General features: G+C 50.0%; 54 protein-coding genes (2 of these 54 only partly in view). 39 read left to right on the forward strand and 15 right to left on the reverse strand.

The window, feature by feature from the left end; genetic code table 11:
* From gor to ABJM21_RS07910, 16 genes are all read left to right on the forward strand, one after another.
* A protein-coding gene (gene gor / locus ABJM21_RS07835; protein WP_348303444.1) for a glutathione-disulfide reductase crosses the window boundary here: on the forward strand, window positions 1-1,155 show its 3' portion. It extends 192 nt beyond the left edge of the window; the window shows 1,155 of its 1,347 coding nt (coding positions 193-1,347); its start codon lies off the left edge, out of view; it ends in the stop codon at window positions 1,153-1,155.
* Between the two features lie 138 nt (window positions 1,156-1,293).
* Complete coding sequence (locus ABJM21_RS07840; protein ID WP_348303442.1) at window positions 1,294-2,820, forward strand: acyl-CoA carboxylase subunit beta; 1,527 nt, start codon at window positions 1,294-1,296, stop codon at window positions 2,818-2,820.
* Window positions 2,821-2,830: 10 nt separating this feature from the next.
* Window positions 2,831-3,775 carry a DUF808 domain-containing protein gene (locus ABJM21_RS07845; protein ID WP_348303441.1) on the forward strand — a complete coding sequence of 315 codons (945 nt, stop codon included), beginning with the start codon at window positions 2,831-2,833 and terminating at the stop codon, window positions 3,773-3,775.
* A gap of 55 nt (window positions 3,776-3,830) precedes the next feature.
* Window positions 3,831-4,049 carry a hypothetical protein gene (locus tag ABJM21_RS07850; protein ID WP_348303439.1) on the forward strand — a complete coding sequence of 73 codons (219 nt, stop codon included), beginning with the start codon at window positions 3,831-3,833 and terminating at the stop codon, window positions 4,047-4,049.
* Between the two features lie 3 nt (window positions 4,050-4,052).
* Window positions 4,053-4,487, forward strand: coding sequence for a methylmalonyl-CoA epimerase (gene mce / locus ABJM21_RS07855; protein ID WP_348303437.1), 435 nt, complete (start codon window positions 4,053-4,055; stop codon window positions 4,485-4,487).
* Window positions 4,488-4,558: 71 nt separating this feature from the next.
* The gene (locus tag ABJM21_RS07860; RefSeq protein ID WP_348303435.1) at window positions 4,559-5,344 is read left to right on the forward strand and encodes an enoyl-CoA hydratase-related protein; all 786 of its coding nucleotides are present in this window, start codon (window positions 4,559-4,561) and stop codon (window positions 5,342-5,344) included.
* Window positions 5,344-7,482: a methylmalonyl-CoA mutase gene (gene scpA / locus ABJM21_RS07865; protein ID WP_348303433.1), complete on the forward strand. Its 2,139-nt coding sequence runs from the start codon at window positions 5,344-5,346 to the stop codon at window positions 7,480-7,482. The genes ABJM21_RS07860 and scpA overlap by 1 nt, the downstream gene beginning before the upstream one ends.
* Window positions 7,479-8,513: a biotin synthase BioB gene (gene bioB, locus ABJM21_RS07870; RefSeq protein ID WP_348303431.1), complete on the forward strand. Its 1,035-nt coding sequence runs from the start codon at window positions 7,479-7,481 to the stop codon at window positions 8,511-8,513. Before scpA ends, bioB begins: the two co-directional genes overlap by 4 nt.
* Window positions 8,510-8,746, forward strand: coding sequence for a hypothetical protein (locus tag ABJM21_RS07875; protein WP_348303429.1), 237 nt, complete (start codon window positions 8,510-8,512; stop codon window positions 8,744-8,746). Before bioB ends, ABJM21_RS07875 begins: the two co-directional genes overlap by 4 nt.
* Window positions 8,747-10,720 carry an acetyl/propionyl/methylcrotonyl-CoA carboxylase subunit alpha gene (locus ABJM21_RS07880; protein WP_348303668.1) on the forward strand — a complete coding sequence of 658 codons (1,974 nt, stop codon included), beginning with the start codon at window positions 8,747-8,749 and terminating at the stop codon, window positions 10,718-10,720.
* 26 nt (window positions 10,721-10,746) lie between these two features.
* Window positions 10,747-12,384, forward strand: a complete 1,638-nt coding sequence (locus tag ABJM21_RS07885) for an MFS transporter (protein ID WP_348303428.1) — start codon at window positions 10,747-10,749, stop codon at window positions 12,382-12,384.
* A 15-nt stretch (window positions 12,385-12,399) separates the two neighbouring features.
* Complete coding sequence (gene alr / locus ABJM21_RS07890) at window positions 12,400-13,458, forward strand: alanine racemase (protein WP_348303426.1); 1,059 nt, start codon at window positions 12,400-12,402, stop codon at window positions 13,456-13,458.
* Between the two features lie 197 nt (window positions 13,459-13,655).
* Window positions 13,656-14,288: a polyhydroxyalkanoate synthesis repressor PhaR gene (gene phaR / locus ABJM21_RS07895; RefSeq protein WP_348303424.1), complete on the forward strand. Its 633-nt coding sequence runs from the start codon at window positions 13,656-13,658 to the stop codon at window positions 14,286-14,288.
* Between the two features lie 53 nt (window positions 14,289-14,341).
* Complete coding sequence (proS, locus tag ABJM21_RS07900; protein ID WP_348303422.1) at window positions 14,342-15,877, forward strand: proline--tRNA ligase; 1,536 nt, start codon at window positions 14,342-14,344, stop codon at window positions 15,875-15,877.
* Window positions 15,877-18,162 (forward strand): ribonuclease R, encoded by a 2,286-nt coding sequence (gene rnr, locus ABJM21_RS07905; protein ID WP_348303420.1) that lies wholly within the window; start codon window positions 15,877-15,879, stop codon window positions 18,160-18,162. The genes proS and rnr overlap by 1 nt, the downstream gene beginning before the upstream one ends.
* 59 nt (window positions 18,163-18,221) lie before the next feature.
* Window positions 18,222-18,743, forward strand: a complete 522-nt coding sequence (locus ABJM21_RS07910; protein WP_348303418.1) for a peroxiredoxin-like family protein — start codon at window positions 18,222-18,224, stop codon at window positions 18,741-18,743.
* Window positions 18,744-18,747: 4 nt separating this feature from the next.
* Here ABJM21_RS07910 and ABJM21_RS07915 read toward each other — a convergent pair whose 3' ends face one another.
* Window positions 18,748-19,203 (reverse strand): universal stress protein, encoded by a 456-nt coding sequence (locus tag ABJM21_RS07915; protein ID WP_348303416.1) that lies wholly within the window; start codon window positions 19,201-19,203, stop codon window positions 18,748-18,750.
* A gap of 149 nt (window positions 19,204-19,352) precedes the next feature.
* Here ABJM21_RS07915 and ABJM21_RS07920 point away from each other — a divergent pair, with 149 nt between their 5' ends.
* The 7 genes from ABJM21_RS07920 to ABJM21_RS07950 all read left to right on the forward strand — a co-directional run bounded on the left by ABJM21_RS07920 (window position 19,353) and on the right by ABJM21_RS07950 (window position 25,996).
* Window positions 19,353-20,660, forward strand: a complete 1,308-nt coding sequence (locus tag ABJM21_RS07920; protein WP_348303414.1) for a pyruvate dehydrogenase complex dihydrolipoamide acetyltransferase — start codon at window positions 19,353-19,355, stop codon at window positions 20,658-20,660.
* On the forward strand, window positions 20,657-20,965 hold the full coding sequence (locus tag ABJM21_RS07925; RefSeq protein WP_348303412.1) for a hypothetical protein: 309 nt from the start codon (window positions 20,657-20,659) through the stop codon (window positions 20,963-20,965). Before ABJM21_RS07920 ends, ABJM21_RS07925 begins: the two co-directional genes overlap by 4 nt.
* 42 nt (window positions 20,966-21,007) lie before the next feature.
* On the forward strand, window positions 21,008-22,405 hold the full coding sequence (lpdA, locus tag ABJM21_RS07930; RefSeq protein WP_348371958.1) for a dihydrolipoyl dehydrogenase: 1,398 nt from the start codon (window positions 21,008-21,010) through the stop codon (window positions 22,403-22,405).
* A gap of 203 nt (window positions 22,406-22,608) precedes the next feature.
* Window positions 22,609-23,880: an amidohydrolase family protein gene (locus ABJM21_RS07935; protein WP_348301673.1), complete on the forward strand. Its 1,272-nt coding sequence runs from the start codon at window positions 22,609-22,611 to the stop codon at window positions 23,878-23,880.
* Between the two features lies 1 nt (window position 23,881).
* A complete protein-coding gene (locus ABJM21_RS07940; protein ID WP_348301672.1) occupies window positions 23,882-24,790 on the forward strand; it encodes an aminotransferase class IV in 909 nt (302 codons plus the stop codon).
* Complete coding sequence (locus ABJM21_RS07945; protein ID WP_348301671.1) at window positions 24,787-25,530, forward strand: sulfotransferase; 744 nt, start codon at window positions 24,787-24,789, stop codon at window positions 25,528-25,530. The genes ABJM21_RS07940 and ABJM21_RS07945 overlap by 4 nt, the downstream gene beginning before the upstream one ends.
* A 124-nt stretch (window positions 25,531-25,654) precedes the next feature.
* Window positions 25,655-25,996 carry a hypothetical protein gene (locus ABJM21_RS07950; protein ID WP_348301670.1) on the forward strand — a complete coding sequence of 114 codons (342 nt, stop codon included), beginning with the start codon at window positions 25,655-25,657 and terminating at the stop codon, window positions 25,994-25,996.
* 66 nt (window positions 25,997-26,062) lie between these two features.
* Here the strand turns inward: ABJM21_RS07950 and ABJM21_RS07955 are convergent, their stop codons facing one another.
* A complete protein-coding gene (locus ABJM21_RS07955; RefSeq protein WP_348301669.1) occupies window positions 26,063-27,169 on the reverse strand; it encodes an O-antigen ligase family protein in 1,107 nt (368 codons plus the stop codon).
* Window positions 27,170-27,912: 743 nt separating this feature from the next.
* Here ABJM21_RS07955 and ABJM21_RS07960 point away from each other — a divergent pair.
* The 4 genes from ABJM21_RS07960 to ABJM21_RS07975 all read left to right on the forward strand — a co-directional run bounded on the left by ABJM21_RS07960 (window position 27,913) and on the right by ABJM21_RS07975 (window position 32,474).
* The gene (locus tag ABJM21_RS07960) at window positions 27,913-29,139 is read left to right on the forward strand and encodes an NF038122 family metalloprotease (protein WP_348301668.1); all 1,227 of its coding nucleotides are present in this window, start codon (window positions 27,913-27,915) and stop codon (window positions 29,137-29,139) included.
* 182 nt (window positions 29,140-29,321) lie between these two features.
* A complete protein-coding gene (locus ABJM21_RS07965; RefSeq protein ID WP_348301667.1) occupies window positions 29,322-30,677 on the forward strand; it encodes an oligosaccharide flippase family protein in 1,356 nt (451 codons plus the stop codon).
* Window positions 30,670-31,704, forward strand: a complete 1,035-nt coding sequence (locus tag ABJM21_RS07970) for a glycosyltransferase (RefSeq protein WP_348301666.1) — start codon at window positions 30,670-30,672, stop codon at window positions 31,702-31,704. Before ABJM21_RS07965 ends, ABJM21_RS07970 begins: the two co-directional genes overlap by 8 nt.
* A gap of 125 nt (window positions 31,705-31,829) precedes the next feature.
* Window positions 31,830-32,474, forward strand: a complete 645-nt coding sequence (locus ABJM21_RS07975; RefSeq protein ID WP_348301665.1) for a hypothetical protein — start codon at window positions 31,830-31,832, stop codon at window positions 32,472-32,474.
* A gap of 13 nt (window positions 32,475-32,487) precedes the next feature.
* Here the strand turns inward: ABJM21_RS07975 and ABJM21_RS07980 are convergent, their stop codons facing one another.
* Window positions 32,488-33,282 carry a hypothetical protein gene (locus ABJM21_RS07980; protein ID WP_348301664.1) on the reverse strand — a complete coding sequence of 265 codons (795 nt, stop codon included), beginning with the start codon at window positions 33,280-33,282 and terminating at the stop codon, window positions 32,488-32,490.
* A gap of 202 nt (window positions 33,283-33,484) precedes the next feature.
* On the opposite strand from ABJM21_RS07980, the gene ABJM21_RS07985 reads away from it, so the two are divergent.
* Window positions 33,485-34,171: a hypothetical protein gene (locus tag ABJM21_RS07985; RefSeq protein WP_348301663.1), complete on the forward strand. Its 687-nt coding sequence runs from the start codon at window positions 33,485-33,487 to the stop codon at window positions 34,169-34,171.
* 61 nt (window positions 34,172-34,232) lie between these two features.
* Here the strand turns inward: ABJM21_RS07985 and ABJM21_RS07990 are convergent, their stop codons facing one another.
* The 4 genes from ABJM21_RS07990 to ABJM21_RS08005 are packed head-to-tail and all read right to left on the reverse strand — an operon-like array spanning window position 34,233 to window position 38,355.
* A complete protein-coding gene (locus tag ABJM21_RS07990; protein ID WP_348301662.1) occupies window positions 34,233-35,027 on the reverse strand; it encodes a CpsD/CapB family tyrosine-protein kinase in 795 nt (264 codons plus the stop codon).
* 35 nt (window positions 35,028-35,062) lie between these two features.
* Window positions 35,063-36,517 carry a Wzz/FepE/Etk N-terminal domain-containing protein gene (locus tag ABJM21_RS07995; protein ID WP_348301661.1) on the reverse strand — a complete coding sequence of 485 codons (1,455 nt, stop codon included), beginning with the start codon at window positions 36,515-36,517 and terminating at the stop codon, window positions 35,063-35,065.
* Window positions 36,514-37,713, reverse strand: a complete 1,200-nt coding sequence (locus ABJM21_RS08000) for a hypothetical protein (RefSeq protein ID WP_348301660.1) — start codon at window positions 37,711-37,713, stop codon at window positions 36,514-36,516. The genes ABJM21_RS07995 and ABJM21_RS08000 overlap by 4 nt, the downstream gene beginning before the upstream one ends.
* Window positions 37,714-37,740: 27 nt before the next feature.
* Entirely contained in the window at window positions 37,741-38,355 is a 615-nt protein-coding gene (locus ABJM21_RS08005) for a polysaccharide biosynthesis/export family protein (protein WP_348301659.1), read from the reverse strand.
* A 168-nt stretch (window positions 38,356-38,523) separates the two neighbouring features.
* Here ABJM21_RS08005 and ABJM21_RS08010 point away from each other — a divergent pair, with 168 nt between their 5' ends.
* Both ABJM21_RS08010 and ABJM21_RS08015 read left to right on the forward strand, forming a co-directional pair.
* Complete coding sequence (locus ABJM21_RS08010; RefSeq protein ID WP_348301658.1) at window positions 38,524-40,110, forward strand: tetratricopeptide repeat protein; 1,587 nt, start codon at window positions 38,524-38,526, stop codon at window positions 40,108-40,110.
* Complete coding sequence (locus ABJM21_RS08015) at window positions 40,110-40,916, forward strand: WecB/TagA/CpsF family glycosyltransferase (RefSeq protein ID WP_348301657.1); 807 nt, start codon at window positions 40,110-40,112, stop codon at window positions 40,914-40,916. Before ABJM21_RS08010 ends, ABJM21_RS08015 begins: the two co-directional genes overlap by 1 nt.
* Here ABJM21_RS08015 and ABJM21_RS08020 read toward each other — a convergent pair.
* A complete protein-coding gene (locus ABJM21_RS08020) occupies window positions 40,913-42,115 on the reverse strand; it encodes a glycosyltransferase family 2 protein (protein WP_348382145.1) in 1,203 nt (400 codons plus the stop codon). The genes ABJM21_RS08015 and ABJM21_RS08020 overlap by 4 nt on opposite strands.
* Before the next feature lie 26 nt (window positions 42,116-42,141).
* On the reverse strand, window positions 42,142-43,263 hold the full coding sequence (locus ABJM21_RS08025; RefSeq protein ID WP_348301655.1) for a DUF1996 domain-containing protein: 1,122 nt from the start codon (window positions 43,261-43,263) through the stop codon (window positions 42,142-42,144).
* 281 nt (window positions 43,264-43,544) lie between these two features.
* On the opposite strand from ABJM21_RS08025, the gene ABJM21_RS08030 reads away from it, so the two are divergent.
* Window positions 43,545-44,516 carry a UDP-glucuronic acid decarboxylase family protein gene (locus ABJM21_RS08030; protein ID WP_348301654.1) on the forward strand — a complete coding sequence of 324 codons (972 nt, stop codon included), beginning with the start codon at window positions 43,545-43,547 and terminating at the stop codon, window positions 44,514-44,516.
* Here ABJM21_RS08030 and ABJM21_RS08035 read toward each other — a convergent pair.
* Window positions 44,507-45,598, reverse strand: a complete 1,092-nt coding sequence (locus ABJM21_RS08035; protein ID WP_348301653.1) for a glycosyltransferase family 4 protein — start codon at window positions 45,596-45,598, stop codon at window positions 44,507-44,509. The genes ABJM21_RS08030 and ABJM21_RS08035 overlap by 10 nt on opposite strands.
* A gap of 61 nt (window positions 45,599-45,659) precedes the next feature.
* Entirely contained in the window at window positions 45,660-46,196 is a 537-nt protein-coding gene (locus ABJM21_RS08040; protein ID WP_348301652.1) for a hypothetical protein, read from the reverse strand.
* A gap of 54 nt (window positions 46,197-46,250) precedes the next feature.
* Between ABJM21_RS08040 and ABJM21_RS08045 the strand changes: the two genes are divergently transcribed.
* Window positions 46,251-47,642: a hypothetical protein gene (locus ABJM21_RS08045; protein WP_348301651.1), complete on the forward strand. Its 1,392-nt coding sequence runs from the start codon at window positions 46,251-46,253 to the stop codon at window positions 47,640-47,642.
* On the opposite strand, the gene ABJM21_RS08050 is transcribed toward ABJM21_RS08045, so the two are convergent.
* Window positions 47,639-48,583, reverse strand: a complete 945-nt coding sequence (locus ABJM21_RS08050; protein ID WP_348371971.1) for a SurA N-terminal domain-containing protein — start codon at window positions 48,581-48,583, stop codon at window positions 47,639-47,641. The genes ABJM21_RS08045 and ABJM21_RS08050 overlap by 4 nt on opposite strands.
* Window positions 48,584-48,642: 59 nt before the next feature.
* Between ABJM21_RS08050 and ABJM21_RS08055 the strand changes: the two genes are divergently transcribed.
* On the forward strand, window positions 48,643-48,897 hold the full coding sequence (locus tag ABJM21_RS08055; protein WP_348301649.1) for an XrtV sorting system accessory protein: 255 nt from the start codon (window positions 48,643-48,645) through the stop codon (window positions 48,895-48,897).
* Window positions 48,898-48,933: 36 nt separating this feature from the next.
* On the opposite strand, the gene epsI is transcribed toward ABJM21_RS08055, so the two are convergent.
* Entirely contained in the window at window positions 48,934-49,665 is a 732-nt protein-coding gene (gene epsI, locus ABJM21_RS08060) for an exosortase-associated protein EpsI, V-type (protein WP_348301648.1), read from the reverse strand.
* On the reverse strand, window positions 49,662-50,543 hold the full coding sequence (gene xrtV, locus ABJM21_RS08065) for an exosortase V (RefSeq protein WP_348301647.1): 882 nt from the start codon (window positions 50,541-50,543) through the stop codon (window positions 49,662-49,664). Before xrtV ends, epsI begins: the two co-directional genes overlap by 4 nt.
* Window positions 50,544-51,188: 645 nt before the next feature.
* Between xrtV and ABJM21_RS08070 the strand changes: the two genes are divergently transcribed.
* The 3 genes from ABJM21_RS08070 to ABJM21_RS08080 all read left to right on the forward strand — a co-directional run bounded on the left by ABJM21_RS08070 (window position 51,189) and on the right by ABJM21_RS08080 (window position 53,724).
* Entirely contained in the window at window positions 51,189-52,040 is an 852-nt protein-coding gene (locus tag ABJM21_RS08070; protein WP_348371977.1) for a cell wall hydrolase, read from the forward strand.
* A 123-nt stretch (window positions 52,041-52,163) separates the two neighbouring features.
* A complete protein-coding gene (locus tag ABJM21_RS08075; RefSeq protein ID WP_348301645.1) occupies window positions 52,164-53,135 on the forward strand; it encodes a hypothetical protein in 972 nt (323 codons plus the stop codon).
* 67 nt (window positions 53,136-53,202) lie between these two features.
* Window positions 53,203-53,724, forward strand: a complete 522-nt coding sequence (locus ABJM21_RS08080; protein WP_348382147.1) for a TIGR02281 family clan AA aspartic protease — start codon at window positions 53,203-53,205, stop codon at window positions 53,722-53,724.
* A 27-nt stretch (window positions 53,725-53,751) separates the two neighbouring features.
* On the opposite strand, the gene ABJM21_RS08085 is transcribed toward ABJM21_RS08080, so the two are convergent.
* Window positions 53,752-54,432 carry a PEPxxWA-CTERM sorting domain-containing protein gene (locus tag ABJM21_RS08085; RefSeq protein WP_348301643.1) on the reverse strand — a complete coding sequence of 227 codons (681 nt, stop codon included), beginning with the start codon at window positions 54,430-54,432 and terminating at the stop codon, window positions 53,752-53,754.
* 427 nt (window positions 54,433-54,859) lie between these two features.
* Between ABJM21_RS08085 and ABJM21_RS08090 the strand changes: the two genes are divergently transcribed.
* From ABJM21_RS08090 to ABJM21_RS08100, 3 genes are all read left to right on the forward strand, one after another.
* Entirely contained in the window at window positions 54,860-55,516 is a 657-nt protein-coding gene (locus ABJM21_RS08090) for a PEPxxWA-CTERM sorting domain-containing protein (protein ID WP_348301642.1), read from the forward strand.
* 191 nt (window positions 55,517-55,707) lie between these two features.
* Entirely contained in the window at window positions 55,708-55,992 is a 285-nt protein-coding gene (locus ABJM21_RS08095) for a hypothetical protein (RefSeq protein ID WP_348301641.1), read from the forward strand.
* Window positions 55,993-56,641: 649 nt separating this feature from the next.
* Window positions 56,642-57,671, forward strand: partial view of a sugar transferase gene (locus tag ABJM21_RS08100; protein ID WP_348301640.1) — the 5' portion only. Its footprint extends 224 nt past the window's final position; 1,030 of the gene's 1,254 nt are visible here — the first part of the coding sequence; it begins with the start codon at window positions 56,642-56,644; the stop codon falls past the right edge of the window.

The raw sequence follows: 57,671 nt of genomic DNA on the forward strand, positions 1-57,671 counted from the left end.
GAAGATGGCAAGAATTTTGGCTGGACTTGGGAAAATGCCAAGTTCGATTGGACAAAATTACGCGATCATATTTTGTCCGACGTTGATCGGCTCAATAGCGCTTATACGCAGACATTGAACAATCATGATGTTGAAATCATTTTGGAGCGTGCCGAGATTGTTGGCCCGCATGAGGTCAAGCTTGCGAGCGGCAAGACCGTGACAGCCAAATATATATTGGTTGCAGTCGGCGCATGGCCGGATGTCGCGGAATTCCCTGGCAGCGAACATATGCTGACCTCCAATGAGATGTTTCATCTCGAGAAGTTGCCTGAAACCGTGATCATCTCTGGTGGTGGTTATATTGCCAATGAATTTGCCGGAATTTTCAATGGACTTGGCAGCGAAGTCTTCGTCGTCAACCGTTCGGATGTGATTTTGCGGGGCTATGATGAAAGCCTGCGCGACCGTTTGCTTCAGATTGCGATGACCAAGGGTATAAATTACAAATTCAACTGCACGTTCGATAAGATCGAAAAGCGCGAAGATGGTGCTCTGGATGTCTATATGGATGGCAAGCCAGCGATGCGGGCTGATGTGGTCCTAGCTGCTACTGGTCGACGTCCGAAAATTGACGGGCTCGGTTTGGAAAATGCCGGTGTTGAAACCAATGAAAAGGGCGCGATCAAGGTTGACGAATATAGCCGGACCAACGTCGACTCCATCTATGCTGTTGGCGATGTGACAGACCGTGTTCAACTGACCCCGGTTGCCATTCGCGAAGGACAGGCTTTTGCTGACACGGTGTTTAACGATACGCCGAGGACCGTTGACTATAGCTGCATTCCATCAGCGGTTTTTTCCCAACCACCAATTGCTTCTGTTGGTTTGACCGAAGGCGAGGCGCGGACAAAATATGGAAATATTAAAGTCTATTCCTCGGATTTCCGAGCGATGCGTAATGCTTTTGCCGATCGCCCCGAACGCAGTCTCTATAAAATGATCGTAGAGGCCACCAGTGAGAAGATACTCGGTCTGCATATGATTGGGCCAGATGCCCCGGAGATTTTGCAGGCAGCAGCGGTGGCCGTCAAAGCAGGTCTGACCAAGCAAGCCTTTGACGACACGGTGGCTTTGCATCCCAGCATGGCCGAGGAACTAGTGCTGTTTAAATAGGGTAACGCTACGGAAAGAGCCGTTTCAATAGAAACTTAATTGATCGATTAATTTTTATTGACGATTGCATAATCCTCCGTGCATTGGCTAGGGACGTTTCCGTAGCCAAATCACAGTTCCAATCATCTTGGGGGATTCATGCAGACGATTATCGAGCAACTCGAAGCGAAGCGCGCCGAGGCCCATCTAGGCGGCGGCCAAAAGCGGATTGATTCCCAGCATGCCAAGGGCAAGCTGACCGCTCGCGAACGGATTGAAGTGTTGCTTGATGAAGGCTCGTTTGAAGAGATTGATACCTATGTCGAGCATAATTGCGTCGATTTCGGCATGGAGGAGACGAAGATACCGGGCGATGGTGTTGTCACCGGTTCCGGTACGATAAACGGCCGCCTGGTTTTCGTTTTCAGTCAGGATTTTACGGTTTTTGGCGGTTCGCTGTCCGAACGCCATGCCGAAAAAATCTGCAAGATTCTCGAGAATGCTATGAAAGTGGGCGCTCCGGTCATTGGCATTAATGACAGCGGCGGTGCGCGTATTCAAGAAGGCGTGGCATCGCTTGGCGGATATGCCGATGTATTCCAGCGCAATGTGTTGGCTAGCGGAGTGATCCCCCAGCTCAGTCTGATCATGGGACCATGTGCCGGTGGTGCTGTTTATTCGCCGGCCATGACCGACTTTATCTTCATGGTGAAAGACAGCAGCTATATGTTTGTCACAGGCCCAGACGTTGTGAAGACGGTGACCAACGAAATTGTGACGCAGGAAGAATTGGGCGGTGCGATAACCCATACGACCAAAACCAGCGTTGCCGATGTTGCCTATGATAATGATATTGAAGCACTGCTCGCGGCGCGTGATTTCATTGATTATATGCCGCTCAGCAACCGCGAAGAAGTGCCAGAGCGGCCAACCGCTGATCCTTGGGATCGGTTGGAAGACAGTCTCGACACGCTGATCCCGGCCAATGCCAACCAGCCTTATGATATGCATGAGGTTATCCAGAAAATGGTTGATGAAGGCGAGTTTTTTGAAATTCAACCCGCCCATGCGGCGAATATCATTTGCGGCTTTGGCCGGATGGAAGGTCAAACCGTTGGCGTGGTTGCGAACCAGCCCATGGTGCTGGCAGGTTGCCTAGATATTAACGCATCCAAAAAGGCAGCGCGCTTTGTCCGCTATTGCGATGCGTTTAACATTCCGATTGTGACTTTGGTCGATGTCCCCGGCTTTCTCCCCGGCACATCGCAGGAGCATAATGGCATTATCAAACATGGTGCAAAACTGCTCTTCGCTTATGCCGAGGCAACCGTGCCCAAAATTACCATCATCACCCGCAAAGCCTATGGTGGTGCTTATGACGTCATGGCGTCGAAACATTTGCGCGGCGATCTAAACTATGCCTGGCCAACCGCGGAAATCGCGGTGATGGGTGCCAAAGGGGCAGTCGAGATTATCTTCCGCGGCAAGACCGAAGAGGAAATTGCCGAAAAAACCAAGGAATATGAAGACCGCTTCGCCAATCCATTTATCGCGGCACAAAAGGGTTTTGTTGATGAGGTGATCATGCCGCATTCTACTAGGCGTCGGGTCGCGTTAGGATTACGAAAGCTGCGGAACAAGCAGCTTGAGAATCCGTGGAAGAAGCATGACAATATTCCGTTGTGAGGGCTAGAATATGCCAACAGGATTAGTAGCCCTTCTCGACGACGTTGCAGCCATTGCAAAGGTCGCTGCCGCATCGCTTGATGATATTGGCGCGGCCGCTGCGCGTGCAGGAACCAAATCTGCAGGAGTGGTCATCGATGATGCCGCTGTAACACCGCAATATGTGACCGGGTTCAGTCCGTCGCGTGAATTGCCGATGATCTGGAAGATCGCCAAAGGATCGATCAAGAACAAGCTTTTGTTCCTGCTGCCCGCAGCCGTTCTGCTTGGTCAGTTTGCACCGTTTCTGATCCCGATCATCCTGATCCTTGGCGGTCTGTTCCTCTGTTATGAAGCCGCCGAGAAGGTGCTGGAATGGCTGCATGTGGATGAGACCACCAAGCATGACAAACCCGCCATTGTCGAAGGCCCTGGCCGCGAGGACGAGATGGTTTCCGGCGCAATTCGCACCGATTTCATCCTGTCTGCAGAGATTATGGCCATTGCCCTGTCCGAGGTTACCGATGAAGTCTGGTGGCAACAGGGAATCATTCTCGCGCTGATCGGTATCGTGATAACAGTGGGCGTCTATGGCACGGTCGCCCTGATCGTGAAAATGGATGATGTCGGGCTGCATCTGGCGACCGAAAATGATGGATTTGTCGCTTCCTTTGGGCGCGGTCTGGTGGCGTTCATGCCGAAATTGCTAACCACTATCTCGATTATCGGGACGCTGGCCATGGCATGGGTTGGCGGCGGCTTGCTGGTGCATAATATCGCTGCGGTAGGCTGGCATGGCCCCGAGCATCTTATTGATGTCATTTCGCATCCGCTGGTAGGCCTGTTCCCTGAAACGGCTCAGCTATTTGCCAGCGGAATTAGCTTTGCGATATTGTCCGGTATAATAGGTGTTGCCATTGGCGCCGTGATTGCACCGCTGGTCCATAAGATCATTCCGCATGGAAAAGCACATTAATGGCCAAATATCTGTCATTATTGCATGCTGTCGCTCTTCTTGCTGAAAAAGTCCGATGAACATCAGCGCGGAAACTTTTCCATATTTCCTGTTCGCAGCAGCCTTCATGCTTTGTCTGTCATGGATAAGCGGCCGGCAATCGGACACAGTGAATATCGAATATGAGATTGTCTCCAAGGATGAAGATAAAGATCTATATGAGTTTGGGCAGTGGTGGAAATTGATCATGGCCGCTATTCTGGTGGCAATAGGAATTTGGAGCGGATTGGACTAAAATATGAAACTAGGCCGCCTGAACCATATCGGCGTCGTCACACCATCCATCCCTGATAGCATCGCCCATTGGCGTGATGTCATGGGCGCGACGAAAATCCATGATCCATTTGACCTGCCAGCACAGGGTGTGAAGGTCTGCTTCGTTGATACGCCAGCAGATGGCCCCACCAACGGGACCCAGATCGAACTTATCGAGCCGCTTGGTGAGGATAGTCCTATCCACGGTTTTATTGCCAAAAATCCGCTTGGCGGTCAGCATCATATCTGTTTCGAGGTGCCAGAAATCCACGCCGCCAAGGTAGAATTTGAAGCGATGGGCAAACGTGTGTTGGGCGAACCGCGCATTGGCGCACATGGAACACTTATCTTTTTTGTGCATCCCAAGGATATGGGCGGGATGCTAACCGAGATTATGGAAACACCAAAGGATCATTGATCCGTCTAACCAAAACAAAAATAAAGTTGATCCGGAACCAATCGGGCTGACGTCACTCAAAGGGACAAAGTATGGAATTCGAGAATATCAAACTGGACATTGCCGATCAGGTGGCAACGATCACGCTGAACCAGCCAACACGCCTGAACGCTTGCTCCCTCGACATGGCGGATGAGATTAATTTGGCGCTGGACAAGCTGGAAGATGCGCGCGCCGTTATCATCACTGGCGAAGGGCGTGCCTTTTGTGCCGGGGCCGACCTCCAAGCCAAGGGCGGCGACAGCGCGCTATCCGGCGGGCAGGGCTCTTATGCAGCACTGAACCAGCATTATAACCCGTTGATGTTGAAGCTTGCAAAGCTTGATATTCCCACCGTAACGGCAGTTAACGGCCCAGCAGCGGGTGTTGGCTGCTCCATTGCATTGGCCAGTGATTTCGCCATTGCCGGAAAATCCGCCTATTTCTTGCAAGCGTTCGTCAATATCGGCCTCGTACCCGATGGCGGCGCAAGCTGGATGCTAACCCGGCTTGTCGGCAAGGCGCGAGCGACCGAGATGATGATGCTTGGCGAAAAAATTCCCGGTGAAAAAGCCGCAGATTGGGGATTGGTCTATAAATGCGTAGACGATGAGGCCTTGATGGATGAAGCACGCACGCTGGCCAAACGGCTTGCCGGCGGTCCAACTGTCGCGTTGGGTGTCATGCGTCAAAATCTGGCCGCGGCGCTTGAAAGTGACTATAGTTCGGCTCTGCTAAAAGAAGCCGAAGGACAGCGATTGGCCGGTGACAGTAAAGATGCACGCGAAGGTGCGATATCCTTCCTACAGAAACGGAAAGCCGAATTTAAGGGCGAATAATGACTGATAAACCGACGATAGAAGACTGGAACGCACTCGCTGACAAAGAGGTCAAAGGGCGCGACCTGACTTGGGAAACGCCAGAGGGTATTGCCGTCAAACCGCTATATACTGCGGACGATGCTGGCGATCCTGGTCTTCCTGGTTTCGGGCCTTTTACACGCGGTGTGAAAGCCAGCATGTATGCGGGGCGTCCTTGGACCATCCGTCAATATGCCGGTTTTTCAACCGCTGAGGAATCGAACGCCTTCTATCGCCGCAATCTGGCTGCGGGTCAGAAAGGTCTGTCGGTTGCTTTCGACCTCGCAACCCACCGCGGTTATGACAGTGATCATCCGCGTGTCGTCGGCGATGTGGGCAAGGCTGGCGTGGCGATTGACAGTATCGAGGATATGAAAATCCTGTTCGATGGTATTCCGCTTGATACTATGTCGGTGTCCATGACGATGAACGGCGCGGTGATCCCATGTCTCGCTTTCTATATTGTCGCAGCGGAAGAGCAGGGCGTGTCACAGGATAAGCTCGCCGGCACGATCCAGAACGACATTCTCAAAGAGTTCATGGTCCGCAATACCTATATCTATCCGCCTGCGCCATCGATGCGGATTATCTCGGACATTATCGCTTATACGTCCGAGCATATGCCAAAGTTTAACAGCATTTCGATCAGTGGCTATCATATGCATGAAGCCGGTGCGACGGCAGTGCAGGAGCTGGCGTTCACGATTGCTGATGGCCGCGAATATGCCAAACAAGCGATGGCTACAGGCCTTGGTATCGATGCTTTTGCAGGCCGTCTGAGCTTCTTTTTCGGCATCGGGATGAATTTCTTCATGGAAGTCGCCAAGTTGCGGGCAGCACGGTCCTTGTGGCATCGGGTTATGACTGACCTCGGCGCCCAATCGGAACGCTCCAAAATGCTGCGCACACATTGCCAGACATCTGGCGTGTCGCTCACCGAGCAGGATCCTTACAATAATGTTATTCGCACAACCATTGAGGCGATGGCCGCGACATTGGGCGGAACCCAATCGCTCCACACCAACGCACTGGATGAAGCCATCGCGCTTCCCACCGACTTTTCAGCTCGCATCGCCCGCAACACGCAAATTGTTTTGCAGGAAGAAGCTGGTATTACCAAGGTCGTCGATCCGCTCGGCGGCAGCTATTATGTCGAAGCTCTGACGGATGAGCTGGTTGAAAAGGCCTGGGAGATTATCGAACGGGTCGAAAGTGAAGGCGGCATGGCCAAGGCGGTTGCCGATGGTTGGCCCAAGGGCATGATCGAGGAAGCCGCTGCCGGTCGTCAGGCGCGGGTCGATAAAGGCGACGATGTGATTGTCGGCGTGAACAAATATACACTGGAAGACGAAGATCAGCTCGAAACGCTCGATATTGACAATGATAAAGTGCGGCACGGTCAAATTGCACGTCTTGATAAGATGCGCAAAGAGCGGGATGAAGATGCATGTCAGGCTGCTCTAAAAGCCATTACAGAAGGCGCCAAAACCGATGGCAATATGCTTTCCCTCGCTGTTGATGCTGCGCGCAAACGCGCTTCTCTCGGCGAAATATCTGATGCGATGGAAGCAGCTTTCGGCCGTTATGCAACCAAGCCAACACCGGTAAAAGGCATTTACGGGGCGGCCTATGAGGGTGACCCCCAATATGCACTGGTGGTGGATGGTGTCGATGCCGTGTCACAGCGCCTCGGCCGCAAGCCTAAAATCCTTGTCGCCAAAATGGGACAGGATGGCCATGATCGCGGTGCCAACGTCGTTTCCAGCGCCTTTACCGATATGGGTTTTGATGTGATTTCCGGGCCTTTGTTCCAGACACCCGGCGAAACGCGCGATCTGGCTCTGTCGGAAAATGTTGATGCTGTGGGGGCCTCCAGTCTTGCTGCTGGTCACAAGACGCTTATCCCTGAACTGGTTCAGATGCTGCGCGATTCGGGACGCAGCGATATCAAGGTTTTCGCCGGCGGTGTTATACCGCCACAGGACTATGAATTCCTCCGTAAATCGGGTGTTGTCGGAATCTATGGACCGGGGAGCAATATTGTGGAATGTGCCGCAGATATATTGCGCCTGTTAGGCCATAATATGCCACCCGAGACCGAGGAAGCCGCTGAATGAACGACCCCGAGACAATGTCCCCCGAAAACGAAAATATTGTAAGACAAGACTGGTCGCGTGAAGAAATTGCCGACCTGTTCAACCTTTCCTTTGACGAACTGCTATTCCGGGCCGCCACAGTCCATCGGCAGCATCACACCCCCGGTCAGGTTCAACTGTCCACATTGCTGTCGATCAAAACCGGCGGATGTCCTGAAGATTGCGGCTATTGTAACCAGTCCGCTCATGCTGAAAGCGGTTTAAAGGCAGAAAAGCTGCTTGATGTGCGCTCGGTGCTCCAGACCGCAGCCCAAGCAAAAGATCGCGGCTCATCGCGTTTCTGCATGGGTGCAGCATGGCGCAACCCCAAAGACCGTGACATGCCCGCGATCATCGAAATGGTCAAAGGCGTCCGCCAAATGGGTATGGAAACCTGCATGACGCTGGGCATGTTGAGCAAGAAACAGTCCGAGATGCTCTCAGACGCGGGGCTGGATTATTATAATCATAATATCGATAGTTCTCCGGAATATTATGAGAAGGTCATTACCACACGCACATTCGATGATCGTCTCGAAACGCTCGAAAACGTCCGTACCAGCGGAATCAACGTTTGCTCTGGCGGAATTGTCGGTATGGGCGAAACGCGCGAAGACCGGGTCGGATTTGTCCATGCACTGGCGACCTTGCCAAAGCATCCGGAGAGTGTTCCTGTGAATGCACTGGTTCCTGTCAAAGGTACAGTGCTTGGTGACATGCTAGCCGATACACCGTTGGCGAAGATTGATGATATCGAGTTTGTTCGGACGATTGCGGTGGCTCGGATTACGATGCCTGCCTCGATGGTGCGCTTGTCCGCTGGACGAGAATCCATGTCGGAAAGCACGCAGGCCCTGTGCTTTATGGCAGGAGCGAACAGCATATTTACCGGTGATAAATTGCTGACGACCGGCAATGCGGGCGATGATGCGGATGAAGCGATGTTCGAGAAACTGGGGCTGGTTCCGATGGAAGCGGAGCCAAGGGATAACACGTTGGAGGCGGCTGAGTGATCTCAAACCGTGTCTTTCTAAAAGTGTTTGTGGCGGTCGCCATCGGAATTTTATGGTTTGGCTTGGTTACAGCTTTCTTGATGTTTTCAAATTCTCAGTTGGGTGGCTGCAAAAATGCACTTGAGATGGAAATTGCAAACGGAGAGTGCAGCAAACCATCATTGTTGTTTTTAGCTTCTATCATCCTGCCCTATTTGCTTTCCATTTTTGTGATTATTCGCGAGAAAAAATAAATTATGTTCAAAAAAATACTAATCGCCAATCGTGGTGAAATTGCTTGCCGGGTCATTCGCACGGCCCAAAAAATGGGTATCAAGACAGTCGCTGTCTATTCCGATGCCGATGCGCGCGCACCGCATGTGCAGATGGCGGATGAGGCTGTGCATATCGGACCTTCGCCCGCAGCGGAATCCTATTTGATTGCGGACAAGATTATCGCGGCCTGTAAAGAAACTGGCGCAGAAGCCGTGCATCCGGGCTATGGTTTTCTGTCCGAACGGACCAGTTTCCCAGAGCAATTGGCCGAAAATGACATTGCCTTTATTGGGCCGCCACCCAATGCCATCGCGGCGATGGGCGACAAGATTGAGTCCAAGAAGTTGGCCGAAAAGGCGGGCGTTAGCGTTGTTCCCGGGCATATTGGTGAAATTGACGATACCGAACACGCGGTCGAAATTGCCGGAGGCATTGGCTATCCGGTGATGATGAAAGCCAGCGCTGGCGGTGGCGGTAAGGGCATGCGTCTCGCTTGGTCCGAAAAGGATGTCCGCGAAGGCTTTGAAGCCACGAAGCGTGAAGGGCTTGCGAGTTTCGGCGATGACCGTGTTTTTATCGAGAAATTTATCGAACAGCCTCGCCACATTGAAATTCAGGTGCTCGGCGATAAACATGGCAATGTGATTTATCTGGGTGAGCGTGAATGTTCGATCCAGCGCCGCCATCAAAAAGTCGTTGAAGAGGCACCATCGCCCTTCGTTGATCCCGAGATGCGCAAAAAAATGGGCGAACAGGCGGTCGCTTTGTCGCAGGCTGTTGGTTATCACAGCGCCGGTACGGTCGAGTTGATTGTCGGAGCGGACAAGGGCTTCTACTTCCTTGAAATGAACACCCGGCTTCAGGTCGAACATCCGGTGACCGAGTATATTACCGGACTTGATCTGGTCGAACAGATGATCCGCGTCGCTTATGGCGAGAAACTACCGCTGACGCAGGACGAGGTGACTCTTACCGGTTGGGCCGTTGAAAACCGGGTTTATGCCGAAGATCCTTATCGCAATTTCCTGCCATCCACAGGCCGTCTGGTAAAATATAATCCGCCAGAAGCCGAAGAAGGCATTCGTGTGGACGATGGAGTTGCAGAGGGCGGCGAAGTGTCAATCTTCTATGATCCGATGATTGCCAAACTGATCACCTACGGTGAAACTCGCATTGAGGCAATTGATCGTCAAATTGATGCGCTGAACCGGTTCGAGATTACTGGCCCAGGCCACAATATCGATTTTCTCTCAGCGCTAATGCAGCATGATCGCTTCCGCGAAGGTAATATCACGACCAATTTCATTGCCGAGGAATATCCTGATGGCTTTCAGGGCGCTCCTGCATCTGAAGACCTGCTCCGCAATCTTGCCGCTATCGCTGCTTTTGCGGCAACTGCCCATGCTGATCGCGCCCGCCGGATTGACAATCAATTGGGACAGCGTTTGCAGGCCCCAGCTGACTGGGAAGTTAGAATTGGTGACAGCGTTCAGCAGGTTTCTGTTTCCGAAGATGGTATCGTGGTGGATGACAAGGACGTAGATTTGTCGGTCGCCTATACGCCAGGAGACAGTCTCATGCTGGCGAGCATTGGCGAGGAACCGCTCTCGGTTAAAATTTCCAAAACCGCCAATGGCTTTGCGCTGAACACGCATGGCGCAACCCACAAGGTGCAAGTCTTACCCGCTCATATCGCTCAGCATGCCGTGCACATGATCGAGAAGATTCCACCGGATCTTTCAAAATATCTGCTTTGCCCGATGCCAGGGCTTCTCGTCGCGCTTCATGTGAAAGAAGGCGATAAGGTCGAAGAAGGGCAGCCGCTGGCCGTTGTTGAAGCCATGAAGATGGAAAATATTCTACGAGCAGAGAAAAATGCGATCGTTAAATCGGTTGAGGCGGAACAAGGGGATAGCCTTGCCGTCAATGCAGTGATACTCGAACTGGAATAATCAAAATCGCCTTGGGGAGGGCAAATATGGCCAGTGAGGCAGGCGTTGCAATGAAACGCGAACCAACCGACAAGGAAATCCGGCTCGTTATCGGCGCCTCGTCCGCCGGCACCATCTTCGAATGGTATGATTTCTTTATCTACGGAACTTTGTTCTACATTATCGGCCCGACCTTTTTTCCGAGTGGTAATGAAACACTTGAAATTCTGATGGTCTGGGCAACCTTCGCGATCGGCTTTGGTTTTCGCCCAGTGGGAGCGGTATTGTTCGGCTTTCTGGGAGATCGACTGGGACGTAAATATACGTTTCTGGTCACCGTCACCTTGATGGGGATTGCAACCGCTGGTGTCGGCCTGATCCCAAGCGCTGAAACCATTGGACTGACTGCCCCGGCCATCGTGATTTTCCTGCGTATTTTGCAAGGACTGGCGCTTGGCGGGGAATATGGCGGTGCTGCCATCTATGTCGCCGAACATGCCCCAACAGAGAAACGCGGCTATTATACCAGCTATATTCAGGCCAGCGTAGCTGGCGGCTTCGTGCTGTCCATTGGTGTGGTCTTGGCTTGTCGCTTCCTGATTCCAACCGAGGTATTCAATGAATGGGGCTGGCGTATACCGTTCCTGCTCTCAATCATATTGCTCGGCATTTCACTTTGGATGCGGCTAAAATTGAATGAGAGTCCGGTTTTTCAAGCGATGAAGGCTGAGGGAAAAACCTCCAAGAACCCGTTTACCGAAAGCTTTTCCTATCCCGGTAACAAGAAACGGATCTTCGTCGCCCTGTTCGGGATTACCGGAATACTGACTACCATATGGTATACGGCCTTTTTCTCCGGCATGTCCTTTCTGCGCGGACCAATGAATGTCGATGATCTAACGGTTGACCTGATCCTGTTCTTTGCCGGTTTGATTGCCATGTCTTTCTATCTGGTAGTCGGCAAATGGTCGGATAGAGTGGGACGAAAAAAGCCAATCATAGTTGGTGCGATCCTGTCACTGCTACTTCTTTTTCCGTCCTTTTGGGGCTTGGGGCAACTCGCCAATCCGGGGCTGTCGGCGGCTTCGGAAGCGACACCGGTTCGTGTAGAAGGCACTGCTTGCAGCACCGATCCTTTTGCTGAGCTGTTTAATCGTGAACAAAGTGACTGCGGCAAGATTCTGGAGACCCTGACGGCATCCGGCGTCGCATATTCTGTCACTGATGCATCGGAGTTAAAGCTCTTCGCCGGCAGTGCGGAGATAGCAGTCGAGGCTGCTTGGCTCAGCGATAGCGGTGCGCGCCGGGATGGCATTCGTGGCGCACTCAGTGCGTCAGGCTTCGATTTTGTCGAGCAACAACCCGGAGCCATGCGCATATTGGGCATTGTCGCTATATTGCTCGTTTTGGGGGCACTTAGTGCGCTTACTTACGGATCAGTTGCGGCACTGCTAGCCGAAATGTTTCCTCCAAAAATCCGCTATAGCTCCATGTCGATACCCTATCATATCGGAGCGGGATATCTCGGCGGTTTCCTGCCCTTGATTGCGGGTTATATCGTTGCGCGTTCGGGTGATGTTTATTCGGGGCTCTGGTATACATGGGTGGTCGTTGCCTTTGGTGTTATTGTGGCGTGGTGGGGCATTCCTGATGATCCGGAAGCGGCACTCGACGAAGCGGAATAAACAGACTATCGCCGCATGATGAGCGATAAAGTCATTGATATTCCGGCAACCGCACGGCTGCGCCTGGACGGCGAGGCGCTAGTGGCCAATTGGCGTGCCCTGGATGATATGAGCGGCGCTGCCAGTACTGGAGCAGCCATTAAAGCCAATGCTTATGGCCTCGGCGCTGTGGAAGTTGTTCGACGCCTACAGTCGGCAGGATGCCGGGATTTCTACGTTGCCAATTGGCAGGAAGCTCGTGAGATCGAAGCTTCTGTGGAAGAGGGCACTCGTATCTCTGTTTTGAACGGTGTGCGTCCGGATGATATGCAATATGCAATGGGTTCGCTGGCTAAACCTGTATTGAACAGCGTGGAACAAGTATATCGGTGGCAAGAAACGGGGCTTCCTTGCGATTTAATGATCAACAGCGGCATGAATCGACTGGGGATTAATCCAGCGGATATTGAACAATATGACTGGAACGGCCTGGATATCGATATCGTTATGAGCCATCTGGCTTCTGCTGACGAAGATGTCCCGCAAAATGCAGATCAGTTGAATCAATTTGACAGCGTGCTGCAATATGTCTCCGGGAAGCGCGCAAGCCTAAGCAACAGTGCTGGCATTGCTTTGGGGCAAGCCTATCATTTTGACTGCACCCGGCCCGGGCTGTCTCTTTATGGCGGAAAGCAGCGTCCCGAACTTTCTGCGGCAATCAAGCAAGTGGTGTTCCCGGAAACGCAAATCTTGCAAGTGCGGGAACTGCAGGTTGGAGATAAAGTTGGTTATAACGCTAAATATACCGCTGAACGGGATCATCCAATTGCGATATTGGCGATGGGTTATGCCGATGGATATCTCCGCGGATTCTCAAATACGGGCCTGTTTCTGAGAGGCCAAACAAAACTCCCGGTCCTTGGTCGCGTGTCAATGGATCTAATCGCGATCGATATATCCGGCGCTTCCGATCTCGGGGAATCTGACTGGGTGACGGCGCAATATGATTTGCCGACAGCTTCACGCCAGTCCGGACTTTCCCAATATGAGTTGATCACGGGCCTCGGCAATCGCTATTCCCGTTATTGGGTCTAAACTGTGCAGTTGCCATATCGCATGCGCACATGAATTAAGTGGCCAAATTCTGCGCGAGTTGCATTATGATCAACTCGCTTGGCGGCTTTAGTTGCGGCGATGCACAATTTTGTCTACTGCTAAGGTAACACTAAGTATTTTGAAGGCATATCGTCGCAAAATCACAAAATAACGCGATATGGTTCACAGGAGATAACATGGCAAAGACGAAAAAGGGCGATCCGGATGGCCCAATCACAATTAAAAAATATGCCAACCGTCGGCTTTATAATACACAGACATCCAATTATATTACGCTAGATTTCCTAGCAGAAATGACCCGGGATGATGTGGATTTTGTAGTTGTCGATGCCAAGACTGGTGATGACATTACGCATAATGTCCTGACACAGATTATCGTCGACGAGGAAAGCAGCGGGCAAAATATGCTCCCGGTCAATTTCCTGCGTCAGCTTATCTCCATGTATGGTAACAGCATGCAGTCACTGATGCCGTCCTATCTTGAAGCATCAATGGACAATTTCCGCAAAAACCAAAAACAGTTTCAAGAAGCTGTCGAAGGCGCACTAAACAAAAATCCGTTGGGTCAAATGGCTGTTAAAAACCAAAAGCAGTTTCAGGAAGCCATAGAAAACGCCTTGAAATCTAGCCCGCTCGGCAATGTCGTGGAAAAAGCGCTAAACCCTCTGGGACTTGGCGATAAGACCGCCTCTAACGATGAAGAGCCGGAGCCGGAAGAGGAAGAAATATCCGCAAAAGATATTGAGATCATGGAACTCAAACAGCAGCTTGCCGATATTCAATCGAAGATCGATAATCTCGACGATTGATTTAACCTCCGGGTCACTGAATTTTTGAAACTTTTCCGACAGGAACCGAATACGTGAAGAAAAACGCTCTATCCGTAACCAGAGAAGCTGACTTTTCAGCCTGGTACCAACAGCTTATTGCCGAAGCCGATTTGGCCGAAGAATCCGGTGTCCGCGGCTGTATGGTCATGCGGCCGTGGGGCTATGGTATTTGGGAACGGGTACAGTTTTTGATGGATCAGCGGATCAAGGCGACCGGCCATGAAAATTGCTATTTCCCACTATTCATCCCGCTCAGTTACTTTGCCAAGGAAGCTGAGCATGTCGATGGTTTTGCTAAAGAAATGGCGGTCGTCACCCATCACCGATTGATGAAAGATGATGCTGACGGTCTTGTAGTTGACCCAGAGGCAAAACTGGAAGAACCTTTGGTTGTTCGGCCTACCTCAGAAACAGTGATCGGCACCTCATTTTCTAAGTGGGTCCAGAGCTGGCGCGATTTGCCAGTGATGATCAATCAATGGGCCAATGTTGTGCGCTGGGAAATGCGGACGCGGATGTTCCTGCGCACGAGTGAATTTCTTTGGCAAGAAGGCCATACGGCCCACGCTACGCGCGATGAAGCGATGGAAGAGACACTAGACATATTGGAAATGTATCGCAGCTTCTCTGAAGATGTGCTGGCCATGCCGGTCGTTGCTGGAGAGAAGCCGGAAAATGAACGTTTCCCGGGTGCTGACGCGACCTATTCCATCGAAGCAATGATGCAGGATGGTAAGGCATTGCAAGCCGGTACGTCGCATTTTCTGGGACAGACTTTTTCCAAAGCTCAGAATATCCGTTATCAGGACAAAGAAGGGCAATTCCAGTTCGCCTATACGACGAGTTGGGGCACTTCGACACGTCTCATCGGCGGTGTGATCATGACGCATGGCGACGATGATGGCCTGCGCGTGCCGCCGCTTATTGCGCCTTATCAAGTGGTCATCATTCCCATGCTGCGTGATAAGCCTGAGGATGAAGAGGTTCTCAATTTCTGTACCGCGCTTACGAAACAACTATCCGGACTCCGGGCTTTTGATGAGAATGTTCGGGTGAAGCTAGACAAAAGCGGTGCTAAGGCTTCCAATAAACGCTGGGCCTGGGTCAAGAAGGGCGCGCCGCTTATCCTCGAGATTGGGCCGCGAGATGTCGCGGAAGGCAATGTATCAGCTCTTCGCCGGGATGCTCTGTACAAGGACAACGGCAAGCTGGATTCCCAGATTCTTGCGAAAGATGCTTTTGCCGAACAGGTCCCTGCCTTTCTGGAGGAAATTCAAACCAAATTGCACGGTGAAGCCAAGCAACGACTGGATAGCAATATTACGCGCGGAATGAATGAATTTGCGGATGTTCAAAAATTCTACAAAGAGAACAAGAAATATCCCGGTTGGCTGGAAGTGCAATGGTGCCGGGCAACAGGTGAAGAGCTTGATCAGATTGAAGAGCGTCTGAAAAAACTCAAGCTTACTTTCCGTAACGTACCGAACGAAGCGGCTGCGGTTGATGGCAATTGCATATTTACTGGCAAGCCAGCCGTCGAACGGATCCTCATCGGCAAAGCTTATTAATGGCGAAATCGTCCAAATCTCATAAGCCGAGACAGGTTCCATCGCGCAAACAGATATTGGATTTTATCGAAAAGTCGGACCAACCCGCCGGTAAACGTGAGATCGCGAAAGCCTTTCGCTTACGCGGGGCAGATAAAATAGCGTTGAAAGCCTTGCTGAAAGACATGGCTGACGAAGGCTTGATCGACAGCACACCGGGCCGTGCCTTCCACAAAATGGGCGGCATTCCAAAGGTCACCGTGCTCAAAATTGTCGAGATCGATGGCAATGAAGCGATTGGCGTGCCGGAACGTTGGGAGGCCGAGGCCCCGGCTCCGCGGCTTCGTATTAAGGAACGCGGCCGCCGTGCGGCTTTGGCAGTTGGTGACCGGATTCTCGCGCGCACAGAAGAACGTGGTCAGGGGCATATCGCCTTTATGATGAAGAAAATTGCTCAAAGTAGCGATATGCTGATGGGAGTGATAGAAAAGGATGAGCGGGACCGGTTTTGGCTAAAGCCGGTGGATCGGAAAATCAGGCGCAGTACGGCAATATCCGATCTGGGTGAAGCGGAAGTCGGCAACTTGGTTCTTGCAGAACCTATTGGCCGTGGCAGTCAGATTAAAGCGCGGGTCAAAGAGGTGCTGGGCGATCCCTTCGCACCAAAATCATTCAGCCTGATCGCCATCCATAAATATGAAATTCCGCAGGTATTTCCATCTGATGTTCTGGATGAAGCAGAACAGGCAACCAAGCTGGAACTCAGCAAAGAGGACAGGGAAGATCTCACCGATCTGCCAATTGTTGCTATTGACCCAGCAGATGCGCGTGATCATGACGATGCGATCTGGGCAGCGCCAGATGATGATGCGGACAATATTGGTGGGTTCAAGGCGATTGTCGCCATTGCCGACGTATCCTTCTATGTCCGCAGCGGCAGCAAACTTGACCGCGAGGCTTATAAGCGCGGCAACAGTGTTTACTTCCCGGACCGGGTTGTTCCGATGCTGCCGGAAGCGCTGTCTACCGATGTGTGCTCGCTCAAACAGAATGTCGACCGTGCCGCCTTGGCGTGCCATCTAAAAATCGATACCAAGGGCAAAGTCATTTCCTCTCGCTTTACACGCTCGATTGTTCGACTGACCGGCAATATCGCTTATGAAGATGCGCAGGCGGCGATGGATGGTAAATTGGACCATCCTATGAAGGCGAGTGCCCTTGAACCGCTCTGGGCCTGCTGGAAATTGCTCGCAAAAGCTAGAGATGGCAGAGAACCGCTTAACCTCGATTTACCGGAAAAGCGGGTCGTTCTCGATGATCAGGGCCGGATTGCGGAGATTGCTACACGGGAACGTCTCGACGCACACCGTCTGGTTGAAGACTATATGATCGCAGCCAATGTCGCTGCGGCGAAGATGTTGGAATCCAAGAAATCACCACTTATTTACCGGGTCCATGAAACACCTTCTCGCGAAAAACTGATCGCGCTGAAAGACTATCTGAAGAGCTTTGATGTCAGTTTTGCGATGGGGCAGGTGATCAAGCCGTCCGTATTCAATCGCCTAATCGAACAAGTGGGCGAGGCGGAAATTTTGCCGCTGGTCATGGAACAAATATTACGAAGTCAGACACAAGCCTATTATGGTGCCACCAATATGGGGCATTTCGGGCTTTCGCTGGGCAGCTATGCGCACTTTACCAGCCCCATTCGCCGCTATGCCGACCTGATAGTGCACCGTGCATTGGTCAGTGGCTGCAAATTGGAACAACCCAAACCAGTCAATGATCTAACCCCTGCGGCAAGCGGGTTGAGCAAAGACATGGCTGATAAACTGGATATGATATCAGAGAAGATCAGCCAGTTGGAACGGCGTGCGATGATGGCAGAACGCGAAACGGTTGATCGCTATATCTCTGCGCACTTATCTGATCATGTCGGTCAGGTTCTCAAATGCCGGATTACCGGTGTCCAGAATTTTGGTTTTTTCGCTACAGTTGAAGAACTGGGCGGAGACGGCCTTGTCCCGGTCCGGACATTGGGTGTGGAACGGTTCGACTATGATGAACAAAAGCAACAGTTGGAAGGCGTTGAAACAGGTGTGACCTATAATATCGGGCAAAAGCTCGATTTGCGTCTGGTGGAGGCCAATGCGGCAACCGGAAGCCTGCTCTTCGAACTGGCTGAGGGTGCCAATCACATGTCTGGCCGCTACGAACCCCGGCGAGGCCGCAGCGGGCCTAAGGGAAAGGCGCATCGCAAAGGGAAGCGCGGGCGCCCCGCAAATATTCGTCATCGAAGCCGATAATGTAACCGGATAGATACGGCGCGCGAATAAGCGGGGTATAATCATAAAAGGATATCCCGATGACCAGCCTGATACCGACTCAACCCGTTCCGGATTTCACTGTGCCCATGACCGATGGCGGCCAGTTCCAATTGAGCCAGCGCGCCGGCGATAATTTCACATTGCTGCTATTCTATCGCGGTCTGCATTGCCCGATCTGCAAAGGGCAGTTGCGTGACCTTCAACGTAAGCTTGGTGATTTTGCTGAACGCGGCGTCACGGCTGTTGCAATCAGTATGGATGACCAAAAGCGCGCGCAAAAATCGGCGGATGACTGGGGCATAGACGAACTCATGCTCGGCTATGGGTTGAGCGAAAACATAGCTCGCGAACTTGGTCTTTATATTTCTGCTGGACGCCCAGACAGCCCGGAACCGACGATATTCTCCGAGCCCGCACTGTTTTTGGTACGCCCCGACCAGTCTCTCTATTTCGCGAGCGTTCAAAGCATGCCGTTCACGCGGCCGCCGCTCGATCAGTTGATGATGGGTATCGATTATGCGCTGGCCAATGATTATCCGGCGCGCGGCGAATTGAGTTAGGCTCTTAGCTTAACCGATCAATCTCTTCCTTGCTCAGTGATCCAGGTACAACCATCACCGGGCAGGGAAGGGTACCTGCTTCTGTCGCGGCGAAATGCGTTACCAATGGGCCAGGAGTACCGTTACCGGCAGCGCCGAGAACGAGCGCGGCCAAGCCATCAATTTCATCCATCAATTTCCGGACGTCCTTGGCACCTTTACCTTCCTTGACGGTGATAGAGGGGCGGATTCCGGTTTCCTCAAACAAAGTCCCGGCAGCGCTCGAAACTAACGCTTCGGCGCGGTTCTTTGCTTCCTCTTCTAATGTGGCTTGAACCCCGCCCCAGGCGACAAATCCTTCGCTCTCCACCAACGCCAAAATGTGCAAGGCACCATTTGTTTTCATCGCACGGCGTGAAGCAAATCGAAGCGCAATGCTCGCCTCTTCCGTCTCATCAATAACCACCAGGTAAGTACGCATGAAAACTCCCCAACTGACTGCGCAATTTTACTATTAAAACCATGCTTGCGATAAAAGCCTGTGATATGCAAGATTTACACAGCTTGCGCTTTCCTGTGATTTGCGCATAAACGCCTGCAACGTTGATATAGAATAAGGGTTTTCTCTCCATGCCGATCAACCTCCAAATGCCTGCATTGTCTCCGACAATGGAAGAAGGGACATTAGCCAAATGGCTGGTAAAAGAAGGAGATGAGGTCGCTTCGGGCGATTTGCTGGCGGAGATTGAGACCGATAAGGCGACGATGGAATTTGAGGCGGTCGATGAAGGTACGATTGCGAAGATCGTTGTTGCCGAGGGTACCGATAATGTCAAAGTCGGAGACGTCATCGCGATTATCGCTGAAGAGGGTGAGGATGTTTCGGCGGCTTCGAAAGGTGACGAAAGTTCCGTGGGTAAGCCCAAAGCGGAACCGGTGGCTGAGAAAGCCGCCGCAAAACCTGCACCTGCACCACAAAAGGTTGCCGAACCCGCACCGGAAGTTGCTCCGAAGGTTACGCCTTCACCCTCCGATGGTGACCGCATTAAGGTTAGTCCGTTGGCCCGCCGCTTGGCCGAGCAAAAGGGCGTTGATTTGGGCGCCCTAAGCGGTTCGGGTCCCGGTGGCCGCATTATTAAGGCCGATATTGATGCAGCCGAAGGTGGCACTGCACCGGTTAAAAGCGAAGCAACCGCGCCAGCCCCAGCGGCTACCGCGGCCCCGGCACCAGCGGCGAATGATTTCGATATCCCGCATACGACCGAAAAACTGTCCGGCATGCGCAAGACCATTGCCCGCCGCCTGACCGAAGCAAAGCAGACCATACCGCATATCTATCTCACCGTGGATATCCAGCTCGACAAGCTGCTCAAGCTGCGCAGCGAGCTCAATGCAACACTGGAATCGCGCGGAGTGAAGCTGTCGGTCAATGATCTACTGATTAAGGCACAGGCGGTTTCATTGATGCAGGTGCCGAAATGCAATGTCTCGATTGACGGGGATCAGCTCAAGACCTTTGAACGCGCCGATATTTCGGTCGCAGTCAGCATTCCCGGCGGCCTTATCACTCCGATCATTACTAGCGCCGACACCAAATCGCTCAGCGTCATTTCGACCGAGATGAAAGATCTTGCGGGCCGTGCCAAGGACGGCAAGCTGAAGATGCACGAATATCAGGGCGGCACCGCCAGCATTTCCAATATGGGTATGTTCGGCATCAAGAATTTCGACGCGGTGATCAATCCGCCGCAAGCCATGATCATGGCCATCGGGTCAGGGCAGAAGCGTCCGCATGTGATTGACGATAGCCTGCAAATCGCGACCATCATGAGCGCAACCGGCAGTTTCGACCACCGCGCGATTGATGGCGCAGATGGCGCGCAGTTGATGCAGGTGTTTAAAGAGCTGGTGGAGAACCCGTTGGGGATGTTGGCTTGAGCAAGAATCATTTGTATCTGAGAGTAGCTCGAAACGCTGTTGGTTTCATTTTGCTCATCATTTGCCCCTTGTTGACTATCCTTGGACTGTTGGGCGCCTTCCTTGTCCAACACGAAGAAGACAACGTGGTATTTTTTTTGCTAAGTTTTGGGTTCTTGGGAACAGTAGTAGGTGGTGCGATCATTCTCAAGGGTCGCCAGAATTCAATTGATAAAAGTGATAAGTCCCTAGCTTACGGATGCTTTACCGCGCTGGCTCTACTATTTCTTTTTTGGATCATCCCCGGTAGCCGCTTTGGCTTTTAGCGCTTCTTCCCTTGGGGGAGAGGAGAAAAATGAAGGAAAAAAATGGCAAAATCTTACGACCTCATCGTTCTCGGTTCCGGCCCCGGTGGCTATGTCGCGGCAATCCGCGCCTCGCAACTCGGCCTGAAAACCGCCATAGTAGAACGCGAAAATCTCGGCGGCATCTGCCTAAACTGGGGCTGCATACCAACCAAGGCACTCCTGCGCTCGGCAGAAGTGTTCCACAATATGAAACACGCTGCGGACTATGGTCTGGCGGCAGAGAATATCAGCGCGGATATTGATGCGGTGGTCAAACGCTCGCGCGGGGTGGCGAGCCAGCTTAACAAGGGCGTCACTGGCCTGATGAAGAAGAATAAGATCGACGTCATTATGGGCGACGGCAAGATAGTCGAAAAAGGCAAGGTCGCAGTCAAAACCGACAAGGGCGAGGAAGAACTCACTGCCAAGAATATCATCATCGCCACCGGTGCGCGGGCGCGGGACCTGCCGTTTGCCAAGGCAGACGGCAAGCGCATCTGGACCTATCGCCACGCCATGACGCCGCCAGAAATGCCTAAGAAACTGCTGGTTATCGGCTCTGGCGCGATTGGCATTGAATTTGCGAGCTTCTACAACGACATGGGCGCGGATGTTACCGTCGTTGAGATGATGGACCGCGTTGTTCCGGTGGAAGACGAAGAAATCTCAAAATTCCTTGAGAAATCGCTGAAAAAACAGGGAATGACGATCATGACCGGTGCTGGTGTCAAAAGCATTGATGCAGGCGCGAAGGGCGTGAAAGCGGAGATTGAGGATAGCAAGGGCAAGGTCCAAAAGCTGGAATTCAGCCATGTCATCGTCGCAGTGGGTATCCAGCCCAATGTCGAAACTGTCGGGCTTGACGAGCTCGGTATCGAACCGGATGAGCGTTTTCATATCAAAACCGACTCCATGTGCCGGACCAATGTCGAAGGCATTTATGCCATTGGTGACGTCACCGGCGGACCGTGGCTTGCCCATAAGGCCAGTCATGAAGGCGTTATTGCGGTAGAGGCTATTGCTGGCGGCCATCCGCACGCGATGGATATCAACAATATCCCCGGCTGTACCTATTGCCATCCTCAGATCGCCAGTGTCGGCCTGACCGAAGCCAAGGCCAAGGAAGCGGGTCATGACGTCAAAGTCGGCAATTTCCCTTTCATTGGCAATGGCAAGGCGATTGCACTGGGCGAGACAGAAGGTTTTATCAAAACCGTGTTCGATGCGAAAACCGGCGAATTGCTTGGCGCGCATATGATCGGCGCGGAAGTCACCGAGCTGATCCAGGGCTATACCGTAGGCAAAACGCTGGAAACGACGGAAGCGGAATTGATGAACACCGTCTTCCCGCATCCGACTCTAAGCGAAATGATGCATGAAAGTGTACTCGATGCCTATGAGCGGGTTTTGCATATGTAGGACATTGCTTCTCTCCCCTTGAGGGAGAGAAAAGACTTGGCTTGGCAATTTATTGACTTAGCAAGTCTTAGAGAGGGGTGGGCGGCAATCATTGCCGTTGCGCTTAGACGCCACCCCTCACCGACTACGACTAAGCTCCTGCGGTGCTAAGTCTTCGTTGTCCTCTCCCTCAAGGGGAGAGGAGTTAAGAAGGGGAACAATCGATGAATCCGATCAAAGGCTTACTGGCACTATCTCTTACCATCTCTGCGACTGCCAATGCGGAGACCATCGTCTATACGGCTGACCGGATGCTGGATGTGGACAGTGGCCAGATGATCGAGAACCCTGTCATCATCGTCACCAATGGCAAGATTGCCCGGGTCACTAATCAGAATGATCCTGTTGAACCCGCAGATGCCAGAACCGTGGCGCTGGGCGATGTCACAATCCTGCCCGGTCTGATCGACATGCATGTCCATCTCGACGCCAATCCGCTTTATGGCGGCTATAGCAGCCTGCAATTTACCGACCAGTTTTTCACCGTCCAGGGCGTCGCCAATGCTCGAGCGATGCTGGAGGCCGGTTTTACCAGCGTCCGCAATATCGGTTCCGATAACTACTCGGACATCGCGTATAAGCAGGCGATTGATGAAGGATTGATCGCCGGGCCGCGGATTACACCTGCTGGCTATTCCCTCGGCGCCACGGGCGGCCATTGCGATCAGACGTTCCTGCCGCCCTCGTTCAAGGCCAAATCGCCGGCCGTCGGAGATGGCCCCACGGAACTGCGCAAAAAGGTGCGGGAACAGCGCAAATATGGCGCAGAGGTCATCAAGGTTTGTGCGACCGGCGGCGTATTCTCCCGCAATACCGAGCCGGGACAGCAGCAATTGTCTCTGGAGGAACTCAGCGCGATTGTTGATGAAGCCAAGCTATGGGGCCTGAAAACAGCCGCCCATGCTCATGGCGCTGCCGGGATCAAGACGGCCATCCGCGCTGGTTTCACAACCATCGAGCATGCCAGCCTGGTCGACAAAGAGGGCATTGATCTCGCCCGTAAGAACGGCACCTATTTCGGGATGGATATTTTCAACACCGAATATACCCAGTCGGAAGGTAAGAAAAACGGGGTGTTGGAGGAAAACCTTCTCAAAGATCGTCAGATTGCCCAGCTGCAACGTGACAATTTTCGTGCCGCACATCAGGCGGGTGTAAAAATGGTCTTCAGCTCAGATGCCGGCGTCATGCCGCACGGTATTGCGGGCGGGCAGTTTAAGATCATGGTCGATTACGGCATGACACCGCTGCAAGCTATTCGTGCGGCTACGATTAACGCTGCGGATGCGCTTGGCAAAGCGGATCAGGTTGGGCGATTAAAGGCGGGATATCATGCAGACTTTATCGCCGTTGATGGTGATCCGCTCGCCAATGTGCAGGAATTGGAAGATGTTGATGTCGTCATCAAGGGCGGCGAGATAGTGAAAGGTCCATAGGATGGCCAAGGGCACCCATGATTATGTCGAGGATCCTCGCAACGAAACCATATTGATCAACGTCAACGGTACAATAACGCCGCGGGCCGAGGCCATGGTGTCGGTATTTGATAGCGGTTTCATGCTCGGTGACGGGGTTTGGGAAGGGCTGCGCGTGCATAAGGGCCAGATTGCGTTTCTGGACGCGCATATGGACCGGCTGTTTGAAGGAGCAAAAGCTATCGCGATGGATATCGGGATCAGCCGCGAGCAATTGGTTGCGCGCCTTTATGAGACCATTGAGGCCAATGGTATGACCGGCTGTCACATCCGCTTGATGGTGACGCGCGGTATTCGCTCCACGCCTTATCAGGACCCTCGAGTGATCATTTCACCGGCAACCATTGTTATCATTCCGGAATATAAAGAAGCGCTGCCCAGTACGGTGGAAAACGGCATCCGACTGTTTACCGTTCATGTCCGCCGCGGCGATCCCGCGGTTCAGGATCCAAAACTTAACTCGCACAGCAAGCTTAACTGCATAACCGCTTGTATTCAGGCGACACAGGCCGGGGCGGATGAAGCGCTAATGCTCGATCCGCAGGGCTTTGTCGCGACCTGTAACAGCACGCATTTCTTCATCGTCCGCAAAGGTGAGGTCTGGACCAGCAGCGGTGATTATTGCCTTGGCGGGATTACCCGGAGCAACGTCATCAAGCTGTGCCGAGAGAATGATATTCCTGTGTTTGAGAAGAATTTCTCGCTGACCGATGTTTATGGCGCGGATGAAGCCTTTGTTACCGGGACTTTTGCAGGCGTTGTGCCCGCCACCGAGGTCGATGGGCGCGTATTGAGCAAGGGCAGGGGACCAATGGTTGAGCGGCTGCAAGCGCTTTATAAAGGTCTCATCGAAAGCGACACGGCGGCATGACGTCACGGCCTGTTCGCATCGCCATGTGGTCGGGGCCGCGCAATATATCTACCGCGATGATGCGCAGTTTTGGCAGCCGGTCGGATTGCGCAGTGACGGATGAGCCCTTTTATGGGGCATTCCTGAAAAAAACCGGTGTACGGCAACCGATGGCCGATCAGATTATCGCATCGATGGATTGCGATTGGACCTCTGTTAAGGGCGCGATGCGCGGGCCAGTGCCAGAGGGCAGGGATGTCTGGTACCAGAAGCATATGCCGCATCATATGGTGGATGATGTCTCGATCGCGGACTTTCCGGATCACCGGCACGCATTCCTAATCCGCGACCCGGATCATGTTGTTGCAAGCTACGCCGCCAAACGCGTCGAAGTGACGCCCGATGATCTCGGCTATGAGCGGCAGGTCAGTTATTTGGATCAAGCTGCTCAGTTGACCGGAGAAGCGCCCATCGTGCTGGATAGTGCTGATATATTGCAGAATCCGTCTGGTTGTTTGAGATCGCTATGTGATGCGCTTGGTATCGCGTGGGATCCCGCGATGCTTTCTTGGCAACCAGGGGCGCGACCGACAGATGGAATATGGGCTTCTCATTGGTATAATCGCGTGGTGGACACGACCACGTTCGCGCCTCCTAAAGATGGCAAGCCGACACTGACAGATGCACAGCAACGAGTCGCAGATCAATGCCGCAAGTTTTACAATCAATTATCAAACTATCGGCTCAAGATTCTCGGATAGTTGGTAAATAATCTTAGATTTCCCTTGGTTTCGAGCGAGAGGTGCTCCTCACTCCCCAGCGGAATTTTCATAGCGCAGAACCAGAAAAATATGATATGTTGAAGCATATTTTTAGGAGGTTCTTATGTTTATATTATATAGTGTCGCCCTCTTAACCACCGCTGCTACCGGTATGGCTGATACAGAAACTAGCAGGGTAAATTACTCCAACTGTTTGACTGATTTTACGATTACGCATCTAGACCAGAAAACGGAACGCCGGGCGTTCGTAAAAGCGGCAGCAGATGCTTGTCCGGATGAGCGCAGCGCAATGATCGCCGCCATGAAAAAGGATGAGTTGGACTTTGGCAGCACGGAACAAGAAGCCACAGACTATGCCAATGAAGAAGCAGATGGCGTCTTGTTTGCCTTTAGAGATGGGTACTCCGGCTATATGAACTCGAGTACCCGGCCAGTAAAGGAATAGGCCAAGACCGCTCTAATCGACAATTATCTGCGATGTCGACCGTGATTTCGGAGGCGTTACGGGGCGTCAAGCCGACTTGGCAAGGGCCGGTACTCCGCTATCGCTCTCTTCGAGCCGTTCTTTACGTTTGGCAGCAACGGCAGCCCGTTTGGTGATTTTTCTATGGGTGATGAGGCCTGCCAACATACCCGTGGCGATGGCCAGCATATATTGAATGACCCATGTCAGCATGACCCATTCATAGAAGCTATGCAGCGCAAAGATGATCAATGTCACGCCAATACCAACCGCCATATCGCCTCTGGGGTCACCACGGTTGCTCCAGGCAAATCTGAAAGCCGCGATAATCGGCACGGATATCAATAATATGAAACAGAGTAGCCCAATAAAACCCGTCTCAGCAGCAACTAGCAAATAGCTGTTATGCACGGGTGCCGAACGGCTTCCCCTGTTCCAGATCACTCCAGCTTTTTGAGAATATCCTTCTGTATTGGCGATAACGACATATTGATTGGCGCCAATACCCATGGGATGGTCAGCCCAAATCATTTTAGCGGCGCGCTCAAAAGCTTGCCTTTCTTCGTTACTGCCCTCGGTCGACGTTATCGCAAAGCGTTGCTGCAAAGAGGCAACCGCGATTGGTGTGGCGATCGCGAGGACAACCAATCCGATAACGGCTACCTTGGTTTTTCGCGCCGACGGTTTGCGAACCATCGAAAGGAAGATAATAAGCATGACGCCAATGCCAGCAAGTCCAATCGTCGCCCGCGACGCACCAAATGCTACGACAATCAAGCCAGCTATCACACCCAACAGCGGTAATTTTGCTTTTTTCGTCGCCATGAGCATAGCCAGGGAAGGGTAGAGCGCAAAGTGGGTCGCTACACCCAAGAGGTTTTGATGCCCCATAGTTCCGCTGGCCTGGACCACACCGGAAAGCTTCTGACTGATGGAGAAACCTGCTTGCAAGGTTATTCCGCAAACCAAACCGGCAATGATCATCTTGGGACCGTCTTTAGTCATGGCAATATTCGCTACGGCCCAGAATACCAGCAGCACTGTGCCTAATTGCCAAGCGTAGAAGAAAGAAGCCTGCGGATTGTTAGAAAACAGGATCGATAGAGAGGCGGCCCCTATATAGGCGATAAAAAGTGCGGTGAACGGAAAAACCATTGGAGATCGTCGGCTTCTGATGACAATGGCCAAGGCCAAAGCGTCCAACAGTGTTATAACCACCCCTTTTGTCTGCCCCGGCCAGGTTGCCCAACTGATTATCGCAGCGTCCAAATTCCAGGCAGATATGACAAAGGGCAGAAAACCAACCGCAAAGTAAAGATAGCGCCGATATCTAGCGTTCTGTTGGAGCAGAACCATAAAAACTGGCACGGAAAAAATGATCACTGCTAAAGCAACGAATCTCATGACCTATATTTTCCTTCGCAGACCAGTGATTTTTTGATTTCACACCTATAAAGGCAGTCAGTTAACGCATATCCCAAAAAAATCCATCTCGCTTTTAGCACGGGCAAGCGTTTGAAATCAAAATTAGCATCAAAATATCCTTATCTGAACAGCCATAATATTTACAGCACTGTAAAGGAAAATTGATTTCTTTCGTAACAACTTAGTAGATTTTGAAATCTCTTTTTGCTCACATATGTAACATAATCACAGTGTGTCTCGAAATGGCACATCGTTGAAGGTCTAATATGGAAAATTGCACTGAAACAACTGTTATCAAAAGATAAATAGCGAGACGAGATGATGGATTTCAGGGCTATCAGCCATAATTGTAATAAATTCCGACAGTCAAAAGTAAATTATTGATAGACCAAAAATCCCATTGACTCTCCCCATAGAATGGCTGTTAACTTGTTGTTAACGCCTATCCTGGCGCGAATCTATGGGGAAGATTTATGAAAACAGCAAAACTACTACTTGCTGGCGCTGCACTTTTTGCACTGCCACTTTCAACTGCACCAGCTAGTGCACTTACGATTGTGTTGAATAACACCGGCGGTGTTGAAACCAACACTCAGGCTTATGCGGGCTTTGTCGCAGCTGCACGGTATTGGGAAAGTGTATTTACAAATGATGTTACGATTAACATCGATGTTGGTTTCCAAGCGTTGCGCCCAGGCGTATTAGCTCAGGCAGGAAGTAATAGCTCCGGCGTTTTGGTTGGTGACTTTTTGGACACGCTTCGGGCAACCGGAACTACCAATTTAGATGCCCAAGCGGTATTCCCGAACTTGGTAGCGTCGCAATTTGAAAATGATGATGGTAGCAACATTTTAGGCGTAAATGCCTTGATTTCCGCTCCAAATGCCAATGGCGGCGGCGTGGCTTTGCCATTGAGCCGAACACTGGATGCAGATGGTAGTGCCAATAACGTTGTATTGGATGCAAACACAGCCAATTTGAAAGCGGTTGGTCTTCTGGGCGATGACGGTACGTCAGATGCAAGTATTACTTTCAGTAACGAATTTGCTTTTGACTTTGACCCGACCGACGGTGTCGCAGCCGGCGCGTTCGATTTTGTTGGTATCGCTATTCACGAAATCGGCCATGCTCTTGGTTATGTATCCGGTGTAGATACGTATGATTTTGTGGCTGGCAACCCTGACGATTTTGGGAATCTTGATCTAAACCCATTCCGTATCATGAGTCCTTTAGATCTGTTCCGTTATAGCGAACTAAGTGACCAGCTTGGCGTTCTCGATTGGGCTGTTGGCGGAGTAGATGGTGAAGCACCATATTTCTCAATCGACGGTGGCGCGAATAGCTTGTTTGGAGATGCTTTCTACTCGACAGGCTCTTTTGAAGGCGACGGCCGTCAAGCCAGTCACTGGTTGGATGTTGGTCCTGGCGAAGTCCAACGTGGCATCATGGATCCAACCATTGGGCGAGGCTCAAACAGCATCATTACCGCTCTTGACCTTGCTTCATTTGACGCATTTGGCTGGAACTTGAACTTTGATGTTTTGGCGAACTCCGACTACGCTTTTAACACCAACAATATTAACGTTGCGGCTGTTCCTGAGCCAGCAACCTGGGGTATGATGATACTCGGGTTCGGCATGGTCGGTGGTGCTTTGCGTCGCCGTCGCAAAACAGTGAATGTGAAACCTGCTCTCGCCTAAATCGAGACCAGTTTCAAAACAGAAACCCGCTGGCGCAAGCTAGCGGGTTTTTTGTTGGTAACGATATATTCGACATATGATGACAATGCACTTTAACGTAGTGCTTTTTTTTGTGATACATCACTTAAAGCATGCGATAGAGCAATGATCATGTTGGGACAGACGAGAGCAAAGGGATAGCAATGGTTTCTCGTCAAATGATGTCCCAAATCACTTGGGTAGCGGGCTCCTATGGGGCTTCCCAAGGGCTACGCCTCTTCACAAATATTGTTCTCGCGCGCTTATTGGCTCCGCAACTTTTTGGCGTGATGCTAGTCGTCAATACCCTTCGCACTGGTATCGAGTTGTTGTCCGACGTTGGCATCGGCCAGAATATCGTCAGCAATCGTAAGGGCGATCAACCGGACTTTTACAACACAGCTTGGACAATTCAAATCATCCGCGGCCTGTTGCTTTTTGCGATCGGCCTATTGCTAGCTCGGCCTTTGGCGGAATTTTATGATAGCGATCAATTGATTGAAATCATTCCTATTATATCAGTCGTATTTTTACTCACCGGTATTCAGTCCCCTTCGCGCTTCATTCTTCAAAAGCGCCAAGCCGTAAAAGCAATTGCATTATTTGATGTGTTTATTGCGGCTGTTTCGGCCATTGTTCACATTGCCTTGGCGCTCTACTCTCCCACCATCTGGGCTTTGGTGGCCGGTTTGATCATTGCTACATCCATTTCGACCACGGCAAGCTTCTTCCTTATCGATTTTCGTATCCACCGGATCAAGATTTCCCGCGAACATGTCAGGGCGATAATTTCATTTGGAAAATGGGTATTTGCGTCTTCGGTCGTCTTTTTCCTGGCGATGAATTTCGACCGGCTCTATTTTGCGAAGGAAATTCCGTTCGCTATTTTAGGTATTTACGGCATAGCGCGGACATTTTCTGACATGATCGGTATGTTGGTCCAGCGCGTTGGCGCCATGATGATTTTTCCCAAAGTAGCCGCATTTGCAAAAGAACGCTCCGAACTGCGCCCTGCCATAGCCGGTTTGCGAATGAAAGCCTTGCTGGCCACGGCGTGTGGGCTCTCATTAATCGTAGCGCTTTCTGATGTTGTCATTCTTGTACTTTATGATGATCGTTATATTGCGGCTGCGTTCATGCTCCCGATTTTGATGGCTGGGACTTGGTTCTCAATCCTCTCGACGATGGGAGAGTCTTTCATGTTGGGTATCGGCAAGTCGGTCCATAGCGCCCAGGCTAATTTTGCCAAATTGCTTTGGCTGGTCATTGCTGTACCATTGGCACTCATTTATTTCGGTTTTGTCGCTGCACTTTGCGTCATCGCGGTTGCCGATCTTTTTCGGTATATTTCTTTGTCTTTCTCACAATGGAAGGAAGGCCTTTCTTTCCTGAAACAAGACCTTGCATTGCTTAGCCTTTTCGCATTCCTTGTCGTGATGTGGCGCTATATTTTCATGCAATTAGGACTTGTGGCAGATATAGGCACTTGGCTGGAATATGGGGGCATGATCAATGGCTGATCCAAAACGACCGATCACCAAAGACATGGATAGACAAAACTCCGACAAAATGAAGGGCAGGGTGGGTATAGTTGCGATCGGTCGCAATGAAGGTGAACGGCTGATCCAATGTCTCGATTCTCTAGCGCCTTTCGGCCTACCCGTCGTTTATGTTGATTCAGCTTCCACAGATGACAGTCCGGCAGCAGCTAAAGATCGCGGCGCTGATGTTCTTGATCTGGATCTGACAACCCCATTTACGGCAGCCCGTGCTCGAAATGAGGGTTTTGAACGATTGCGTTCGATCGCACCCGAGATTGATTACGTGCAGTTTGTTGATGGCGATTGCGAGGTTGAAGGCGGTTGGTTTGCGGCCGCTGTCGATTTTCTTGACCAACATGCCGACATTTCGGTCGTCTGTGGGCGTCGGCGAGAGCGGTTTCCGGATGCTTCCTTCTACAACAAGATTTGCGATCTTGAGTGGAATACAGCCATCGGAGAAAGCGATGCATGCGGCGGGGATGCCTTGATGCGGGTCAGCTCCCTTGTCGCTGTGGACGGATATGACAGCAGCGTGATAGCCGGCGAAGAACCGGAGTTATGCAACCGTATGCGCGCCAAGGGCATGAAAATCTGGCGCATCGATCAACCTATGACAATCCATGACGCAGCTATGCATCATTTTCGGCAATGGTGGCTGCGTGCCGTACGCAGTGGTTTCGGATATGCACAAGTGTGGTGGACAACACGCCGAACTGGTAAAGCATTATATGGTAGGGAGGTTGCTCGGGCGATATTCTGGGCGGTGCTTTTGCCGCTCTTCTTCATTGCAAGTGCGCTCTTCAATCCGCTTTTTCTAGTAATACTTCCTTGCATTTATGCTGCGCAAGTTGCTCGAATTGCCTTGAGACAAGGGGGCAATCAAAGTTTTTCATGGAAACTAGCGGCGCTTAATATCGGGGGAAAGTTCGGTGAAACGCTGGGTATATTCCGCTTCATTATCCGTGCTCTAAAAGGCCAACAAGGCGGTGCTATTTTTTATAAATAGCCGACACTGCCAGTCAGACTAGCTGTAAAGCGTAAATTTAAAGCCGAAATTGCGGTATCTTCTTTACCCCGGCCATTTGCAGATGCCATAGAAATCAAATATTTACTCCCGTACGGACAGCAGCCATGATTTTCGATCAGTTTGACAGTATCCGAATTATCAACCTACCATATCGTACCGACCGCCGTGCCGAGATGGAGGGCGAATTGTCACGTTTGGGTCTCCTCGATGATCCGCGTGTCGCTTTTTTTAATGCGTTCCAATTTGAAGATGCCGGGACATTTAGCTCTCCTGGCGCACGCGGCGTTTATCAAAGCCATTTGGCCATATTGGAAGAAGCAGCAAATAACGGACATCGGGTGCTAATCCTTGAGGATGATTGTGACTTCATCCCAGAAGCAAGCTCCTATGCGCCACAGCAGCCATGGTCGATCTTTTATGGAGGTTACGAAGCCAGCGATCCCTCTAATCTTATGGCGAGTGATATTATTGGCGCGCATATGATGGGATTCTCACCGGAAACGGCTACACATCTCGTGGATTATCTCAAAAATCTGAAATATGAAGGCATGCACCCGCCAATTGACGGAGCGTATATATGGTATCGCCGCTCTTTTCCCGAAGTTGACACACTGTTTGCGGAGCCAGCTTTGGGTAACCAGCGTCCATCACGAACGGACATTGCCGAACTTCGCTTTTTCGACAAAATCCCGATAGTGCGTGATTTTGTCCGTGTTGCCCGCAAGATAAAGCGAACCTTGCAGCGATAACTTATAAGGACCGTTAGTAAGACGTGTCCACATCATGTTTTTTGCACGCCAGATCAATATATGAACCAGGGGCAGGGGGTTTATCGAACAACCCCACCAAGCGGCTGTGCCACATATGCACCGCAACCGTATCGTCTTCGAGCATAGCCTCTACAACCTCGGCTGGCTCATACAAGTCTCGCGCGTCTTTCCAGCGCACCGGATAAAAAACGCTCGGTGGCTTGGCATATTGTTCAAGTTTGTTTTTCTGGATAACATGCGTGACGAGGCCAGAGGAATAGGTGCCCCATGGCATTTCATCCAACCCGATCGGTCCCTTAGTCAGTCGTTGCCAATAGAAAGCCAACGATCTTTTGGGGCCAAACCATGGTGGCCGGGTATTGGGTTGCGGTATCGAATTGAGGTCCGAAACCATTGCTGACCCCTCAGGAGCCAAGAGAACAGCGTTATTGACCCAGCCTTCATATTCCCAGCAAAAGACATGATCTGCATCGAAATCCAAGGGTTTCAGAAAATAGAAATCCATATCGACCCAGTAACCAAGGCCTTGGGCCAGCAGTTCATAGCGCCAAAAATTTGCTCCCAATGCAACTGACCCGGTATCTGCATAGGTAAGCAAGCGGTCACGCGGCATAACTTCAGCAGCATTGCGCAGTTCGATGCCATCCGGCACGCCTTCTAGATTTTCAGGCTCATAGGACCAAAGCGTAAACTTATGTCCAACAGCCAAAGCAGACTGCAAGCACAGGCGCTCTAGATAACTGAGTTTGTTTCCGACCCAGAGAGAGTTAAGTTGTTCTAATGCCAAGATGATACTCCACCAAAAACCAATAGCAATTGCGCTTTTCTATACATTGTGGGGAAGATGTGTCGATGCGCTTTTTCCTCAAAGCTTCACGATAACGCGGTTACCAGAAAACAAACTTAACTTTACGTGACAGAAATAGAATTTAAGTTAACATCTCTGTAAATCATTCTGATTACATCTTGGGCAAAGGTTACATTCCGATATGTCGAAGCATCCGCAAATAATTGTTGACCTGCGCGCACTCTGGCGGGCTGCTAGACTACGAGGGCTTTCCGGTTCGAGCGACTTCACTATCCCCGATCAACCGGCATTTGATCCTGAATTTGAGGATCTGTTTCGTGAAAAAATACAACATGCGCGATATTATCTGGAATTTGGTTCCGGTGCCTCGACAGTTTTAGCCGCTAAGGCGGGGGTGGAAACCGTTTGCGTCGAAAGTGATCGCAAATATGCTGACGCGGTTCTGAAGAAAGTCGGCTCCGACGCGCCTGTCACCATCATATATAGTGATATTGGCCTAACCGAAGAATGGGGCTATCCGGTTTTTACTCGTCCATCGACGGCTAAGCATGCCCGGTGGAAGAACTATACCAGGAAAGCCTTTGCTGAGGTTGGAAGCGCCGAAAAATTTCCTGACATGATCCTGGTGGACGGTCGATTTCGTGTAGCATGTGCTTTAGCATCTGCCTATCACGCTCAAAAAGCCAAGGCCAACTGCGCACTGTATATTGATGATTATGTTGGAAGATCCCACTATGAGCAGGTCGAGGATTTTCTGGGAACGCCAACTATTGTTGGCAGAACGGCTTGTTTCTCGATCGCGCCGGGATCTCTCAAACAAGACATTACTGAAGATGTGATTGACGAAGTCCATAAGGATTTTCGCTGAGTTGTACTTGGCCGGCAGTGATGCAGGTTGAAATTCTGAATAAGGTCGCTAGCAACCAGATTCAATCAGAATAATATTTGCTATATTCCGATCCACCATAACCATAGCCATAGGGGTCTATGAGACCACCGACATAGCGGTTCAACACGGTGCCAAGGCAGGGTGTAGGTTTCAGCAAAGCCACCGTATTGTTCATCTGCTTCTTGGTCGTAATGCCTTGTTCGATGATCAGCATATAGGCATCGAGATACTGGGCAATCATGATTGTATCGTCGTTGGCAAATGCGGGCGGTAGATCGCAAATTACAATGACGTCATCTGGCAGGTTTTTTATGGCCCCCATCAATGCGTCAAACCGTTTACCCGCTAACAATTCCGCAGAATTGGTTTTTACGCGGTAACATGGAAAAATGGTCAGATTGCTGTCACCGATACGGCGACCAACCGATTGCAAATCGTCTGTTTTGCCTGCAAGATATTCACCAAGGCCGGTCTTTCCTTCGATACCCAAAGCCTCTGCCAAAGACCCGCGGCGTAGATCAAAATCAAACAGATAGATTTTTTTGTCTGACAAGCGCGATAGGGCCGCGGCCAAATTCATGGACAGAAATGATTTGCCGGCCGCTGGCGTTGCCGACGTCATACCAAAAAGGTTCCAATCATTGGCCTCAAGAGCCTTCACGACTTGTGACCGTAACAGATTGAAGGGCCGTGAACGGATATCATTGCCGTCAAAACCTACAATATGATTGGTTTCCAATGTTGCCTCATCGGGCACAAGCGCTTCCAGCTGCGATGGATTGGGGATCACAACGGGGCCTGAAAGATCAGATGTTTTATCAGTAGTGTTGAGCACTGGGCATTATCCAAAATATGAGGAAATATGGTCGCTTAAAACTCTTCAGCATGCGCTTCGCGGCGCCGAAAAGGCCAGAAACTAAAACCAGATTTGTCTTCGTTTATCTCTTTTATGGTGGGAACAACAACCATCGGAGCCGCTCCCATAGCATTTGATATCGTCTTCGGATCACGAATCGGCTGCAAAAACAATTCTGTCCCGAACACGAGCAGAAAGCCAAGGGCCAGTCCAGCGCCCAGACCGCCGCCTGAAAGCAACAGCCAATCAGGTGAAGATGGTTGATCAGGAATGACGGGCGGGTCAATTACGGAGAGTCTTTCACCCATTTGCTCGTTTTCAGCCTTCACGCCTGCCTGTGCCGCCAAAAGACGATTGGAGACGCCTTGATATTGCTCGTTCAGGCCATTGAGTCGTTGCTGCAACTGTTCGATCTGCTGCAAGACAATAGGTGCTTTTGCCTGCGCGTTAAGCGACGCAGACATGCGGGCATTTTCCTGGGCCTTGGTAGAACGCAAAGTTGCTATTTGGGTGTTGTTAAAAGCAATTTGCTGATTGATTTTATCGACCGGCAACTTGGCTAGGTTCTGATCAGCCAATGATTGCGCTTCTGCCAATCTTTGCTTGGCAATGACAACATCCGGATGGTTGTCGGAATAAATAGCTTTCGCATTAGCCAATTGCTGTTCCGCCGACGCAACGACAGGGTCACGGTTGGATGATTTTAATGCATCCTCCCGCTGAGACACAAGCTGAGAATTCTCTCGCTGCAGAGCTGCAATCTGTACATCATATCCGCCGCCACCGCCGCCAAACATCACTCCGCTATTGCCTAACACGTTACCGTTTTGGGCTTTGATTGTTGCGATTTGACCTTCGAGCGTCTGTATCTGAGCGTCCAAACCAGCAGCCTGGTCCACCAAAAACTCTTCCGTACTGCTGGCCTGCTCGGAATTCACTGTAGAATCCAATTGCAGAATTTGCTCAGTTAAATCCTGAGCGACGCTCTGCGCTTTTACTGGATCCGAATATTCGTACCCCAATGCAAATGCGATAGTGGCGCTTTGACCACTGCGCATCCGCTGCACTTCCGCAGTCATCGGCACAATCTCGACCGATTCCCGCATATTCTCGACGATTTCCGACAAAGGATCGCTGCCCCGCTCGGAGCTATAGAGCTCATATTTGTTTATAAGCTCAATCAAACCAGGACGACTGAGTACTTGCTGACGAATACGAGCAATACGACGATCCACGATTTCATTGGCTCCGTCGCCAGCAACATCATCAGGTAGTTGCGAAGACTGTACCAGCAATATTGCCTGCGATCTGTAAACGGTTGGTAGCAGAAAATAGGCTGCAACACCGGCTACTGCGCATAGCAGAAGCGGAATTATGAAAAGCCATTTGCGTTGCCATAAAATGACGGGAATCTGGGATAAAAAGTTACCGCCTTCAGATTCTTGTTCGTCAAGTTCGTCAATATTCATCGATTGTTACCAAATGTTAGCCGGATGCCAATGCTCACCTGAGTATTTGCTTTGCGGTTTATAGCGTCTTGATAGGAGTCGGAATAGCCAAAGGATACAAATCCCGTGAATCTTTCGCGAAATTTATGGTTGAAGGTCACCGAAGTGCGAAGATAGTCAAAATCTTCTGACACACCCACGACGGAATTTGATGACCGGGAATAACTTCCGTTCAAGCTGATACTGTCATCGCGATTGAGCTTCTGACTATAACCAAGATTGAAAGATGTCTGCGAACGTACCCCATCAAAAGATGTAGGCAGGGTCTGCCGGCTCGCACCAAAGCACAAGCTGTTGTTATCAATCTCCCGGCAAATGTCGAAGGATGCCGCCAAATCAGATGTTTTCGTGGTTCCAAGGATGTTTTTTGACCTTGCGAACGAAACACCGGCAGATGCCGAGATGGTAAAATCTTCGGATATCTGATGAGAAATATTCAAAGAAGGCGTTATGATCGAGGAATCTCCGGTCCTTTGACCCAAGTAATTCACCTGGCTGAATCCAAGGGACGCACCGACTGATGTTCGATCGGATAGAACCCGTGAATAGCCAATATTCTGGTTGAATGAATTGAACTCATCCTGAACCGCAGAATCAGCAAAACGGATTGCCGTTGCTCCTGCATCGACGCTGATACTGTCTAGCTCCGAGAAGCTATGGGAGAGGCCCAAGCCCCCCTGAAAGCTATGGCGACGTTGGTTAAGGCCATTGAGCGCGATGTCATCCGCGATGGTTGGCAGAAAATTATCGTCGATTACATCAGGTGGATTAAAGAAAGCGTCGTTCACACCCACGATGCTGCCACGATATCCCAAACGACCACGCAATTGCGTTCGTTCCGAAAGACCATGTTCGACGCTTCCGTTCACACCAAAGCTATTATTGGTTCTGAAATCTCGTTCATATTCTTCAATCCGGGCAAAACCGCGCAAGTTGAATGTCGTCGCGGCTTCCGTAATTCTAAGCCGAGGTGCGACACTTATCGACCCGCTAGCGGTTGACTGGACAGGACCATTTTCCAGATAAGGATTGGTCGATGCCCCTGCGCCGATAGAAACATCGGTCACAAATTCGGTCTCTGCCATTGCTGGTGTAGCGCAAAGCATTGTTCCAGCCACTAAGCCTAGCTGGCGCGTGTAATATGTAGATCTATGCAAGTTCTTACTCCCCCACGGATATTTCGTCTAAGGCACGATAACCGTATCGCCTGTCTGAATAGTCGGAATGGCACGCCTGGAAACGGCCTTAGCTGCGCCGCTACGTTTAAACAAACCGCCCAAGCTTGCTCGAATAGTCGTCAATCCGGTTGGCGTTTTGCGAACGATCGATATGCCATCTAGGTCGGCAAACTGGCTGGGACCGCCTGCCAAACTTAACGCCTCCAGCAAATTTACATAGCGCCCTGGCGTAAAGCTACCGGGGGAATTTACGCGGCCCATAACAGAGAACTGCAAACCGGACGGGGTGCTCACAGATACTGTCACTTGAGGGACTTGGCCGCGATATTGATTTTCAAGGCCTTTGCTAACCACCGCCTCTATTTCATAAGGCAGCTTACCTTCTGCTTCTATCCTGCCAACTAGTGGGAAAGAAAAGGTGCCGTCTGGGAGTACACGTATCTGCCGTTGCAGTCGTTCTTCGCCCCAAACATAAACTTCAATATCATCTCCGGCATTAATCCGATAGGCCGCCTGATTGGGTGTCGCAGTAACAGCTCCATTTGTCTCTGGCGCAGCAGATTGCGCATTGGCCGAAACTGCAACAAGCGCAAAAATCACGGCCATTAATAATTTCTTCATTGATACTACTCATCCATCATTTCAACTTCACAGCGGCGTGCTATATAGCCTAAAGCTTAAGCTTGCCACCGCAAAAGACAGGATTTCCTTGAAAAAGGCCAGTCTTAACCATGTATTTTGTTGGTTTATCGCACCATTTGCCTTTTTGAACTGTGACACTTTATTATCATGAAACGAAACATTTTATCGTTAATATTGCCGATTCGAAAAATCCAGACCATGGTTCTGGTCGGTTTTCTCTCGTTCGCGCTGGGCGGATGCGATTCTGCTTCCGAAAGCGCCGCAAAATCAGGCGCAGAGGCACAGCAACTGTTTGACAAGCGAAATTTCTATGGAGCGCGCAAAGCGATTACAGAAGCATTGACTGCGCGAGACGATGATCCCAAGCTTCACATACTCAAAGGGCGTATTGAGCTCGCGTCCGGTAGACCTACCGATGCTTTTTTGGCCTATTCTGACGCGCTATCTTTGGAGGCAACCAATCCCGAAGCTCTTCAAGCGGTATCACAACTAGGTCTGCAAACCGGCCATTTAAGAGAAGCCGAGCGGGCTGCTGACACAATGTTGTCCTTTTCTCCGGAACTACCAGAAGCTCTACTAACCAAAGGTTTGATTGCACTTGTTAAGCGCAAACATAAAGATGCACTGGGATTTTCCGAACGGATTTTGGTCGCCCGGCCAGGTGATGAAGCGGGAACTATATTAATGGCTCGAACACTGGCTCTAACCGACAGGACCAACGAGGCCCTCGACTTGTTGCAAAATTCTGCTGTTGATAAAAATTACACTGAAGGTGTCGATATGACACTTGTCGAACTTTACCGCGAGACTAGTAACCTCCCGGAAATGAGAGCTACTTTTCAAAGACTGATGAGCCGCAGGCCAGAGGATGTGGCGCTGCCGATTGATTATGCCAACACGCTCTATAAATCAGGAGAAGATGCAGAGGCGCGCGCATTGATTGAGGGGCTATTGCGCAAGAAACTAACCGAAAGCTGGGTATTGACTATGATCACTGGCTTGTGGCTGGAATATGATCCAAGTTCGCCCAACGAAAACCTTTTGGCCTTTCTGTCAAAAGAGGGCTCGCTTGAGTCTCGTATCGCTATCTCCCGCTACCTTCTTGCAATAGGTAAGCCATCGGAAGCAAACCGGATATTACGTTCCGTTTCCACCCAAGTTTCACTTGAAGCTAGCGCACTTTACGCTCGAACTCTTTACGAAATAGGACAAACCAACGAAGCCGAAAAATTTGCTTCTGTTATATTGGAAGAAGATGAAACCAATGGCGATGCCTTGCTGGTTCGGGTCAAGCAGTCTTTGGCAAGCGACAATTTTGCAAAGGCAATAAACGATGCTCAAATCGTTGTCCGGGACAATCCAAAATTGCGCTCTGGCTATCTAAGCCTTATCGAAATCTATTCTGCGAAAAACGATAAAAGCAGTGTTAAGCGGGTATTTGCCGATGCCGCCAAGCAGCTACCCCAAGACCCGGTTCTTTTTGGTGCATATACCAAATATCTTTTGGATAATGATGATGGGGTCCGTGCAACCACAGTGGCGCGCTCTTTTGCAAGGGACACGCCCGCTTCAATCAATGCATGGCGGTTATATAAGGATACGTGTACAAAAGCTGGTCTGGAGCGATGCAAGCTTGACGCCAGTACAGGCGAAAATGTGGCCAACACCATTTATGCGATAGATTTACCACCCGGAGCACCGCCCACCCGCGGGTTGTTTGGACGTCTGAACTAATGTCGGGTCTGACCGAGCAAGGCCGGAATGCCTTCGCGCCTCCTACTCCAGTCACTACGACAGCATTTCTAGGCATTGATATTGCTCCGCTGGATCTGCCGCAGGCCCTCAATGCCATTGGCGATATGGCACAAGATGATAAGTTTTCTTATGTGGTTACCCCCAATGTCGACCATTTCGTTAATCTATATCCAGAAATACCGGATTCCCGCAGCACCGCCTTTCGCGAGGCATATAGCGCGGCATCCTTGACGTTATGTGACAGTCGGATTGTTCGGGCCTTGGCACGCTTTGTAGGTATAGACTTAACCGTTGTCCCGGGAAGCGACCTGACAGCCTCTCTTTTCCAAACCCAGTTAGGGCAGGGCGATCGGGTTGCAATTATTGGCGGCGACGAAAGCTTACTTAGTGATCTTTCCCGGCTATTCCCCGCGCCGACGTACACGCAGCATATCCCTCCCATGGGTGTTCTTAACAGACCGCAAGCGATGACGGACATCGTAGACTTTGTCGGAAATTCCAAAGCCCATTACATCCTATTTGCAATTGGCGCGCCGCAAAGCGAAATTATTGCGTATCAGTGCCAACAATCGGGCAAATGCTCCGGCGTGGGGTTATGCATCGGTGCTTCACTAGAATTCATAACATCGGTCAAGAAACGCGCGCCAGTTTGGATGCAAAAAGCCGGACTCGAATGGTCTTTCAGACTTTTCAGCGAACCCTCTCGCCTGTGGCGCCGCTATCTCGTTGAGGGCCCCAGAATCTTCAAAATATTTCTAGATCATAATAAATCAGGCAAACGCTAGTCATCTTTGGCGTCAGATAAGACGCCTTCCCCAGATCGCCGTGTTCTTATCCAACGGGTTTCGCTGCCACGCAGAAGTTTGAGATAAACCGGAATTTTCCAAAGAATATAAATCGGTATTCTCATCAAGGCTCCAAGAGACAAAACCTGTCTTCCTTCCAAAAGCCAGGCGCTAATGGTCATGATTATGGCAGCGACAACTATTGCCAGCAGCAGCACAAAGGGCAGGGGTGTGCTACCCAGATAAGCAGCACCGGCCAGTACAAATAAAACCCCGATGCCCATAGCCATCAGCAGCGCGAGGGGTGGCACTAAAAGGTGCAATCCAAGAAAAACCTCTGCCTTTGAGATTTTCCGGATTCCGGAAGCAATCAGTGGAATGGCTTGACGCCTGGCCGTCGCCAGAAAACCATGTTCCCATCGGGTTCGTTGGACCAAAGTATCTTCTTCTGCGGCAGCGTCACTGGAGACACCAGCGGTCTCGAGAAAAATGGGTGCATGTCCTTGCTGGGTAATAGCTACGCCGAGCGCTAAGTCTTCAGCAAGATCGCTCTTGGCCAACGGAGCTGTCGCAAAAATCGACCATGGGAAAGCCATGCCCGTACCCGTCAACAATGCAGCTCCGCCAAGTCTGGTCATTCCTCGCTGTCTAACGAGATTTTTCACCAACATGGCGAAATTTGATATTTGAACGACAGGCGGGGCCTCAGATTCACTATGAATGAGATTGGTCGCTTGGACCGGAACAGATTTACTCGTGGCAGCAAATGCCAATTTTGCAGCACTATTGGCACTCAGCGTACAATCTGCATCCAGAACAATCACGCAATCGGGCGGATCAGTCGCTAAAATGTCTCGGCCAAAAGCCAAAGCATGTCCTTTGCCGCGACATGTCTCATCGGTCCGCTCTGCGACTTCTGCGCCGGTTTTTCGAGCCAGTTCAGCCGTATCATCACTGCAATTGTCGGCCACCACCAGGATGCGTGTTCCTGCCGGTACATTATCGCGCAGCGCTTCAATAGTCCGCGTTATGATTGATGCCTCGTTATGCGCCGGTATCAATATGGCTGTTTTGGGATTTTCATCGTGCGTTCCTGGCTCAGTTTTGTCTAGGTTCCGGCTACGAAACAGACCAAAGACTAGTTCCAAAACATAGATAGCGAACAGGAGAACAAACGGAATCGCCAGAAGCCAAGACATGATCGACAACCCATGTTCCAAACCGGTCATATATTGCCACTACTCTCATGCGAAGGATTGGCTTCCGCTGCATTTCCGTGATGATGGAAGCCGGGATCAGGTGGTGGATCAAATATTCTTTGCTGACCTTGATTGTTATAGCCGTTGGTCGGTTTCAATTGCCGACCGTCTCCCAATTCACCTCCGGAACAGTTGAGCAGCTTGTTGATGCAGTGCGCCGTCCAAAGAGCTAGCGCTTCATCATCCCAAGCCCCGAACCAGTCGGTATGAAAGGTTGAACCGGGTTTTGCCGGTTTCATCCCCGGCATATAGTCAGAAGATAGATGCCAGCTCGGATTTTCAGGCTCCCATGTTCCAGAACGATCTAACGTCTCGTCCACGTCATACCACGCTCCCAAGGTGAATGTTGGCATTCTGTAAGGGTGCGTCTTGGGACATCTCGCTTTACCGTCATTTCCATATTTACGATAGGCAACATGTGAACGATGATCAGTGCTATCAAGATTTTTGCCATCCCAGCAATCGGGAGCGCTTATCAACGCTCCGATTTTCGCGCCGGTTGGACAATATTGAGCAGCGGTAACTATATCTGGATAGGTTCCCGATTTCGCGCCTGGCCCATAACAGTTAAAATACCCTTTGCCTGTTTTCTTTCCTGATTCATTCAACATGTCATGACCAAAAATGAAACGAAGCCCGCGTGGGATGCTGATACATATATTTTTTGGCTTCTTACCGCGGCTCAGACAATTCGGTGAGGAAGCCGGGATGCGTTTGTAATAGATGCTGACGTAACGCGGTTTCACAACCTGCCCACGGCCATTCATCATTGCTGGCATCCAATAGGCAGACCTATTCAAGCGGTTGTTACATGTGCTGTTGCCCGTTTTGCGAAGGCTTTCATAAGTAGAGTGAGCGTCGGCTTCGGTGTTTCCGAAAAACTGGTGTAAATGCGATTTACCGGGCTGTCCTGGATAGACAATCGGATCGTCGTAGCTGAGTTGGCCTGGACTGCACAGGAAGCGAAAGGCGCCAACAACATCTGGCGCAGCGCTTTTGGGGATTTTTCCACTACCCCAACCGGCAACATATTCCGGTTCGACATCAAAATTGCTGGGGACAGAAGGAAGCTCTACACCCTGCGGCATAGGGGCTTGATCTGCCAGCGAAGGGCCAGCGCCAAATATCAAGCCGAATGCTAGAACTGTCCTCAAAAAATATAAGATTGCACAGTTGCCCTTCATGCCTGCCGTTATCGGATGCGCAACGACGTAACAAATCCGCTTTGCGCCGTCACGATGATTATGCATTACCAAAACAGAGAATATTCTAATTTTTCAATGAGTGCGGATTAAATATATCATCACTATTGCTAGCTACGATAGCCCCCTGTATCGAACATCGCATTGATTTCACCGGAGATATTGGCATGAGCCGCGACTATTTTTTACAAAAACGAGTACTGGTTACCGGTGGTTGTGGCTTTTTGGGTTCACACCTGATCGATCGGCTGATCGAACAAGGTCATGAAGTGCTCTGCGTCGACAACCTATTTACGGGCTCGAAAAGCAATATCGCGCATTTGCTGCAGCATCCCCGTTTCGAGTTTATGCGGCATGATATTTGCCTGCCTCTATTCGTCGAGGTGGACGAGATTTATAACCTTGCCTGTCCGGCTTCGCCAATCCACTATCAACATGATCCTGTGCAGACCACTAAGGTTTCCGTTCATGGCGCCATAAATATGCTTGGCCTTGCCAAGCGTCTGAAATGCCGAATTTTACAGGCATCAACCAGTGAGGTCTATGGTGATCCAGTGGTACATCCCCAGACCGAGGATTATTGGGGCAACGTCAATCCAATCGGTATCCGTTCCTGCTATGATGAGGGTAAGCGCTGTGCGGAAACTCTATTCTTCGACTATAATCGGCAGCACAATATCGAGATAAAGGTTGCCCGGATTTTCAACACTTATGGGCCCCGCATGCATCCTTCCGATGGCCGGGTTGTTTCTAATTTCATCATGCAAGCCATAAGAGGTGAAGATATTACGATCTTCGGCAATGGCAGCCAGACCCGGAGCTTCTGCTATGTCGATGATCTGGTCGATGGTTTGATGAAATTGATGAACAGCCGTGATGGATTTACCGGACCAGTAAATATCGGTAACCCCAATGAATTTTCTATCAGAGAGCTGGCAGAATTGGTCGTAGAAATGACCGATTCTGGATCAAAAATCATCGACTTGCCGCTGCCGCAAGATGATCCCAAACAGCGACAACCGAATATTGGCCTGGCCAAATCCGAACTGGGTTGGGAACCCTCTATCGAATTGAAACAAGGTCTGGAAAAAACGATAGCCTATTTCGAAGGCCTCGACACAATACCTGCTCAGGCCTGATCACTCATTAATTTTGTCAGATATTCCCGATATTGACGCGCAATATTGGACCAAGCAAAGCTGGCTGCGCGCTCCGATATCTTAGCGGGTGCTGCTTCTCTCGCGGTCAATGCATCTGCTAGCGCTTTTGTGACAGATGGGATATTTTCGGTATCAACCAAAAATTCTTCATCTCCGACAATCCAGCGCAGACGCGGCGTATCGTGACCAACAATCGGCAAACCGCAAGCCATGGCTTCCGGAAAAACATTCCCGAAAGATTCGAGCAGCGACATATGCAAGAAAACATCAGCCGACTGATAGAGTGTCGGCATTTGATCGGGCGTCACAGTTAGTTGAGTGAAACGGCCAGGCAGCAATTCTTCTGCTAATGCCTTTACTTGTTCACGCATCGGTCCATCGCCAGCAACCACGAGATGTGCATCCTCCATTGGTGCGACCGATCTGATGCCGTCCATTACGCGTTTGGTTGGAATAAGAGCGCTCACCATCAGAACGATTTTACGATTTGCTGGGAACCCCATTGCAGCCTTGTCGCCAGATCTCAGCTTGAAACGGTCAATTGAGATTCCATTGGGAATAAGCGCGCAATTCCAACGATCTTTATTGGTTTCGTAATAATCTGGATTAGTACACACTAGGCCGTCGCAGGAAAAGAAACGATATTCTGCGTCGTTGGAAACCGCTGGCCATTCGCCATTTTGAGTGATGAACAAGTTCAGTGGTTTTTTTCCGCCAATAACGGGCCGACGCAGAACCATATTGGTAAAGGGAAAGGAACAGGTCAGCACTGCATCGAAATCCGACGGCCGATATCGCAGGGCCAGATTGGCAGCAAAGGTGGCTTCTTCATAAACTGTTTCGCTACGAAAGAGTGGAATGAAAGGGAATTTCTCGAAGTTTTCGCGGCGAATAGAACTGGCATGTATGAATTTATAAGGATCATCTGGCCGCGCTTGCCCGGATCCGATGACGGTCACGTCATCTCCTGTTCTCGCTAGCTCTGCTGCAACAGATAAAAGGGCAATTTCTGCACCGCGTTCGTATTTGTGAAAGCCCGGCAGAGCGAATAACAATCTCATTATAGCCAAATCCCCGATATTTCAGGCCTCGTTACCGGAACGGCCGATGAAATCAAACGCGTTAATTATCTTTTAGACTGGGATTTGAGCGACAAGCAATGGCTATCAAAGCCGCCGTCACGGCGACGAAAGCCATCGCCACCCACATCCAGGCAATCACCATTATACCTCCCGATATATGGTAGAGCAGGGCATCAACCTGATGGAACGAAATAAGCTCTAAAACGAACAACAATAATAGGATTACTGTCGCCATTATCGCAGCAAAGTGATTTTTTGGCAGTGGCCCCAGTTTACTTTTTGATATGCGATATAGTGCTGGCAATATCAGCACGCACGCCATTAAAAATGCCACTAACATCCATTGTATTGAAGCCCGCTCGTCATAGAAATCCGCCGACTGCATGACGTCATTAACTGTCATGCGGAGCCCGTGCCGCAATCCAACGACCAATTCCAATGCGAAGACCAGATAGATGATCGCGAGCCATGGCCAGATGACCCGATTGGTCATGCGTCCAGCCAGCAAACAACTTAAAAAGGTCGCCAGAAACGCAAATATTCCAACGGCCTGAGTAGGATTTTCGAATAGCGACATTTTGTCTCTATAGCCTATAGAGAGGAGCAAGATGCAATAGGTGGGAAGAAACCGATGAGTGCAATATCGATGACTTATATTGCGTTCTTTCTGCTGGGTATAGCAACCTTCGCAGTCCTGACGCCACAAAGAGCTGTTGCCGTGGTCTACATCTCAGGTCTTTTGTTCCTTCCGGTTTCCAACTATCCATCATTGCCTACCGGCATTTCAGATACGGCAAGCATAGGCTCCTATCAGATCATGACTTTGGCCCTGCCAGCTGACAGTCTTTTGAACAAAGCCTTGATAGCAGCGATAACAGCACTGGTTGGTGCCATACTATTTGATGTCCGAAAATTCGTATATTTCCGTCCGACACTAATCGACCTTCCTATGGTCGGTTGGTGCCTATGGCCGCTCATTCAATCTTTTTTTGTAGATGCTCGACCTGCCGGCTGGATATCGAGCATTTATATTTTTGCCGTCTGGGGCGCGCCCTGGCTACTTGGACGAGTATATTTTCATGAGCGGGCAGGGCGACTAGTCATGACTGATGTAGTGGTAGGTGCCACTTTGTTACTCCTGCCGATCGCTATCATTGAAGGGGTTTCGGGGCAGCGTATTTACGAGTGGTTTTTTGGCCAGCATCCCTTTGCTAACGTAGGAACTGAAAGATATTTTGGATATCGACCGCTCGCCATGTTTGAAGATGGTAACCAATATGGGTTGTGGGTATGTTGCACTGCATTGCTAGCGGTATGGCGCCTCAAAAGTTTATCAAAAGAAAATGCCAGATTGTGGCGCATAGTTGCCGCGGTCACGTTATGCATGATGGCAATTGCGGCCCAATCTATTGGCGCTTTGCTACTAATGTTCGCCGGCATGATAATGCTCCATTCTGAGAAGCTTTTACATTATTCTCGGAAAGCAATCGTGCCAGCTTTGTTCTTAATTTCTTTTGGACTGATTGTTTATGGAAGTGGCGTTCTTCCCCTTAGGTCTATCGCAAAAGAAACTGTTGTCGGACAAGTTGCCCTGGATGCCTTGCGTGCGACGGGCCGCAGTTCATTCTCGTGGAGAATATCGCAAGATCAACAAACAATACCCCAGATTCGAGAATATCTGCTGGTAGGTAGCGGATATTGGGATTGGTGGCGGGAGCTTGGTCGACGCCCTTGGGGCTTGCTTTTGTTGCTCGTGGGCCAATTTGGCCTGATTGGAATAGTGCTTGCACTCGGGTCACCAGTTACCGCCATGGTATCACGATTGCGTGATCCTCCATTCGTTCAAACAGAACCGACAGAGCTTCAACAGCCAAAACGTGGCTCTTCCTCAGTATTAGCCTTCACCATAATCGTGACGATCATGTTGACGGATGCGCTATTAAATGCCTTCATATTCCTTCCGGCACTAATGTTTGCTGGAAGCTTCGTGCGCTATACCGATATAGAAAAGGAAAAGGCTTAGCCTGCGGGTACTTCAACGGCCTCTTTAATAATGTCAGGCGTATCGGCTGCTTCTCCCTTTTCCGCAGGTGGAGCAAAACCAGATTGATAAGTGATTTCAGCTTTGGCTTTTGCTTCCGACAGCCGTTGTTTCATAATCTTTGCCATCTCTTCATTGCGGATGGCCTTCACTGCAACCGGTCCAGCTTGTTCGGCATTATATGGTACTTTTTGCTGCGCCTTGATCACGCTGGCAGTCACGGTTCCACCGGTTGGAATCACAAAAGGCTCGCCTGGTGCCAGCGAAACAATCTGCGCCATCATTGCGGGCGGCACTTGAACGGAATCCATCTGTGCGGATTTACGCGCAAATTTTATGCCCATTCCGGTCAAAATCTTTTCAACATCAGCCAGGGTTTGCGCCACTTCTAATTGCTTTAAATCACCGAGATCGGCTGGCGCAGGGAAAATTATCTGATCAACCGCATAAACTGTGCGATTTGCAAAGGTAAATGGATTGGCTTCTGTATAGCGATCGATCGCTGCTTGATCAGGAACCTTAATCGTTGTGCCGGCTTTGTCTGCATACATGCGGACCAGCAAAGCCTCGCTCAACTGGCGTTGACGGATAAGATATGAAGGATCTTGATCAATACCACTTTCTTTGGCTGCTTGAGACAGCAACCGGCGATCAACAATTTGCTGCAACGCTTGTTGCTGGAGAAGTTCCTTGTCCGCACCTTCAGGGATATTCGCTTCGCTCAACGCAGCATTAATCTCTTGCAACGTCACTTCTTCACCATTCACAATAGCTGCCACTTGGCCTTCGGCTGTTTTTTCGCAACCCGTCAGCACCATAGCGCTTGCAGTCATGCAAATTAGAGCACTTTTTTTGACAGATATTATGTTCAACATGGTTACTTCTCCCGGAGTTTTGTCCAGTAAAAAGACAAAACGAATCATTGGCTTGTTAGACGACCCATAAAAATATACAGCTGCATGCATAGCAACGGAGGACTGAATTGGAAACCATTTACGATTGGCTGACAGTCGCAATTTTTGGGGGTTTGATTGTGTTATTTCTTGACCGCTCGGTCGAGGACGATCCCCCAGATCATCTGTGGCAATATCTTGTTGCATCAGTTGGCTGTGCCGGTGCCAATTATCTTGGCAATGAAGGTTATCAATTTGCTGCTGTCGCGGTTATCGCCACAGTTATTACCTTCATCATGATGGTTCTGAAACCGTTTGATAAATTCAACAAGCCTGAGGAATAGGGGCTCGTTTCAACAGAAATTGAAACGCGGATATAGTTAGGCTTTTATTCCACTCAGCAGAGCTCTGCCCTGTTTGTTCATCGTGCGATTCAATTCTGCTGCAAATTTCGATAGATGTGGCATCGCTTCTTCAAAGGTTGGCGCTATCATAGAAGCTCTGACCAACACGCCGTCTGGGATAACTCCATTCAGGTTAGCCTTTACAACGGCCAATCTTTGCTGGCTCCAAGTCAAGGGGAACTCGTTTCCAACCCGGGTCCAGTAGAGCACATGCTCCGTGCGTTCCCGACCAGTAGCAGTAAAGACGTTTGCAGGAATGCTGCCACCCAGACCGTTTTCGATATCCACTGGGCGGGTTGGCGTTAGATTATACCCTCCCGCAGGATAGCATATTTCGGGGCGGTGTACCTGCAGCACGCCGTCTTGAGTGTTACTGTAGGCGGTCAAAAACATGATAGCTGGGTCAGCTGGCGCGGAATACACCCGGGTAACAAGATTGTCATATAATCGATCAGAAAGCGCATCAGGGGGAGGAAGCACCACGCCACTCGATGTTCTAAACTGCCAGGACCCAATTGTCTCAGGTATCAATTTTTCAAAGTCTTCTTTTTCAACTACAGGAAATGCCACCTGCGGTGTTCGAGCATAAGCCATGCCAGCGGCCAGACAAAAGGCTCCGCCCATGATCAAATGACGACGATTAACCAGCGAGTTTTTATACACTGCATCGTCTGATGGCTCTACCGCTATTGGTGCTTCAACGGTCATACCGCTGCTCCCTTATTTTGGAATCGGCGCCAAATAGGCTCCAATACACTGTCGATCGCAAAGATCGTCAAAACTGCGATCATGAACATTGTGATACCAGCAAAGTTATGCATAAACCCTTGGGCAGCAGCCTCGCCAGAATAATATGTCAGCAAGATAAGTATGAGAACCCGGATGAAATTGGCGATAATAGCAACGGGAATGATCATCGTACTTAACAGCACTGCATAGCGCCAATCTGCCTGATGCCGGATATATATATAGAATAGCGAGATTGCCGATAACGAGACGAGAGAATTAAGGCCGGAACAGGCCGCTGCGACCAACAATTGATATTGGCCGATTTGAATCATCACACCTGCGCCACCAATCGGATATCCCAACATGTGCAGGAAACTAATCGCAGCTTGAGAAATCAGAATTTTCAGCGGCTGGGTTATGAGGGCAATAAGCGTGTCAGGTGGTGGAAAGACGAACAGCATATAGAACAGAGGAAACCACATCAGTTTCATCGCGTTGCGTCCTACTAAGCTGTAAAGCGCTATCAGCACCAAGCTATACATTAAATAGCCTTCAATCTCTACAATCTGGGTAATTCGGGCGAACAGGAACAACGGCAAGCATATCGTCGCAAGCAACAAGATAGGTAAGGTGGGGCCGGGCACCATGAACGGCTTTGCAACCAACCATCGTCTGCGCAGCAGCCACAAGCCTGTAAAAAGAACGATTGGACCATGGGCACCAGTCTCTTGTGACCAGCTCTCTTGAGAGACAAACATCATTGTCGGAATAATGATGGCAACGAGCCCAACAGCCAGCAAAATGCTGGAAAAGTTCATGGAGGGCAGGGCAAAGCGTGCTGTTGTACTACTCGTCATATCAGTTAATCTCTGCCAATAATGTTGCGCAAATTCCGTTAAAGCCAGCGTCTATTGGCTGATCATATCCACCATCCCAAAGAACACGATACTGACGGTAGATGTTCATGTTTATCCTTTAAACCGTAAAATGCAGAAGCTTATACTGCTTTGTAAATTGAGGCCGTATCATATTCAGAAAGCAGATTCCAGAAATACAGGCGCCCGTAAAAGCCCAAGTCATACCTGTGCTAATTCGATACAATATCCTACAAAATTGTTGATTGGCTAAGCTATCTTCGGCGAGGTAAAGTTTATATAGTTCATGAAAGCTCACGAGATGTAAATTGATTGCACCCTGTTTGTTTTCGTCGCTATTCAAGTGTAATGGGCCGCTACACATAATTGGTAAGGGTCATATGCGATTCATTTCGCCGAATGTTAGAGCAAATGAAATTAACAAACGCAGATCAAAAGCCACAAGAAAGTAGTCGCCCCGCTAGAAATTGGAGAAAGCGTTGGCGAACCTTGATGTTGTTCATCGTTCTGTTTTGCCTGATACCGCTAGCGGGTCTTTTTCTCTCTTCCAGCTCCATCTTCGACCAAGAAAACGATTCATCGAAAACCAGTGCTTCCGTCGCGATTGATCCTCCAACAGGAGATTCAGTGTCTTCCCTACCGGGATTGCCGAATGCCGTTTCGGACGTTGCCGAAGGGTTGAGCTTAAACCTAAGTGCCGAAGATGCCAAAAAACTGAACAGCGCTGTACCGGAATCAAATGAGAAAATTGTCCCCGCGCGGCCATTTGTTGTGCCAACCACTGTTGCCTCGCAACTATCCCGCAGTACTGCCATCAACTGCCTTACTTCTGCAATTTATTATGAAGCCGCAAGCGAAGCAGAGCAGGGACAAAGAGCCGTTGCACAAGTTGTCTTAAACCGCGTCCGGCATCCAGCTTACCCTAATAATGTTTGCGGCGTCATTTTTCAGGGATCTGAACGCTCAACCGGATGTCAATTTTCGTTTACGTGCGATGGATCACTTGCTCGCAAACCAATTGCGGCCATTTGGCAAAAGGCTGAAAAATTGGCAGCGAATGCGATATCAGGTGCCGTAGAGCCAAGCGTTGGTACAGCAACTCACTATCATACTGTCTGGATCGTGCCCTATTGGGCGAAAAATCTCGATAAAGTCAAAACCGTTGGTTCACATATCTTTTATCGCTGGTCCGGCTATTGGGGCAAGCGCCCCGCGTTTTCCCAGCAATATATTGGCGAAGACCTCTCGGAAACGGGGAGTACAGATGATGAAGGTGACGCCATGACGGAATATGTCCAAGACGAGCAAACATCAGATGACCAATCCAACTACGTTTCTGAGATAGACCCTATTCTCACACCAAAGTTTGAGGCAGCGCCAAGTGTCACTTCCATCCCAAGCCAATCTGGCATTGCGGCGGATGATAATGAAAGTCCACTTGCCGCAGATGATAACAACGGTACTTTGATTCTAGACTAAAATACCATGGCGAAAGCAGCAGAGTGGATCCCCATTCGTTTTAAATTCGTGTAAAAAGTCGTGAAAACCCTAGACTTACCGGTCTGAGGTCGATATTCGCCCGTGTTCTCAAGGGTGTGCAGTATGGTAGCAAAAACGAAAATCGGGTTTCTGGCGGCAATACGTGGTAATATTATACCAGTTGCCGTCACATTTGCCCTATTCATTTTTCTGTTCCTCTTACCGCAGTCTGTATTCTACCGCGGACTGATATCGGTTCTGGCTGAATGGCAATTTGCTTGGTTTGGAAACTATCTTCCTATTTTAACTGTGATTTTGCCGGTCATTTTACTGACGATATTATTGATCCTGATCCTTTGGTTGATATTTCGTTTGCGGAGCAAAGATAAGGAGCATCAGCAAGAACTCTCCTTGGCAGAACAAGGAAAAGCTGCGCTCAGCAAAGCTCGTCTGGCAATGCTTAGTTTTTTCGCTCTAGCTGCATTCTCGCTGGTTGCAATGATTGTGACATTGGGTTTGATGATGGCCCTCCCCAACGAGAGCGGCAAAGCTCAAAAAATTAGTGTTGGAAGCATACCATTTGCTGAGCCCAAAGAGGGTAGGGCAGAGCTGGATGGCGTCCTTGATTGGCAAAAACTGGCGACGATCAAGCGCAACCTGGTTTTCGCGAGCCAACGGACATATTTCATACCAATTGTTAGCCAAATCGCTGACCGGAAATCCACCCGGTATTTTGTTCAAGTATTTCGTCCGGAATTCGTTTTGCCAAGGAACCAAATGCCTGACCGAGCTCCTGAACGAGAGCATCTTTTAGAATTAGGAGTGATTACGCCAACCAAAGATGGACCTAGCGGCTTGGTAAACGGCGTGCTGCGGCAAGATGGTCTACCAGAAGAAATCGTTTTGCTTTACGAAAAAGCAGGCTTGAAAGTGCATCCCGATCACTACGTTCTTTACCGCAGTACATCAGACATGCGGTGGCCTTATTGGGGAGCGGCTTGGGCATTTTTCCTGTTTGGAATTTGTGCTCTGCTGATTGGGCTCTACCAGAAACGACAGCGTAAACGCTTGAAAGATGGTATCGAGGCTCTTTGATATATTAATTCACCGTTTACCTTCTTGTTGAAGGCTTCTCAAATAGCCATTCCGCTATTGCGGTCTAATGTTTTCGCAACCTATCAATATGCTTTTGAGCAGCTTGACGCTTTTTGGCGCGATGCTGGCTGCGTTGCAGACATTGATATTTTCAACAGCACCTTCTGCATCTGCGCTAACTGCGTCATTGACGATTAATACACCGCCAGTTGAAAGCAATGGGGTGCCAAGTAAGCATCTCGTAAATCGCGCGCCGGACGGTCTTTTTTATGTCGATGGGACCATCAACGGCGTTCCTATAAAATTTGCGGTTGATACCGGCGCATCCGTTGTGGTTCTCAATGAAATTGATGCTGAAAGAGTCGGTTTACAATCGCAGCAAGCATTAACCCATCAAATTAGAACAGCTGCGGGTTATAGCGCGATGAAATGGTCAAAAGCCGACGAACTTGTGATTGCCGGCAAAAAGCTCAAAGAAATCGATATTGCCATCATGAATGGCGGTCCAAAAGTTTCTCTTTTGGGACTGAATGCACTGTCACGTTTTGAAATGATGACAATCAAAAAAGATCAACTCATTATTGAGTAGGCCGCTTCAAGATGTTGTCAGATTACCCTATATAGCGGAATTTTTCCGCCGACGGCGACGCAATACTGAACCAATCATCGTAAAACCGAAGATAAACATCGCCCACGTCATGGGTTCAGGAACTGGCGATATAATCGGTGGGTCAGCCGGAGGATCTGATACAGGCGGCTCTTCCACAGGTGGATCAATCACGGGGTCAGGATTGTTCAAAGTTCCCGGACTACCGCCACCTGAGCCGCCTCCAACTCCGCCTGGATTGCCAGGGTTATTGCGGGGAGCGATGCCACTGCCACCAGAACCAGGATTTAAGATGCTTCCAGGAACTGTTTGAGCGTCGGCCAATTCTGTTGGTAACTCACCAAATTGAGGGACAGCGGCTGTTGGAGTATTTCCATCACCCGTCTGTGGCGCGACATTTCGTGGATCAGATGGAATAAATCGCGACCTAAGCCTACGCTGTGGATCGCCATTTCCAAAATTCAAGAAGCGATTTAGTAATTCATCTGCCCCGCCAATGGTAAGATAGGTGACGGGCAATTTTTCAGCGACTGCCGTAAATACAAAGGGTGTCTCAGTTTCCGGAACCCACATCGCACGATCGTTATATGGAAAAACCGATGCCAAACCAATCGCGGAACCAAATATTATAATGGCAGCACGGCGACGGCGATTGGCAGATGCGATCAATCCGCTCAGATTATCTGACAAAACTCAATTCCCTGATACGACAGACTAAAGCCGTCTTATTAATATTACCAAATTGTTAACTAGCCAGATTTCCCAATTTTTGCAATGCCGTTTACCAAAGTCGGCTATTTAAAATGTACTTTGTTGTAAAATCCTCTCTTCTTAGCTGTTAGCTGTGCGAAGGCCGACCATAACCCCCCCCTTTTTTCTGCAGTGCCGTCATTGTTGAGGTGAGGGTTTACTAAGCTGCGCATGAGTTATTGTATTTTACGGTCGATAAAACGCCCAACTTCTGTCCCATATCTGGACGTTTACTCTTAAGCCACCGGCACACGCCTAAAAAGGTAAACAAAAGGTTTACGAATCAACGATAACAGCATAACAACCGAATGAGGTCGTATTATTCACCAAGTGGTAAAACAGTTGGTACAACACAGGTTTAAATTTTATGTCGCTAAAAAATTTCGCAAAAGCCGTAGGGCTAGGGGCTTTACTTTGCTCGACGTCGGCTAATGCTGCTATCATTCTTTCTTATGCGCCAGGCAATGCTGTATATAGTGGCGCGACTCCTGTCATCGATTTTGAGTCGCCAACGCCTGAGTTTACCGGCGCCGTTGTATCCGGAACTGTTTCAGGAGAGTTTACGGAGCCACTGGGAGCTTCAGGTAATTATGGCTCCGTTGGGCCATTACTTGGCACACCGGAAACACTTGATCTGAGCGGCATTCCCGGGGATTTGGCTGCAATAAGTTTCATTTGGGGCTCGGTTGACTTCAACAACTTTTTTAACGTCCTCGATGCGAGTGATAATGTCATCTTTTCTTTGACGGGCAAACAGCTTCTCGATTTTGGCGCCCCCGGTGGTCTACCTTACACAACAGAAGAACTGAACCCAATTGTAACGATTAGTTTCACCGACGGCGATCTCGGGTTAGCCAAAAAGTTGGAGTTCTCGTCCACTAAAAACTCTTTTGAGTTTGACAATTTTGCTGTGAATGCTGTGCCCGAGCCAGCAACATGGGCGTTTATGATTTTTGGTTTTGGTGCGATTGGTACAGCGATGCGCCGTCGTCGGTCCAATAAACCTGCTCTCAAGTTCGCTTAAAATACTCAAGATTAAATTTTCGAAAAGGGCTGGTCCAATCGGACCGGCCCTTTTTCGTTTGTTTGGAAGACAAATGACTAGAGCAGAGGCGACATCCATATGGTTGGCCCCGATCGTTATTTTTCTTAAATTTCATTGCATTAACTATTGGGAAACCAATTCCAGCGCAAAACTGCGTTTGGAGAACCAATATGCATGCACAAAAAATTCGATACGACGACTCGTTTATTGCTGATGGTGAGCAAAAGAAGTCATCGAATACCGGGAACTTTGCGTCATTGGCCGCACCGTCTGCAAACCATGTTCCGTCGCCGGCGCGACAACTCCAACAACAACTGGAAGAGCAGTATAGTGATACCGTTACCGCTAAATCGGTAGAAAAATATAGCGCGCTTACAAGCTTATCGATCATAATCGGCAGCTGTTTATTTCTCTGGACTGGCATGATTGCGCTGGGCCTATTTATTTACCGCTAGGTCATATTAAAGCGCGCTGGTGCTTTATTCTTTGCAAAATACCGGAAAACTTCAGAATAAATTTGCATATCATCCTCATTTTGATCCATATCGAAAAGAGAGGGGCTTTTATTTGCCTTTAGCCTCTCAAAAATGAGCCGGTTCTTCAGCCGATAGAAAACGCACAACGCGTATATGGGCAAGCTTGATGCACCAGCTTTTAAGCGAGGGGTCGTGCAAATATGGCAGTGTCAATTCAATCTGACGAAAATAATGGCCGTGATGTAGAAATTGTCTCAAATCGGGAAACGAGAGCGGATAAACTCTTAATGGCTCTTTCGCGCTATGTCGGTTATTTGGGGCTTTTCGGCGCTTTAACAGCTCTAGCCTGGCTCTTATTTCTATAAAAATTCAAATATATCATTGAGTTGCGAGATTTGGGTTAACAAACCATTAGTTTGTGGCCTTCTGGCTCATTTTGCTCTATCCAAAAATGGGTTGCACAGACTTGTAATGATAGATGGTGCGTTAGTTGGACGAGAGTTACCCTTTTTCAGGACAGCGATTAGATGGCGGGACAACGGAACGTTGGTCTCTAAAATCCGTTCGCCTTTCCCTATATGTACTTCTGCAATTTCTTGATGTCATCGCAATTGTTGTTGGCTTTTTAATGGCCAGCTTTTTGCGCGAAGATAAATGGCTATCACCGCAAGGGTACCATATCGTCTTGTTAGTGATTCCTATTTTCATGATGTTTGCCTTCACGCGGGACTCATACTCCATTGGATCTTTGAGAAGCCTTTCAGAAAGCGTTCGACGGCCATTTTCTGCGTTATTCGCGACGGCATTGATCGTGATGATGTTCACCTTTTTCTCTCAAACAGGGACAGACATATCCCGCTTGGCTTTCGCTTTTGCATTTGCTGCAAGCGCAGCATTACTCGCCGCCGGCCGGCTCATTGTGCATCAAATAGTTTGGTGGAAACTTCGCGGGATCGTTATAGATCAGTTGCTGATTCTAGATGGCGTGCCACCGATCACCTTTGAGAAGGGCATGTATTGCGTAGATGCCCAGGCTGAAAAACTATATCCAGACCCGATGGATCCCCATATGCTTTCGCACTTGTCAGAAGTAGTAAAAGGCTATGATCGCATCATAGTTGCCTGCACAAGAGAGCGTAGATCTGACTGGGCCCTATTTCTCAAAGGTTCTGACGTTACGGGCGAATTGCTGGTAAGCGGTGCCAATAACCTTGGCGCAATTGGCTTGGGTGATTTTGATGGTAATGACACATTGGTCGTTTCCAGAGGCACATTGAGCCTTGTTAATCGATTGAAAAAGCGTGCTTTCGACCTTGCAATCACTATCCCGCTCCTTATTTTTCTAGCGCCACTGCTTGTGGTTGTAGCCATTGCGATAAAATTGGACAGTCCCGGCCCGATTTTGTTCCGGCAACCGAGGGTCGGGCAGGGGAACCGTATTTTCAACATCTACAAGTTTCGCAGCATGCAGGCGGAAAATGGGGATAAAAATGGGGATCAATCCACACAATGGAATGATCAAAGGATAACGCGGGTTGGTCACTTCATTCGCAGAACTAGCATTGATGAATTGCCGCAGCTTGTGAATGTCCTGCGGAGCGAGATGAGTGTCGTCGGTCCACGGCCCCACGCGTTAGGTTCTTTGGCTGGCGATAAGC

It is taken from the genome of Parasphingorhabdus sp. (assembly GCF_039977335.1).
Taxonomy (GTDB): domain Bacteria; phylum Pseudomonadota; class Alphaproteobacteria; order Sphingomonadales; family Sphingomonadaceae; genus Parasphingorhabdus.

Coding starts and splice junctions, on each gene's coding strand:
- ABJM21_RS08025 (WP_348301655.1), bottom strand. CDS start 43,263: ATGCCGCAGGGTGTAGAGCTTCCTTCTGTCCCCAGCAATTTTGATGTC.
- ABJM21_RS08010 (WP_348301658.1), top strand. CDS start 38,524: ATGAAACGAAACATTTTATCGTTAATATTGCCGATTCGAAAAATCCAG.
- ABJM21_RS07960 (WP_348301668.1), top strand. CDS start 27,913: ATGAAAACAGCAAAACTACTACTTGCTGGCGCTGCACTTTTTGCACTG.
- mce (WP_348303437.1), top strand. CDS start 4,053: ATGAAACTAGGCCGCCTGAACCATATCGGCGTCGTCACACCATCCATC.
- ABJM21_RS08045 (WP_348301651.1), top strand. CDS start 46,251: ATGAGTGCAATATCGATGACTTATATTGCGTTCTTTCTGCTGGGTATA.
- ABJM21_RS07915 (WP_348303416.1), bottom strand. CDS start 19,203: ATGCGTACTTACCTGGTGGTTATTGATGAGACGGAAGAGGCGAGCATT.
- ABJM21_RS07985 (WP_348301663.1), top strand. CDS start 33,485: ATGTCGAAGCATCCGCAAATAATTGTTGACCTGCGCGCACTCTGGCGG.
- ABJM21_RS07970 (WP_348301666.1), top strand. CDS start 30,670: ATGGCTGATCCAAAACGACCGATCACCAAAGACATGGATAGACAAAAC.
- ABJM21_RS07955 (WP_348301669.1), bottom strand. CDS start 27,169: ATGGTTTTTCCGTTCACCGCACTTTTTATCGCCTATATAGGGGCCGCC.
- ABJM21_RS07850 (WP_348303439.1), top strand. CDS start 3,831: ATGAACATCAGCGCGGAAACTTTTCCATATTTCCTGTTCGCAGCAGCC.
- ABJM21_RS08035 (WP_348301653.1), bottom strand. CDS start 45,598: ATGAGATTGTTATTCGCTCTGCCGGGCTTTCACAAATACGAACGCGGT.
- ABJM21_RS08075 (WP_348301645.1), top strand. CDS start 52,164: ATGGTAGCAAAAACGAAAATCGGGTTTCTGGCGGCAATACGTGGTAAT.
- ABJM21_RS08090 (WP_348301642.1), top strand. CDS start 54,860: ATGTCGCTAAAAAATTTCGCAAAAGCCGTAGGGCTAGGGGCTTTACTT.
- ABJM21_RS07935 (WP_348301673.1), top strand. CDS start 22,609: ATGAATCCGATCAAAGGCTTACTGGCACTATCTCTTACCATCTCTGCG.
- ABJM21_RS08020 (WP_348382145.1), bottom strand. CDS start 42,115: ATGTCTTGGCTTCTGGCGATTCCGTTTGTTCTCCTGTTCGCTATCTAT.
- ABJM21_RS07840 (WP_348303442.1), top strand. CDS start 1,294: ATGCAGACGATTATCGAGCAACTCGAAGCGAAGCGCGCCGAGGCCCAT.
- lpdA (WP_348371958.1), top strand. CDS start 21,008: ATGGCAAAATCTTACGACCTCATCGTTCTCGGTTCCGGCCCCGGTGGC.
- rnr (WP_348303420.1), top strand. CDS start 15,877: ATGGCGAAATCGTCCAAATCTCATAAGCCGAGACAGGTTCCATCGCGC.
- epsI (WP_348301648.1), bottom strand. CDS start 49,665: ATGACCGTTGAAGCACCAATAGCGGTAGAGCCATCAGACGATGCAGTG.
- xrtV (WP_348301647.1), bottom strand. CDS start 50,543: ATGACGAGTAGTACAACAGCACGCTTTGCCCTGCCCTCCATGAACTTT.
- ABJM21_RS07965 (WP_348301667.1), top strand. CDS start 29,322: ATGGTTTCTCGTCAAATGATGTCCCAAATCACTTGGGTAGCGGGCTCC.
- ABJM21_RS07995 (WP_348301661.1), bottom strand. CDS start 36,517: ATGAATATTGACGAACTTGACGAACAAGAATCTGAAGGCGGTAACTTT.
- ABJM21_RS07940 (WP_348301672.1), top strand. CDS start 23,882: ATGGCCAAGGGCACCCATGATTATGTCGAGGATCCTCGCAACGAAACC.
- ABJM21_RS08015 (WP_348301657.1), top strand. CDS start 40,110: ATGTCGGGTCTGACCGAGCAAGGCCGGAATGCCTTCGCGCCTCCTACT.
- ABJM21_RS07950 (WP_348301670.1), top strand. CDS start 25,655: ATGTTTATATTATATAGTGTCGCCCTCTTAACCACCGCTGCTACCGGT.
- ABJM21_RS07910 (WP_348303418.1), top strand. CDS start 18,222: ATGACCAGCCTGATACCGACTCAACCCGTTCCGGATTTCACTGTGCCC.
- bioB (WP_348303431.1), top strand. CDS start 7,479: ATGAACGACCCCGAGACAATGTCCCCCGAAAACGAAAATATTGTAAGA.
- ABJM21_RS07945 (WP_348301671.1), top strand. CDS start 24,787: ATGACGTCACGGCCTGTTCGCATCGCCATGTGGTCGGGGCCGCGCAAT.
- ABJM21_RS07975 (WP_348301665.1), top strand. CDS start 31,830: ATGATTTTCGATCAGTTTGACAGTATCCGAATTATCAACCTACCATAT.
- ABJM21_RS08005 (WP_348301659.1), bottom strand. CDS start 38,355: ATGAAGAAATTATTAATGGCCGTGATTTTTGCGCTTGTTGCAGTTTCG.
- scpA (WP_348303433.1), top strand. CDS start 5,344: ATGACTGATAAACCGACGATAGAAGACTGGAACGCACTCGCTGACAAA.
- ABJM21_RS07920 (WP_348303414.1), top strand. CDS start 19,353: ATGCCGATCAACCTCCAAATGCCTGCATTGTCTCCGACAATGGAAGAA.
- ABJM21_RS08050 (WP_348371971.1), bottom strand. CDS start 48,583: ATGATTCGTTTTGTCTTTTTACTGGACAAAACTCCGGGAGAAGTAACC.
- phaR (WP_348303424.1), top strand. CDS start 13,656: ATGGCAAAGACGAAAAAGGGCGATCCGGATGGCCCAATCACAATTAAA.
- ABJM21_RS08095 (WP_348301641.1), top strand. CDS start 55,708: ATGCATGCACAAAAAATTCGATACGACGACTCGTTTATTGCTGATGGT.
- ABJM21_RS08040 (WP_348301652.1), bottom strand. CDS start 46,196: ATGTCGCTATTCGAAAATCCTACTCAGGCCGTTGGAATATTTGCGTTT.
- ABJM21_RS08080 (WP_348382147.1), top strand. CDS start 53,203: ATGTTTTCGCAACCTATCAATATGCTTTTGAGCAGCTTGACGCTTTTT.
- ABJM21_RS07845 (WP_348303441.1), top strand. CDS start 2,831: ATGCCAACAGGATTAGTAGCCCTTCTCGACGACGTTGCAGCCATTGCA.
- ABJM21_RS07885 (WP_348303428.1), top strand. CDS start 10,747: ATGGCCAGTGAGGCAGGCGTTGCAATGAAACGCGAACCAACCGACAAG.
- alr (WP_348303426.1), top strand. CDS start 12,400: ATGATGAGCGATAAAGTCATTGATATTCCGGCAACCGCACGGCTGCGC.
- ABJM21_RS08030 (WP_348301654.1), top strand. CDS start 43,545: ATGAGCCGCGACTATTTTTTACAAAAACGAGTACTGGTTACCGGTGGT.
- ABJM21_RS07860 (WP_348303435.1), top strand. CDS start 4,559: ATGGAATTCGAGAATATCAAACTGGACATTGCCGATCAGGTGGCAACG.